The sequence below is a fragment of the Rhodococcus sp. NPDC056506 genome, from assembly GCF_042794945.1.
In the GTDB taxonomy this organism is placed as follows: Bacteria; Actinomycetota; Actinomycetes; order Mycobacteriales; family Mycobacteriaceae; genus Rhodococcus_F.
This window is the reverse complement of the sequence record NZ_JBHTSW010000020.1, coordinates 56638-99377: the sequence shown is the minus strand read 5'-3', so window position 1 is coordinate 99377 and position 42740 is coordinate 56638. Positions and strand designations below refer to the sequence as shown.

Annotated in this window: 48 protein-coding genes (1 of these 48 running past the window's edge); 18 read left to right on the top strand and 30 right to left on the bottom strand. The window is 62.6% G+C overall.

Annotated features, from left to right (window positions below):
- Positions 1-10: 10 nt before the first annotated feature.
- Genes ACFQ6H_RS17630 through ACFQ6H_RS17595 form a run of 8 tightly spaced genes read right to left on the bottom strand, consistent with a single transcriptional unit; the run spans position 11 to position 6986 of the window.
- A complete protein-coding gene (locus tag ACFQ6H_RS17630) occupies positions 11-637 on the bottom strand; it encodes a TenA family protein (RefSeq protein ID WP_378446932.1) in 627 nt (208 codons plus the stop codon).
- Positions 634-1386, bottom strand: coding sequence for a glutamine amidotransferase (locus ACFQ6H_RS17625; RefSeq protein WP_003939869.1), 753 nt, complete (start codon positions 1384-1386; stop codon positions 634-636). Before ACFQ6H_RS17625 ends, ACFQ6H_RS17630 begins: the two co-directional genes overlap by 4 nt.
- Positions 1379-2470: a phosphotriesterase gene (locus ACFQ6H_RS17620; protein ID WP_378647574.1), complete on the bottom strand. Its 1092-nt coding sequence runs from the start codon at positions 2468-2470 to the stop codon at positions 1379-1381. Before ACFQ6H_RS17620 ends, ACFQ6H_RS17625 begins: the two co-directional genes overlap by 8 nt.
- On the bottom strand, positions 2425-3468 hold the full coding sequence (locus tag ACFQ6H_RS17615) for an ABC transporter permease (protein ID WP_372025252.1): 1044 nt from the start codon (positions 3466-3468) through the stop codon (positions 2425-2427). Before ACFQ6H_RS17615 ends, ACFQ6H_RS17620 begins: the two co-directional genes overlap by 46 nt.
- Entirely contained in the window at positions 3465-4235 is a 771-nt protein-coding gene (locus tag ACFQ6H_RS17610; RefSeq protein ID WP_372025254.1) for an ATP-binding cassette domain-containing protein, read from the bottom strand. The genes ACFQ6H_RS17615 and ACFQ6H_RS17610 overlap by 4 nt, the downstream gene beginning before the upstream one ends.
- A gap of 2 nt (positions 4236-4237) precedes the next feature.
- The gene (locus ACFQ6H_RS17605; protein WP_019745494.1) at positions 4238-5245 is read right to left on the bottom strand and encodes a substrate-binding domain-containing protein; all 1008 of its coding nucleotides are present in this window, start codon (positions 5243-5245) and stop codon (positions 4238-4240) included.
- The gene (locus ACFQ6H_RS17600; protein WP_378647572.1) at positions 5242-6141 is read right to left on the bottom strand and encodes a carbohydrate kinase family protein; all 900 of its coding nucleotides are present in this window, start codon (positions 6139-6141) and stop codon (positions 5242-5244) included. Before ACFQ6H_RS17600 ends, ACFQ6H_RS17605 begins: the two co-directional genes overlap by 4 nt.
- Positions 6142-6143: 2 nt before the next feature.
- Positions 6144-6986 (bottom strand): BtpA/SgcQ family protein, encoded by an 843-nt coding sequence (locus tag ACFQ6H_RS17595; RefSeq protein ID WP_003940276.1) that lies wholly within the window; start codon positions 6984-6986, stop codon positions 6144-6146.
- A 234-nt stretch (positions 6987-7220) separates the two neighbouring features.
- On the opposite strand from ACFQ6H_RS17595, the gene ACFQ6H_RS17590 reads away from it, so the two are divergent.
- Entirely contained in the window at positions 7221-8246 is a 1026-nt protein-coding gene (locus tag ACFQ6H_RS17590; protein WP_141488323.1) for a LacI family DNA-binding transcriptional regulator, read from the top strand.
- Here the strand turns inward: ACFQ6H_RS17590 and ACFQ6H_RS17585 are convergent.
- From ACFQ6H_RS17585 to ACFQ6H_RS17570, 4 genes are all read right to left on the bottom strand, one after another.
- Entirely contained in the window at positions 8207-9289 is a 1083-nt protein-coding gene (locus tag ACFQ6H_RS17585) for a M20/M25/M40 family metallo-hydrolase (RefSeq protein ID WP_378647570.1), read from the bottom strand. The genes ACFQ6H_RS17590 and ACFQ6H_RS17585 overlap by 40 nt on opposite strands.
- Positions 9290-9315: 26 nt before the next feature.
- Positions 9316-9933, bottom strand: a complete 618-nt coding sequence (locus ACFQ6H_RS17580) for a class F sortase (RefSeq protein ID WP_378647568.1) — start codon at positions 9931-9933, stop codon at positions 9316-9318.
- Entirely contained in the window at positions 9905-11593 is a 1689-nt protein-coding gene (locus ACFQ6H_RS17575; protein ID WP_378647566.1) for a hypothetical protein, read from the bottom strand. The genes ACFQ6H_RS17580 and ACFQ6H_RS17575 overlap by 29 nt, the downstream gene beginning before the upstream one ends.
- A gap of 133 nt (positions 11594-11726) precedes the next feature.
- Positions 11727-12299 carry a peroxidase-related enzyme gene (locus ACFQ6H_RS17570; RefSeq protein ID WP_378647564.1) on the bottom strand — a complete coding sequence of 191 codons (573 nt, stop codon included), beginning with the start codon at positions 12297-12299 and terminating at the stop codon, positions 11727-11729.
- A gap of 154 nt (positions 12300-12453) precedes the next feature.
- Here ACFQ6H_RS17570 and ACFQ6H_RS17565 point away from each other — a divergent pair, with 154 nt between their 5' ends.
- Positions 12454-13332, top strand: coding sequence for a GyrI-like domain-containing protein (locus ACFQ6H_RS17565; protein ID WP_378647562.1), 879 nt, complete (start codon positions 12454-12456; stop codon positions 13330-13332).
- A 63-nt stretch (positions 13333-13395) separates the two neighbouring features.
- On the opposite strand, the gene ACFQ6H_RS17560 is transcribed toward ACFQ6H_RS17565, so the two are convergent.
- A complete protein-coding gene (locus ACFQ6H_RS17560; protein WP_019745502.1) occupies positions 13396-14043 on the bottom strand; it encodes a CoA transferase subunit B in 648 nt (215 codons plus the stop codon).
- Positions 14040-14786, bottom strand: a complete 747-nt coding sequence (locus ACFQ6H_RS17555) for a CoA transferase subunit A (protein ID WP_378629781.1) — start codon at positions 14784-14786, stop codon at positions 14040-14042. Before ACFQ6H_RS17555 ends, ACFQ6H_RS17560 begins: the two co-directional genes overlap by 4 nt.
- Before the next feature lie 171 nt (positions 14787-14957).
- Here ACFQ6H_RS17555 and pcaH point away from each other — a divergent pair, with 171 nt between their 5' ends.
- Genes pcaH through ACFQ6H_RS17525 form a run of 6 tightly spaced genes read left to right on the top strand, consistent with a single transcriptional unit; the run spans position 14958 to position 20886 of the window.
- The gene (pcaH, locus tag ACFQ6H_RS17550) at positions 14958-15677 is read left to right on the top strand and encodes a protocatechuate 3,4-dioxygenase subunit beta (protein WP_095972088.1); all 720 of its coding nucleotides are present in this window, start codon (positions 14958-14960) and stop codon (positions 15675-15677) included.
- Positions 15670-16311, top strand: coding sequence for a protocatechuate 3,4-dioxygenase subunit alpha (pcaG, locus tag ACFQ6H_RS17545; RefSeq protein ID WP_378647560.1), 642 nt, complete (start codon positions 15670-15672; stop codon positions 16309-16311). Before pcaH ends, pcaG begins: the two co-directional genes overlap by 8 nt.
- A gap of 11 nt (positions 16312-16322) precedes the next feature.
- Positions 16323-17651, top strand: a complete 1329-nt coding sequence (gene pcaB, locus ACFQ6H_RS17540; protein ID WP_378542288.1) for a 3-carboxy-cis,cis-muconate cycloisomerase — start codon at positions 16323-16325, stop codon at positions 17649-17651.
- The gene (pcaD, locus tag ACFQ6H_RS17535) at positions 17648-18829 is read left to right on the top strand and encodes a 3-oxoadipate enol-lactonase (protein WP_378542286.1); all 1182 of its coding nucleotides are present in this window, start codon (positions 17648-17650) and stop codon (positions 18827-18829) included. Before pcaB ends, pcaD begins: the two co-directional genes overlap by 4 nt.
- Positions 18826-19650, top strand: a complete 825-nt coding sequence (locus ACFQ6H_RS17530) for an IclR family transcriptional regulator C-terminal domain-containing protein (RefSeq protein WP_378531222.1) — start codon at positions 18826-18828, stop codon at positions 19648-19650. The genes pcaD and ACFQ6H_RS17530 overlap by 4 nt, the downstream gene beginning before the upstream one ends.
- A gap of 24 nt (positions 19651-19674) precedes the next feature.
- Complete coding sequence (locus tag ACFQ6H_RS17525; protein WP_378647558.1) at positions 19675-20886, top strand: acetyl-CoA C-acetyltransferase; 1212 nt, start codon at positions 19675-19677, stop codon at positions 20884-20886.
- On the opposite strand, the gene ACFQ6H_RS17520 is transcribed toward ACFQ6H_RS17525, so the two are convergent.
- The gene (locus ACFQ6H_RS17520; protein WP_378647556.1) at positions 20887-21426 is read right to left on the bottom strand and encodes a MarR family winged helix-turn-helix transcriptional regulator; all 540 of its coding nucleotides are present in this window, start codon (positions 21424-21426) and stop codon (positions 20887-20889) included.
- 72 nt (positions 21427-21498) lie between these two features.
- Here ACFQ6H_RS17520 and ACFQ6H_RS17515 point away from each other — a divergent pair, with 72 nt between their 5' ends.
- Positions 21499-22224, top strand: coding sequence for an SDR family NAD(P)-dependent oxidoreductase (locus ACFQ6H_RS17515; protein ID WP_378647554.1), 726 nt, complete (start codon positions 21499-21501; stop codon positions 22222-22224).
- Here the strand turns inward: ACFQ6H_RS17515 and ACFQ6H_RS17510 are convergent, their stop codons facing one another.
- Together ACFQ6H_RS17510 and ACFQ6H_RS17505 are read right to left on the bottom strand one after the other, a co-directional pair.
- Complete coding sequence (locus ACFQ6H_RS17510) at positions 22225-22944, bottom strand: dienelactone hydrolase family protein (protein WP_378647552.1); 720 nt, start codon at positions 22942-22944, stop codon at positions 22225-22227.
- Positions 22945-22990: 46 nt separating this feature from the next.
- Positions 22991-23998 (bottom strand): ABC transporter substrate-binding protein, encoded by a 1008-nt coding sequence (locus tag ACFQ6H_RS17505; RefSeq protein ID WP_378531212.1) that lies wholly within the window; start codon positions 23996-23998, stop codon positions 22991-22993.
- A 365-nt stretch (positions 23999-24363) separates the two neighbouring features.
- Between ACFQ6H_RS17505 and ACFQ6H_RS17500 the strand changes: the two genes are divergently transcribed.
- Positions 24364-24567, top strand: coding sequence for a cold-shock protein (locus ACFQ6H_RS17500; RefSeq protein ID WP_003939930.1), 204 nt, complete (start codon positions 24364-24366; stop codon positions 24565-24567).
- Positions 24568-24636: 69 nt separating this feature from the next.
- Here the strand turns inward: ACFQ6H_RS17500 and ACFQ6H_RS17495 are convergent, their stop codons facing one another.
- The 4 genes from ACFQ6H_RS17495 to ACFQ6H_RS17480 all read right to left on the bottom strand — a co-directional run bounded on the left by ACFQ6H_RS17495 (position 24637) and on the right by ACFQ6H_RS17480 (position 28361).
- Positions 24637-25365, bottom strand: coding sequence for a Clp protease N-terminal domain-containing protein (locus ACFQ6H_RS17495; protein WP_378647550.1), 729 nt, complete (start codon positions 25363-25365; stop codon positions 24637-24639).
- A gap of 70 nt (positions 25366-25435) precedes the next feature.
- Positions 25436-26218 (bottom strand): alpha/beta fold hydrolase, encoded by a 783-nt coding sequence (locus tag ACFQ6H_RS17490; RefSeq protein WP_378647548.1) that lies wholly within the window; start codon positions 26216-26218, stop codon positions 25436-25438.
- An 83-nt stretch (positions 26219-26301) separates the two neighbouring features.
- A complete protein-coding gene (locus ACFQ6H_RS17485) occupies positions 26302-27294 on the bottom strand; it encodes an ABC transporter substrate-binding protein (RefSeq protein ID WP_378647546.1) in 993 nt (330 codons plus the stop codon).
- Positions 27295-27722: 428 nt separating this feature from the next.
- Positions 27723-28361, bottom strand: coding sequence for a DUF2461 domain-containing protein (locus ACFQ6H_RS17480; protein ID WP_378647543.1), 639 nt, complete (start codon positions 28359-28361; stop codon positions 27723-27725).
- A gap of 122 nt (positions 28362-28483) precedes the next feature.
- Here ACFQ6H_RS17480 and ACFQ6H_RS17475 point away from each other — a divergent pair, with 122 nt between their 5' ends.
- The gene (locus ACFQ6H_RS17475) at positions 28484-28756 is read left to right on the top strand and encodes a hypothetical protein (protein ID WP_378531201.1); all 273 of its coding nucleotides are present in this window, start codon (positions 28484-28486) and stop codon (positions 28754-28756) included.
- Between the two features lie 93 nt (positions 28757-28849).
- Positions 28850-29695, top strand: a complete 846-nt coding sequence (locus ACFQ6H_RS17470; RefSeq protein ID WP_003939801.1) for a mechanosensitive ion channel family protein — start codon at positions 28850-28852, stop codon at positions 29693-29695.
- A gap of 94 nt (positions 29696-29789) precedes the next feature.
- Here the strand turns inward: ACFQ6H_RS17470 and codB are convergent, their stop codons facing one another.
- The gene (gene codB, locus ACFQ6H_RS17465) at positions 29790-31121 is read right to left on the bottom strand and encodes a cytosine permease (protein WP_378542272.1); all 1332 of its coding nucleotides are present in this window, start codon (positions 31119-31121) and stop codon (positions 29790-29792) included.
- Complete coding sequence (locus ACFQ6H_RS17460; protein WP_378447284.1) at positions 31118-31582, bottom strand: nucleoside deaminase; 465 nt, start codon at positions 31580-31582, stop codon at positions 31118-31120. The genes codB and ACFQ6H_RS17460 overlap by 4 nt, the downstream gene beginning before the upstream one ends.
- Before the next feature lie 175 nt (positions 31583-31757).
- On the opposite strand from ACFQ6H_RS17460, the gene ACFQ6H_RS17455 reads away from it, so the two are divergent.
- Complete coding sequence (locus ACFQ6H_RS17455; protein WP_378647541.1) at positions 31758-33278, top strand: PucR family transcriptional regulator; 1521 nt, start codon at positions 31758-31760, stop codon at positions 33276-33278.
- A gap of 28 nt (positions 33279-33306) precedes the next feature.
- Positions 33307-33951: a formylglycine-generating enzyme family protein gene (locus tag ACFQ6H_RS17450; RefSeq protein ID WP_378647539.1), complete on the top strand. Its 645-nt coding sequence runs from the start codon at positions 33307-33309 to the stop codon at positions 33949-33951.
- Here ACFQ6H_RS17450 and ACFQ6H_RS17445 read toward each other — a convergent pair.
- Together ACFQ6H_RS17445 and ACFQ6H_RS17440 are read right to left on the bottom strand one after the other, a co-directional pair.
- Positions 33934-34509, bottom strand: coding sequence for an AAA family ATPase (locus tag ACFQ6H_RS17445; RefSeq protein ID WP_378647537.1), 576 nt, complete (start codon positions 34507-34509; stop codon positions 33934-33936). The two genes, ACFQ6H_RS17450 and ACFQ6H_RS17445, sit on opposite strands and share 18 nt — an antisense overlap.
- An 18-nt stretch (positions 34510-34527) precedes the next feature.
- The gene (locus ACFQ6H_RS17440; protein WP_378647535.1) at positions 34528-35637 is read right to left on the bottom strand and encodes a DUF6670 family protein; all 1110 of its coding nucleotides are present in this window, start codon (positions 35635-35637) and stop codon (positions 34528-34530) included.
- 145 nt (positions 35638-35782) lie between these two features.
- Between ACFQ6H_RS17440 and ACFQ6H_RS17435 the strand changes: the two genes are divergently transcribed.
- The 3 genes from ACFQ6H_RS17435 to ACFQ6H_RS17425 are packed head-to-tail and all read left to right on the top strand — an operon-like array spanning position 35783 to position 38056.
- Positions 35783-36625: an alpha/beta hydrolase gene (locus ACFQ6H_RS17435; RefSeq protein ID WP_378647533.1), complete on the top strand. Its 843-nt coding sequence runs from the start codon at positions 35783-35785 to the stop codon at positions 36623-36625.
- A gap of 2 nt (positions 36626-36627) precedes the next feature.
- A complete protein-coding gene (locus ACFQ6H_RS17430) occupies positions 36628-37194 on the top strand; it encodes an NTP transferase domain-containing protein (protein WP_378647531.1) in 567 nt (188 codons plus the stop codon).
- A 58-nt stretch (positions 37195-37252) separates the two neighbouring features.
- Positions 37253-38056 carry a transglutaminase family protein gene (locus ACFQ6H_RS17425; protein ID WP_378447291.1) on the top strand — a complete coding sequence of 268 codons (804 nt, stop codon included), beginning with the start codon at positions 37253-37255 and terminating at the stop codon, positions 38054-38056.
- Between the two features lie 7 nt (positions 38057-38063).
- Here ACFQ6H_RS17425 and ACFQ6H_RS17420 read toward each other — a convergent pair whose 3' ends face one another.
- From ACFQ6H_RS17420 to ACFQ6H_RS17400, 5 genes are all read right to left on the bottom strand, one after another.
- Positions 38064-39035 carry an alpha/beta hydrolase gene (locus ACFQ6H_RS17420; protein WP_378647529.1) on the bottom strand — a complete coding sequence of 324 codons (972 nt, stop codon included), beginning with the start codon at positions 39033-39035 and terminating at the stop codon, positions 38064-38066.
- Positions 39036-39178: 143 nt separating this feature from the next.
- Entirely contained in the window at positions 39179-39616 is a 438-nt protein-coding gene (locus ACFQ6H_RS17415; RefSeq protein WP_378647527.1) for an SRPBCC family protein, read from the bottom strand.
- Between the two features lie 10 nt (positions 39617-39626).
- On the bottom strand, positions 39627-40166 hold the full coding sequence (locus tag ACFQ6H_RS17410; protein ID WP_378647526.1) for a LiaF domain-containing protein: 540 nt from the start codon (positions 40164-40166) through the stop codon (positions 39627-39629).
- 46 nt (positions 40167-40212) lie between these two features.
- Positions 40213-40743 (bottom strand): gluconokinase, encoded by a 531-nt coding sequence (locus tag ACFQ6H_RS17405; protein ID WP_020909302.1) that lies wholly within the window; start codon positions 40741-40743, stop codon positions 40213-40215.
- Between the two features lie 12 nt (positions 40744-40755).
- Positions 40756-42144, bottom strand: a complete 1389-nt coding sequence (locus ACFQ6H_RS17400) for a GntP family permease (protein WP_003939838.1) — start codon at positions 42142-42144, stop codon at positions 40756-40758.
- 133 nt (positions 42145-42277) lie between these two features.
- Here ACFQ6H_RS17400 and ACFQ6H_RS17395 point away from each other — a divergent pair, with 133 nt between their 5' ends.
- Positions 42278-42740, top strand: partial view of a FadR/GntR family transcriptional regulator gene (locus ACFQ6H_RS17395; RefSeq protein ID WP_378531177.1) — the 5' portion only. 266 nt of this gene lie beyond the right edge of the window; 463 of the gene's 729 nt are visible here — the first part of the coding sequence; it begins with the start codon at positions 42278-42280; the stop codon falls past the right edge of the window.

Genomic DNA, 42740 nt, shown 5'->3' with positions numbered 1-42740 from the left:
CAGCAGGGGTTCACACAGCCACTTTGTGAAAATCGATCTCCGCGGCCAGCATGCCGGAGAACCACCGATCCAGGTCCTCGTCGCTCACGGACTCGGGCATGGCGTCCACCTCGCACGCCAGCACCGCCACCTGAGACACGAACGGCGGAGCGACATGCATGTCCACCCAGTCCTGCAACGCTGGTTCGCGCTCGACCTTGACTGCCGCAGCCTCCCGGCACCACGACAGATACAGGGTTTCCGCGGCGTACATGCCCACCAGGGCCGCTGCCCGGCCCTCGTCGCGGGCGAGGGCCAAGGCGTGCGTGGACAGCACAGCCGACTCCTCGACCAGAGCCGCTGCGTCACCCTCGTAGGGGAATCGGGAACGCAACTGCGCAAAATACTCGCGCTGTTCGCCCACCAGGTTCGACATCGACGTCACGTGGTCGAGCGCGTCGTCGAGCGTCGGGGATTCGGCGACCACCAACCCCAACACCTTGACGGCCGTCAGTACAAATGCCTCTTCGATCACGAGGTACCGGCGGAATCCCTCATCACTCAACGTCCCGCCGATGGTCTCCGTGATGAATGGAACCGCCCGCGCGGCAGCGAGGTTACTCTGCTGCCGCGCGAGCAGGTCTGAGGACCGACTCATTCGCCGGCGACCCAACTGATCAAGCCGTCGAACAGGTCGGTGTATCCGGGCCACTGCTCACAGAACTCCGGCGGAGCCCAGTGCGGGGAGCAGTCCGAGGTGAAGACGATCGACCGTCCGGCGCCGTATTCACCTGCAGCGACAAGCGGATCGCCGTTGATGGTGGCGGGAACCACGGCACCGTCCTTCGCGACGACGCGGTTGTATCCCAGGAGCGCCGGCCAGGAATCGCCGGCACCACCGAGAGCCGGGTGAGCAGCATCGACGACGGTGGGAACGATCCCGGCCGGTGTCTCGACGCGATCGTCCTCGGCCAGCATCGTCACGGGCAGTACCTCGGCGATCGCGGTCTGGCGGAAAGCTGCTCGCGCCTGGAACCCGGAGAACGAGAGGTAGCCACCGATCATCATCAGTGAGCCACCGGCGTTCACCCAGTCACGAAGCGCAACAAGGCGATCCTCGCCGGCGCGGAACTGGTCGAACACGCCGGGAGCCAGCTGCAGTGAGTTCGCTCCGATGTCGGAGAGAACGACGACGTCGAACTGCGACAGTGCTTCTGCGGTACCGGGGAACTGCGTCGGCACCAGGTGTGCGGGCATGTGTGTCACGTCGTGGCCACGTGAGGTGAGCGCATCCCTCAGCGGACCGACTCCCTCGACGTAGGAATGGACACTGAACTCGTCGACGCCCTTGACGTGCGTCGACGTCGTCATCCAGCTCTCGCCGGCGATCAGTACTCGTTTACCCATGACTGCTTCTGTTTCCTTTCGCGGCCTGCTCGAAGAGCGACCTCGGGTTGTCTCGCATCAGTGCGGACACTTGCTGGGGATCTACGCCTGCGCGCACCAACCGTGCGGCGAAGGCGAGTGGTACGTAGGAGAATCCGTTACCGCCGTGCTTTCTGAGCATTGATTTGAGGAAGAGGTCGTGACTGAGCAACAGTTGTGAGGCGTGGCCGGAAGTCACCAATCCGGCTACCGCAGTGGCTGTTTCCGCCGGATGTGGTGAAAGACCCTCGCCGGGGAAGTCGAAAGGCATTCCGATCATGTCGAACTCGAGAAATACTCCGCGGTCGGCGAGCGATCGTTGGTAGTCGGTGTCGTGTCCCGACGGGTCCATGTGGCACAGAACTACGGCTTGCGGATCGACGCCCATCTCGTTGACGACGATGTCGACGACGTGATGTCCGACGCGCTGCCAGCCCGGAAGGTGGACGAACAGGGGCACGTCCACCTCTCGCTGAGCGATGCACGCCGCCCGCAACGCTTTCGCCTCGTTCTGAGTGAAGAGCGGGGAGACGCCGATCTCCCCGATCACTCCCGGAGCCAATTCCTTTGCCGGATCGAACTCCTCGACGAGCGAACCTGCCAGATCGTCGACACCGAGTTCGTGGACCTCGACCGGATGAGTCGTCTCGAGGTACCACCCTGAACCCATGATCACTCGCACGTCAGACTTTCGCGAGAACTCAGCCAACTTCTCCGGCGCCCGGCCCAGCCCCGGCGGCGTCAGATCGACGATCGTCCGACCACCGAGGCGAGCGAAGTCCGCAAGGTCTTCCACCACGGCCGCTGCGTCGTCGACTCGACAATTGTCGAGGCTGTAGTACGGATTGTCGTGAAGAAGCCAGGCATCCTCGGCACGTACCGGACCGGCCAACCGCTGCGCCACAACCGGATCCGGGGCCTCGGTGTATGCACCGGTGACGTCGTTGTGCAGATGTTCGTGTGGGAGAACCAGCCCGAGTTCCGAGCTGTCCACAGTTCCCGTGACGGTACGAACCTTGCTCATGAGCGTGCAGGCCCCGACGGTGCGGACTGCAGGTGTCGCCACAGCGCGCTCAGTGTGTGTCCGCGCATGTTGATCCAGATGGCCAGTAGCAGAACGACACCGGTGATGATCGGCGTCAAGAACGGGCTCACGCCGAGCAGGGTCAATCCGTTGGCGATGATGCCGGTCAGAACGGCACCGATGACGGTACCGATCACGGTGCCGCGGCCGCCGAAGAGGTTGGTGCCACCGAGAACCACCGCGGTGATCACGGTGAGCTCGAATCCCGTTGCGGAGTTGGCCGAACCCGAGCCCAGTCGAGCCGCGATCAGTAGTCCCGCGATGCCTGCAGCCAGGCCGGTGAAGACGAGCGTCATCATGAGCACACGACGCGTGTTGACGCCGGACCGTCGTACGGATTCGACGTTGGAGCCGATACCGGTGACGTAGCGCCCGAAGCGCATGCGGTTGAGCGCAATTGCTCCGATGACCACGACGACGAGAGCAATCCAGGCGCTGGCGGAGAACCCGAGGAATTCCGCAGTTCCGAGCTTCGCGAAGTAGGTGTCTGCCGGGACCGGAACGGAGAACCCTTCGGTCCGGTACAGCGCGATGCCGCGGATGACGGACATCGTCGCCAGAGTCACGATGAACGGCGGAATGCCCTGGTAGGCAGCGAGCCAACCGTTGACCAGACCCCAGGCCGCACCCATGACCGGGGCGGCGACGAAGACCAGGGACGAATCGACGCCCGCCTGGATCAATTCGGCACTCATCGCCGCGACGAACGCGACGATCGCACCGACGGACAGGTCGATCTGACCGGCCGTGATCACGAAAGTCATTGCTACCGCGATGATCAGAACCGGAGCGATCTGGGTTGCCAGGTTCGACAGGTTCGTGAATGTCAGGAACGACGACGTGGTCGCCGAGAAGACAGCTGCGACAGCAATTGTCACCGCGAGCATCGCAAGCGTCGGCTTGTTGACGCTGTCCCACAACGACGGCTTGGCGGCGAGCTTTCGCTCGACCGGTGCCTGGGTCTTCTCGAGAGTGGTCATGCCGTGACTCCCTGTGCTGCTGCCGGTGTCCGTTGCGGCACCGGAGTTCGAGTGATGAGTCCGACGAGAGACTCGATGTTGAGGTCGCCGATCGGAACGTCGTCGACGCTCTGCCCCTCGTACATGACCGTGATTCGGTCACACACGCGGAACAGATCCTGCAGGCGGTGCGTCACGAGAATGACGCCCACCCCGGCCGCTGCCACGTCCGTGATCAGCTTGAGCACCGACTCGACCTCTGCGACGGCAAGCGCTGCGGTGGGCTCGTCGAGGATCAGCACGTCGGGCCGGAAGGAGACCGCGCGGGCGATCGCGACGGTTTGCCGCTGTCCGCCGGACAGCTGCCCGATCTCCTGGTAGGTCGACTTCACCTTGACATGCAGGTCAGCAAGAATGTGAGCCGCCTTCTCGTGCATGGCATGCCGGTCGAGGAAGGGACCCTTTCGCGGTTCTCGGCCGAGGAACAGGTTGCTGGCGACGTCGAGCGTGTCGCACAGAGCCAGGTCCTGGTAGACGATTCCGATCTTCTTCTGCTGCGCGTCGAGCGGCGTCGAAAAGCGTACTGGTTCACCGTTGACTCGCATTTCACCGCCGTCGTGCTGAACCGCGCCGGCGAGAATCTTCATCAGAGTGGACTTACCGGCGCCGTTGTCGCCGACCACTCCGAGTACTTCACCCTTCGCCAGCCGAAGGTCCACTCCTTGAAGGGACTTCACCGGTCCGTACGACTTGGTGATGCCCGAGAGTTCGATCAGTGGAGGTGCCATGATTACTTCTCCAAGTAGTACATGTAGTCGGCCACGTTCTCCGGAGTCACGATCTGGGTGGGAACGGGGATGTTTGCCGGAGCGCCGCGTCCACAAGCCAGGTCGATTGCCGAATTCATTGCCTCGTGGCCGAATTCGAAGGTGTTCTGCTGGACCACGCCTTTAAGCCAACCGGCTTTGAGTCCGCCTACCGCCTGATCCGAAAGATCCCAACCGACTGCTTCGATGCGATCCTGCGCCTTCTGACTGTTGACCGCCGCGACGAGTCCGATCAAGGCCGGCTCACCGGTTGCGTAGACGTACTTCATGTCGCCACCGCCGGTCAGCAGGTTCTCCGCTGCGGTCTGTGCGTTCTCCTGAATGTTACGTCCGTCCACGACGGTGCCGACGGTCATTCCGCGGCCGGTTACGGTCTCGGTGAAGCCCTTCTGCCGCTCCAGCTGGACAGTGCTGTTGAGCGCCCCGACAATACCGACCGTTCCGGTGTTGTTCGCGACATCGGCCAAGGTGTTTCCGATCTTGGCACCGCCCTCTGCATTGGCCGTACCGACCTGAGTCGACAGTGCCGGATCGTCGATGGTCGCGTCGACCGCGACGACAGGGATGCCCGCGTTCTTGGCCTTGACCACCGACGGCTTGATTCCGTCCGTGTCGATCGCGTCAACGATGATCGCGTCGACACCGGCGGCGATCAGATTGTCGAAAGCATTGGCCTGTGCGACGGAATCGTCGTTGCCACTGATGATCTGCAGGTCGACGCCTGCCTTGTCCGCGACGTTCTTCGCGGCATTGTTGATCTGGTTGAAGTACAGCGCCTGAAGGTTGATGGTCACCAGACCGACCTTGAGCTTGCCGTTCGTCCCGTCACAGCTCTCGGCGACCCGGGTCGGCTGCGGGATGGACGAGCCACCCGATGCGTCTTTCGAGTCGCTCGACGACGCCGAGTCACAAGCGGTGAGCGTGAGCGCGACTGCAGCTCCCAGAGCCAGAGGCAATGCACGTTTCATCATCGAGTCTCCAAAAGGGTGTGAGGGGTCAATGTTGCTGTGAAGCTGTCCAATTCATCTCGGGTAGGGCATCCGCGGGGTCCGGCAGTGGCGCAAGCCAATGCAGCCGATGCCCCGGCGAGTCGTGCGGCGTCTACCGGTGAGCGCCCGGCGTCGATGAAGGCTATGTACGTACCGCCGAAGCAATCACCGGCTCCGACTGCATCGACGACGTCGACCACTACTGCCGGTTCGCTCGTCACCTCGCCGTCCGGTGTAGCCAGTGTCCAACCTCGCGAGCCGTCGGTCACCAATAGGTGGGTGTTGTGCTCGGCGGCCAGTGTCTGCCACTGATCGAAATCGATCCCGAACTCGCCTTCCCACAGGGAGCGCCCTACGACCACGTGATCAGCGAGTGCGAACGCCCGCATCGCTGCGGTCTTGTTTTCACAACCGTCCAGATCGATTACCAGACTTACGCTTCCCGGTAATTCATCCGGGAGGAAGACCGCACGGTATCCGTCGAGGAACAGTCGTCCACCGCCGGCAGCGGCCAATCGGGTGACGACAACTCCGATGCGTTCGGCATCGTTCGGGTCATCCTGGCTGATGATGGAGCGATCGCCGTCCTGCGCGATGAGAACAACTGCCGTCGACAGGAACGCATCTCGCGGCGACCAACTGGTGTCGACGCCATCTGCCTCGAGGGCTTCGAGAAACTCGGTGGACCGCGCGTCCGGGCCCACAGCACCGGCAAAGATCACCTGCGCGCCCATTCGGGCCGCGGATACCGCAGCATTTGCATTCATTCCACCGTCGATCTGACTGATGGCCGTTGCCTGAACGCGCTCCCCGAGTACTGGTACGTGTGGGACATGCACCGTCACATCGTTGTTGGCGTATCCACAAAAGACAATCATGGTTACTTTCCTGCAGCCCGGGACAGTTCGCGGACCTTCTCGCCTGCGACCCGTCCCCACCAGCGTCCATTGTCCTTCACCGAAGATGCAACTATGGCGCCGTCGCATTCCTTCATCAGCGCTGCGACATTGGCAGCCGTGATGCCGGATCCGATGATCACCGGAAGAACGGTGTTGTCTCGGATCACGGAAACCTCGTCGACCGAAGCGGCGTCACCGGTGCGCGAACCCGTCGCGATCAGAACATCTGCGTCGAAGAACTCGGCGTCTTCGGTCTGTTCCGCGACAGTGCGGTCCGCGACAATGGCATGCGCACCGTGCTTGACGTGCACGTCAGCGAAGATCCTGACCGGGTCGGCGCCGATGCGATGGCGGAAGCGCGTCGTCTTGGCGGCCTGGCCCTCGATGAATCCCTCATTGGCAATGTAGGCATTGGCCCACTGATTGACGCGCACAAAACTCGCGCCTGCCGCCCATGCTGCGGCCACTCCGCACTCGCCGGCGTTGGACAGGATGCTGACGCCGACGGCCTTGCCGAACTCGCCGACCACCGCTGCCGTGATGACGCCCATGCTGGCGGCGGTCTCGTATCCGTGTTCACCGGGCTTGAGGAACGGTATGTCCCAATGATTTTCGACGATCACACCGTCGAAACCGTTGTCGACGTACGCGTGTGCTTCCTCCACAGCGAAGCGAGCAATTTCCGAAACCGGCTGCCCGGTGTAGTGCGGGCTGCCCGGCAGAGCAGGGAGGTGGATGGCCCCGATGAGAGAAGGCGTGCCGGTGAACATCTCTGCCAACGCCGAGGGCTTGGGCGGAAAGACTCCGAGCGGTGATGCGGTCACTTCAGCTACCCCATTCCATGCGCAAGATGTGCGCTGTATGTCCATGCACAAGATCTGCACACGATGTAATCGATTGCCTTGATGATTTAGCAGGTTATGCGATCAACACCGGGTTGTGTCAAGGATTTCACAATTCGAATATGTAAACGATTGCCTCAATCGCGTTACATGCGGGACACTGGACCGTGCGGTTCGATAACCTCGGACCCGAATCGAGCAGAAAACGGGGGACGCATGCGCAAGGCGACCATTCGCGATGTCGCGGAACTGGCCGGGGTGTCAACTGCCACCGTGTCGCGGGCACTGTCCGGATCCCGCCCTGTCTCTGACGAGCTTGCAGCGACGATCAAACGAGCCGCGGATTCTCTCGGATACTCGGGAAACATCATCGCCAGCTCACTGCGTCGTAATCGGACGGACACTGTCGGAATGGTGGTTCCGAGCATCGCGAACCCCTTCTTCACTTCGTTGGTGGTCAATGTCGAACACGTCCTCGCGCAGCGCGGACTACAACTGTTCCTGTGCGATTCTCGTTCCGACCCCGACGTGGAAGCGCAGCGACTGAAGTCGCTCGTCTCGCGACAGGTAGACGGAATCATCATCAGCCCGTGCCACGGCGAACTGAGTGCCGAGGCCGTCCGAGCCAGCGCGGCAACGCTTCCGGTCGTTCAACTGGACCGGTTTGCCATGGATACCCAGACGGACTGGGTCGGCGTCGACGACGACGCCGCACAATCCCTCGTGATGGAGCATCTGTCCGAGCGTGGCGCGCGATCGGCCGCCTTCATCAGTTCCGAGCTGACCAATTCGTCAACAGAACTTCGCCGGGCCGGCTTCTTCCGCCACGCGGATCGAATGGGCATCGAAACTCGTGACGAGTGGACACAACTCGGCGAGTACTCGATCGAGTGGGGGCGCACGGCGTCCAACACCATCCTGACCGGCAAAACTCGCCCCGACGCTCTGGTCTGCGCCGACGACTTGATTGCACTCGGCGTGTTGCAAACCTGCCACACACTGGGCATCGACGTCCCCGGCGACGTCCTGGTCACCGGTTTCGACAACATCCCGTTCTCCGAACTGTGCAATCCGCCGTTGACCACCGTCGGACAGCCACAGGAGAGAATCGCGGAAGAAGCTGTGCGACTTCTGGATCAGGCGATGAACAACTCTTCCGAGTCGACAGCCCACATTGCGCTTGCTCCTGAACTGATTGTCCGTCAGTCCACCGTCGGCCAAGCAGCAGCGACCGCACCGTAAGCAGCAATTGCATCGTCCAGTTCCGAGACCTTTACGCTTTCGTTGGCCGCATGCATCAGCGAGGGAGTACCAGGCCCCCAGATCACGACGGGAGCTCCTGGGGCGGCCGCTGCCAGCACCGAAGCGTCGGTGAAGTACGAAACCGGTTCGGTTGCAACAGGGATCGGCAAGGTGGCCAACCACGGATCCGACGCGTCGGTACGCACACCTCCCAGGTGAATCGACGTCTCTACCGAGTCGACCTCCGGTTGGGCGCGCCACCATGCGAGCAGGTCTGCGCCGTCTCCCACCGTGCGGTGATCGATCACCGCACGTGCACTGTCCGGCACGATGTTCGGAGCCGAACCCCCGCCGACCAAGCCGAGGTTCCAGGTTTCGGCACCCAGGAACGCGTCCGACGACAGCGGAAGCTCACGTCGAGCTCGGTCGACGACGTCGAGCAGTTTGAGGACGGCGTTCGTTCCTCGCTGCGGCGTACTTCCGTGCGCGGCTTTTCCTTTGACGGATACCTCGAGCCACAGTGCACCGCGGTGCCCCAGGTTGATTCGATTGCCCGTCGCCTCGGGAACGATGACTGCCCCGACCTGGAGATCCGCTACGGCGTCGGCCGAACGAACGGCACCGAGCGATCCGATTTCCTCGTCGCTCGTCAGCAGTAGTGCGACCGGGACTCCACGTTCGAAGGCGTCGACTACCGCGGCAGTAGCGGCAACAAGGCCGGCTTTCATGTCCGATGTTCCTCTGCCGAGGAACAATTCGCCGTCGACCTGCGCGGCATAGGGATCGAACTCCCAGTCGGAGACAGTGCCCACCGGCACCGTGTCGACGTGGCAGGCGAACAGCAGTCTTGCCGCCGAGGGGGCTGCTTCGTTGGTGATCAAGGCCCAGGGATGTTTGCCGGTCAGATCCGACTCCGCCTTTGCCTGCGGCGCACGCGAGAGCACCAACGAGACAATCGAATCCATGGCTCTGCGCTGGGGAGCTGCCTCTCCGGAGACCGTGTCGAGGGCTACCAGTTCCGAGAGAAGACCGAGAGAATCCATGTACCCATTGTTGCACTGTCGCGGATTCAGTGCGTTGCCAGCTGAGCGACGACGATGTAGTTGTCCGGCGTCGACTCCCCCTCGACGACATCACAATTGGCGAGGATCAGCCGTCCCGGAACGGATTCGCGCAACTCGTGTGCGCCCAGCAGCGAACCTTTGTGCAGCGGCCCGACGGTTTCGACGTCGTACTCGAGCACTCCGTTCGGTGTTTCCAGCAGGACGCGATCACCTGGCTCCACTACGCGTAGCGCTCGGAACGGTGCTTCGCGAGTGGTGTAGTTGTGCCCGACGACAACAACGGTCTGTGCGGTCGACGTTCCCGGCAGTCCGCTCTCGCCCCACCACACCGGCAGCTCGTCGACCGGATTCAGCTGCTGTCCACTCTCGCCGCCGCGCATCAGTTTCTCCGCGTGCAACGGACTGCTCAGGTACGTAGCCCCGGACGCAGACCTCAATTCGATCCGTTCCGGTTCGGCCGGGTCGACGTTCACCGATGCCGGTGCAGCCGCGATATGCGACTGCACCGGCGAGCGGTCAGGTAGCGATCCAGCGTTCTCGCCCGAACATCCGGATACGAGGAGTGCGAGGATCGCTACCGCCGAGAGGCCCGCGCTACGCAGACGTGTTGCCCGTACCGTCATGACGCTTGCGACGGACGACCACCGTCGTAGCTGCTGCGGCTGCGGCGCCCACGACTCCGACGCCGATCAGCACAGCAGGCAGATTGGAACTGCTGCTACCGCTGGTGCTACTTGCAGTGTCACCGAGAGCAAGATCGACCGGGGGCAGGCTTCCGGCAAGTGCCGGATCACCGTCGGCGTCGGTGACGTAGTAGTCGACGACGTCGAAGGCGCCCTTGTTGTTGTAGTAGCCGACCAGCTTCACGCCGGTCTTGTTCACTACAGCGGTGGTCTCGTCTACCTTCGTGACTCCGGAACCGTCGTCAGTGTGCTCACCGATGATCACTTCACCGCCGACGCCTGTTCCGTTGTCGATCTCCTTCTCGCCCTTTGCCTTGAGCTCGTCGACGATCTTCTGCGCTGCATCCGCTTCGGCCTTTGCGGCAGCCGCGGCAGCCTGAGCTTCCTTGGCCTTTGCAGCTGCGGCGTCGGCTGCGGCCTTGGCGTCTTCGGCGGCCAGGTAAAGATCCTGTGCCTTCTTGCTCGCCGCTTCGGCAGCTTCGGCCTTCTTGGCGGCTTCGGCAGCCTTTTCGTCGGCGATTGCTCGCTTGTCGGTGGCCGCATCCCCTGCAGCATCGGCCTGGGCCGTCTCTGCGGCCTTCTGTGCAGCGTCGGCGTCCTTCTGTGCAGAAGCTGCGGTAGCAGCAGCTTCGTCGGCGGCCTTACGGGCGGCCGTGGCAGCTTCTACCTCGGTTGCAGCCGCGGACTCGGCTGCCTTGGCGGTGGTTTCGGCGGCGGTGGCCACCTTCTGAGTTTCCTTGACGGTGATCGCGAGCTGCTTGGCATTCCAAGCGGCGGCCAGCGCCTGAGCCTTTGCGGCGAGTCCCTTCGCGATGTCCCAGTTCTTGAAGGCTTCGTCGGCTTCCTTGTTCTTGTCCGCTACCAGTTTGGCGTTTGCATCCGCGGCGGCCTTCGCCTCATCTGCTTTGGCCTGCAGAGCGTTGGCCTCGGCGCGCGCCTTTGCTGCCTCTTCGGTCTTGGTCCCCGAACCGGCGGCCTTCGCAGCTTCCTCGAGTTCCGTTGCCTTGGCTGCGGCAGCGTCTGCTTCTGCCTGCGCTGTTTTTGCTACCTCTTTGGCGTCGGCCGCAGCGGACTCCGCAACCTTGGCCGCCTCTTCGGCTTGCTTGGCAGACTGTTCTGCTGCTCCGGCCTCAGCCTTGGCCTGGGTCGACTCGACCGCCGCCTTGGTTGCCTCGACGCTCGCCTGAGTCATTGCCTCGGTCGCCTTCACCGAAGTGTCTGTCGCTGCGGACGAGTCGACCCCTGCCGTCGCGGCTGCTTCGGCCGCCTTCGCTGCGGCGTCGGCTGCGGCTTTGGCTTTTGCTTCGGCTTCCGCCAGTGCTGCGGCGTCCGTTCCCGCGGTTCCGGCAGTACCTGCTTCTGCAGCGCCGGCCTCGGCCTTCTCGGGTGCGGTCTCGGTGCTTGTCGCCGCGTCGGCGTCGGTAGTGGGAACTGCCTCTTCCTCAGCGCAGGTCACCAGCGGATCTGCGCTCGGGGTACACACGGTTTCCGGCTCTGCCGATGCAATTCCCGTGCCGCCCACCGCCAATCCGAGAGCGAGTACGGCACCGGCGGCCGCAGAGCGGACCCTCCGAGAATGGGCGATGGACTTCTCCGACATAGCGCTCAACCTTTCGGCCTTCTTTACGAAGACGGCAATTCCGGCGTGGACAGCCTTTACTTCGTCGGCTGAGTTCCAGACGTTACGACCGGTCGGTCCGAAAAATTGGAAGCTTATGTTCAGCGAGCAGGAATCAGGACCTCGGAACTCGCCCCATCAGGTAAAACTCCGAGTTGGGCAGCATGCCGGAAAAACTCGCCATTCGGTTACTGAGGCCGAAAAAGGCAGTGATCGCCGCAATGTCCCACGCATCCTCGTCACCGAAGCCGTGCTCATGGAGAGCATCGAAATCGGCGTCGGCGATTTCGTGAGAGGCGGAGTTCACCTTGGTGGCGAAGTCGAGCATCGCGCGCTGACGATCGGAGATCTCCGCAGTGCGATAGTTGACCGCAACCTGATCGGCGACCAGCGGCTTCTTCTCGTAGATACGCAGAATCGCGCCGTGCGCAACAACGCAGTACGTACATTTATTGGCCGCAGAGATCGCGGTGACGATCATTTCTCGATCACCCTTGGTGAGCGCGGAATCTTCCTTGAGCATGATCGCGTCGTGGTACGCGAAGAATGCCCGGAACTCGGCTGGCCGACGAGCGAACATCAAGAAGACGTTGGGCACGAACCCCGACTTCTCCTGGATCTCGAGAATCTTGGTGGCGATGTCCTCGGGCACCTCGGTCAATTCAGCCTGCGGAAAACGGGTGCTCACTGTGCCTCCTGGTCAACCATCGATGTTCGATTCAAGATAATGATGATTAACTGAGTTGTCCAGATGCATTTCCTGCCCTACTTTTTCGGGCACGGATAGTCGGGTACGACCGAGGCGATCTGCGTAGCGTGAAACCCGTGAACAGGAAGACACGATGATCGACGGACTGAACCGCGCGCTCGACTACATCGAAGGCAATCTGAGCGGCGAGATCGACACAGCCGAGATGGCAAGGCTGGCAACCACCTCGGAATATCACTTCCGAAGGATGTTCTCGGCCCTAGCCGGCATCCCCGTGTCGGAGTACATCCGTCGACGTCGACTCACCCTCGCCGGTGCCGAGTTGTCGGTCAGCAGGTCAGGAGTGTTAGAGACAGCCGTGAAGTACGGGTACTCGTCCGCGGAAGCCTTCACACGAGCGTTCACCACATTTCACGGCGTGAGTCCCGGCGCAGTCAAACGCGCTCCCGCCGTTCTCAAATCACAACCGAAGCTTGTCATTCACGTGACGTTGGAAGGAGCCACACCGATGGACTACATGCTTGTAGACAAACCCGCCTTGACGGTAGTCGGATTCAAAACCCGGGTACCACTGGTTCACGAAGGTCCCAATTCTGCCATCGAAGATTTCACCCGCACCGTGGACAAGGTCGCGCTGCGAGGGCTGCGCGAACTGTCCGATCAAGAACCGGAGGGAATCGTCAGTGTTGTCGACAATTTGGCGCATCCCAGAACCGAAGGCACAGAACTGGATTACTACCTGGGAGTGGTCACCGGCGAAACCGCGCCCTCAGGCTTCGAAGCGCTTTCGGTCGACGCACACACGTGGGCCGTGTTCACCGCCGACGGATCGGCAATCGAGCCTGTGCAGTATCTGTGGCGAGACATCTGCACGGAATGGTTCCCGGCCAACCCTTTTCGCTCCGTGCCTGGTCCCGAGATAATGCGTACCGAGTACAACGACGATTTCACCGTCGCGCGATTCAAACTTTGGATTCCGGTCGAGAGCGAACTGAACGACGTCGGGGCGTAATGCTGCCGCCGGGTCGGTTGAAAGTCACGACCCGGCGGCTGAGCACATCGATGAAACGACTTGTCAGAGAATCAGTTTCGCACCGGTGGCAGCAACCACGTCGTCGACGCTGATGCCCGGAGCCGTCTCCACCAGGCGGAGACCGTCGTCAGTCACGTCGATCACGGCCATGTCGGTGATGATTCGCTGGACGCAGCCCTTACCGGTCAACGGAAGTGAGCACTCCTCCACGATCTTGTGCTCGCCCTTCTTCGAGACGTGCTCCATCATCACGATGACACGCTTTGCGCCGTGGACCAGATCCATCGCGCCGCCCATGCCTTTGACCATGTGGCCGGGGATCATCCAGTTCGCGAGGTCTCCGGTGGCACTGACCTGCATGGCACCGAGCACGGCAACGTCGACCTGGCCGCCGCGGATCATGCCGAACGACGCTGAGGAGTCGAAGAACGACGCACCGGGGAGAACGGTGATGGTCTCCTTGCCTGCATTGATCAGCTCGGGATCGAGTTCGTCCTCGGTGGGGTACGGCCCCACGCCCAGAACGCCGTTCTCCGAGTGCAATACGACGGTGATATCGGTCGGGAGGTAGTTCGGAACCAGCGTCGGCATACCGATGCCGAGGTTCACGTACTGCCCGTCCTCGAGTTCGCGCGCGACGCGGGCCGCCATCTCTTCGCGGGTGAGTTTGGTGGGTAGTACAGAAGTCATGCTCGTACCGTCCGATTCTCGATGCCGACCGTCACGGGGCCGACGTGGACAACACGCTGAACGTGAATGCCCGGCGTGTGGATCTCGGCGGGGTCGAGCTCACCCGGCTCTACGAGGTGCTCGACCTGCGCAATGGTGATGCGCCCCGACGTTGCTGCAGCCGGATTGAAGTTCTGGGTACTCGCGCGGTAGACGAGGTTGCCATGCCGGTCACCTTTCCAGGCATGGACCAGTGCATAGTCGGCGACGATGCCGCGCTCCATCACGTAGGTGACGCCGTCGAAGTCACGAGTTTCCTTGGGCGGACTCGCAACTGCGATGCCGCCGCTGCCGTCGTAACGCAGTGGCAGGCCACCGTCGGCGACCTGGGTGCCGACGCCGGCCGGGGTGAAGAACGCGGGAATTCCGGCTCCCCCGGCACGCATGCGCTCGGCGAGCGTGCCCTGCGGCGTCAGTTCGACTTCGAGCTCACCGGAAAGGTACTGACGCGCGAACTCCTTGTTGGAGCCGACGTACGAGCTGACAGTACGGCGGATGCGCCCCTTCTCCAGGAGCACTCCGAGCCCGAACCCGTCGGTGCCGCAATTGTTGCTCACCGTTTCGAGTGACGTCGCGCCCTGCGCGAGGAGCGCATCGATGAGGATCTCCGGCACTCCGACGAGTCCGAAACCTCCGACAGCGATCGTGACGCCGTCCGGCACGTCGGCGACGGCCTCGGCAGCAGTGGGAATGACTTTGTCCATCATGTCGATCACAGTAGCGCGGTGCGTACGTATTGTGAACCCCCGTGCGCATCACGAACATTTTTTGCCCCCGGCATTGCCTGGGTCACATTCACGAACTATTCTGTTCGCAGAGCGCAACACATGTACACATTGCGAACACCTTCACGTAACCGAACGACGAGGTTCCCTATGCTGCATCTACCGCCGAGGTACCAGCGGCCGACTGGCGTCAACGCCCCGGCCGATTTCGCGGACTACAAGACCACTTCTCTTCGCCACCCGAAGCAACCGCTGAAGCTGCTCCCCCAGCGCCTCACGGAGCTCACCGGGCCGGTATTCGGCGAAGATCGCGTCGGCGCCGGCGAAAACGACCTGACCATTGCCAACGGCGGCGAAGCACAGGGGCAGCGCATCGTCGTCCACGGGCGCGTACTCGACGGCGACGGAAAGCCGGTCCCCCACACGCTGCTCGAGGTGTGGCAGGCCAACGCCGGTGGACGCTACCGCCACACCGGCGACAACTGGCCCGCGCCGCTGGACCCGTTCTTCAACGGGCTCGGTCGCTGCGTGACCGACGCGAACGGCCACTACAGCTTCACCACGATCAAGCCCGGCGCCTACCCGTGGATGAACCACGACAACGCCTGGCGACCGGCCCACATCCATTTCTCGCTGTTCGGCACGGCATTCACGCAGCGCCTCGTGACGCAGATGTACTTCCCCGACGATCCGATGTTCTTCCAGGACCCGATCTACAACGCGGTGCCCGAAGAGGCCCGTCATCGCATGGTCAGCGTCTTCGACTACGACGCCACAGTCCCCAACTGGGCTCTCGGGTTCCGCTTCGACATCGTCCTGCGCGGCCGTAACGCCTCCGTATTCGAGAACGAGGAAGACCACGATGACTGATCACACCGCGAAGCCCGCACCCACTTATCCGGTCGTCCCCGGCGACTTCACCACTGCCCCCTTCGGTGTCACGCCCTCTCAGACCGTCGGGCCGTACTGGCACATCGGCCTCCCCTGGACGGACGGCCCCGACGCTGCCCCGAGCGATACCCCCGGACGAATCACGCTGGCCATCACGGTGATCGACGGCGCCCGTACACCCGTCGCGGACGCGATGATCGAAACATGGCAGGCCGATACGCTCGGACGCTTCAACCATCCGGACGACCCCCGCGGCGCAGTGGACCTCACTCCGACGGGTTTTCGCGGATTCGCCCGCAGCGCAGCGGATCCCACGGGCACCGCACTGGTTCACACCGTCAAACCCGGAGCGCAGCCGACTGAAACGGATGTGGACGAAGCCCCGCACGTCAACGTGTCGGTCTTCGCTCGCGGCATGCTCGACCGCCTGGTCACCCGCTTGTACTTCCCCGAGGACACCGACGCACACGCAACAGATCCGGTGCTGTCTTCACTGAGCGAAACCGAACGCGCGAAGTTGGTTGCAACCAAGGTCGACGATGGGTACTCCTGGACGGTCTATGTTCAGGACGAGGACGCGAACGGCGTCGAGACGCCCTTCTTCGAACTGTAAGAGGAGTACACATGCCCACTCGCGGCGCACTGTTCGATCCGGTGTTCGGGGCCACCCGAGTAGCGGAACACCTGTCCGACCAGGCGTGGGTCACCGCGTTGCTCGACGTGGAAGCCGCGCTGAGCTGCGCGATGGCCACCGTCGGATTGGCGGACGGGGAACATTGCGCCGCGGTGGCTGCTGCTGCGGCCGAACTCTCACAACCGGGTGGTCTGGACATCGTGGCGCTCGGCCGGGCGTCGGCAGCCGGTGGAAATCCTGTCATCCCGCTGGTGAAGATGCTTCGCGAAAGGGTGGGACAGGAAGGTGTGCCTGCCTCCGTGGTGCATCCGGGAGCCACCAGCCAGGACATCATGGACTGCGCTCTCATGCTGTTGACGCGACGCGCGGGCGCGGTGGTTCTTGCCGACCTGACACGCGCCGCCGATTCCGCCGCCCACCTCGCCCGCCTCCATCGCTCCACTCCGATGGTCGCGAGAACTCTGGGCCAGCAGGCACTTCCGACCACTTTCGGCCTTCTGGCCTCGAGTTGGTTCACGGCACTCGACGCCGCCGCGATCCGCCTCGAGATCGTGCTGTCCACGTTGCCGGTTCAGTTCGGCGGCGCCGCAGGCACACTCGCTGCGTTGTATCCCGACGGGCTCAGGATCGCCGATGCACTTGCCGACGAACTCGGCCTGGCCAGGCAGGTTGCTCCCTGGCACACCGACCGCGTGACCATCGCAGAACTCGCGACGACGCTCGGTATCGTCGCCGGCGCTGTTTCCAAGCCCGCCACCGACATCACCGTCATGGCGTCCACCGAACTCTCCGAGGTCGCCGAAAGCGCTCCGGGCGGCTCATCGGCCATGCCGCACAAGCAGAATCCGGTTGCGGCGATCACCGCCCGCGCAGCAGCGCGACGTGCTCCCGCACTGGTCGCCACAGCCCTGTCGAACATGGATCACGAATTCGCCCGCGCTGCAGGCCCCTGGCACGCCGAGTGGGAAACCGTCACCGAACTCCTGCGTCTGGCAGGCGGAGCAGCGCACCAGCTTTCCGTCAGCCTCACCGGCCTGCAAGTGCACACCGAGTCGATGGCACGCAATCTCGACATCACCGGTGGCCTGATTCTCGCCGAGCGGGTCACCAAGGCACTGTCCGCGCACACCGATCGAGCACGCGACATCGTCACAGCGGCAGCCACTTCCGGAATCAGGTTGGATCGTGATCCCGCCATCGCCGCGCACCTGAGCGAAGCGGAGATCGCCGAACTACTCGACCCCGCACACTATCTGGGCCACGCCACCGATCTGGTCGACCGTGCCCTCGCCGAACGCCCTACAGGAGGATCTCGATGAACGTCGCGCTCAACTTTCAACAGACCGGCAATCCTGATGCTCCCGCAGTAGTTCTCCTGGGTTCACTCGGATCCGATCTGTCCATGTGGCAGCCGCAGATTCACGCGCTGTCGAATCGCTACCGCGTCATCGCCGTCGACCATCGCGGCCATGGCAAGTCACCGGTACCTGCCGGCCCCTACTCCATTGCCGATCTTGCCGGCGATGTCATCGCTCTCCTCGATTCGCTCGAACTCGAGTCCGTACATCTCGTTGGGCTCTCCCTCGGCGGCGCCGTCAGCCAGTGGATCGCCGCACACAACCCCACTCGCGTCGAGACGTTGACCTTGATGTGCACGTCCTCGCAGTTCGCCCCGGCTCAGCCATGGATCGATCGCGCCCAGGCTGTCCGAGCGGACGGTATCGCGTCCATCGCGGCCGCCGTCGTCGGACGCTGGTTCACGCCGGGACTGGCCGACAACGATCCGGAACTAGTTGCCCGCCACGTCGCAATGGTCGAAGCCACACCCGACGAGGGTTATGCCGCCTGCTGCGAGGCACTTTCGGTGTGGGACGGCCGCGCCGACCTGGCACGCATCGTCGCTCCGACGCTCCTCATCGCTGGCGAGCAGGATCCGGCGACGCCTCCGGCGACGTTGAGCGCGATCGCCGACGGTATCGCCGACGCGGTACTGCACGTCGTTGATCCCGGCGCACACCTCGCCAGCGTCGAACAGGCCGGGCGCGTCACCAAACTACTTGCCACGCATATCGCCTCGCACACATCTGCGCTCGCCCAACGTAGCGCCGCGGTGTCGGCAGGCATGACCGTACGACGCCAGGTGCTCGGCGACGCCCACGTCGACCGTTCCATCGCCGGCGCCACCGAATTCACGGCCCCGTTCCAGGACTTCATCACTCGCACGGCGTGGGGCGACATCTGGTCACGCCCCGGCCTCGATCACCACACCCGCAGGCTCCTCACTCTCGCGATCCTCACCGCCGTCGGCAACGAACACGAACTCGACATGCACATTCGCGCTGCGCTGCGTGCCGGGATCGATCCCGACGAACTCGTGGAAGTATTTCTCCATACTGCGGTCTACGCGGGTGTGCCGAACAGCAACTTGGCTTTTGCGCTGGGAAAGCAAGCACTCGCGGACCTCTCGGCCGAACCTGAGGAGAACGAGACACCATGAGTGAGAACAGCAGCGAGCAGGCGCCGGGACCGTCCCCGGACTACGTGCAGTCGCTGGCCCGTGGGCTTTCCGTCATCAAGGCTTTCGACGGTGAGCACCCGCGTCGCACCCTCAGCGAGGTTGCCAGGCACACCGATCTCACGCGTGCGACCGCTCGCCGCTTCCTGCTCACACTCGTCGAACTCGAATACGTACGTACTGACGGTTCGGTGTTCTGGTTGACGCCTCGCGTCCTCGAACTCGGCTACAGCTACCTGTCCAGTCTGTCTCTCCCCGAGATTGCCGGGCCGCATCTGGAAGCTTTGTCCGCCAAGGTCCGTGAATCCACGTCCGTGTCGATCCTCGACGGTGACGACGTCGTCTACGTGGCTCGTGTTCCGGTCAGCCGCATCATGACGGTGTCCATCACCATCGGCACGCGCTTTCCCGCCTATGCGACGTCCATGGGCAGGGTCCTGCTCGCCGGCTTGCCGGACGACGCATTGGACGCCTACCTCGCCCGAGTGTCCTTCGCCCGGCTGACCGGCAAGACCATCTCGACCGCCGACGGACTGCGCGCCGAACTCGAGAAGATTCGCGCCGACGGATTCGCGATAGTCGATCAAGAACTCGAAGAGGGTCTGCGCTCTCTCGCCGCACCCATCCGGGACGCAACCGGTGACGTGGTCGCGGCCGTCAACATCTCCACCCAGGCTGCCCGCTACAGCGCCGAAGCTGTTCGCGATGAACTGGTTCCGGCCGCAGTCGCCACCGCAGACGCCATCTCCATCGATCTCGGACGTACTCAGTCGTCCAACAATCACTCGGCAGCTACTCGCTGATCGGGCAGACCCAAGGAAGAACCAATGTCTGACGTTGTCATCTGTGAACCGCTCCGCACCCCTGTCGGCCGCTTCGGCGGTGTATTCCGCGACGTTGCCCCGGAAGATCTCGCCTCGACGCTGATCACCGAACTCGTCACGCGTACCGGCATTTCCGGCGCGGAGATCGACGACGTCATCCTCGGCCAGGCTTCACCGAACGGCGAGGCCCCTGCGATCGGACGCATCGCGGCGCTGAACGCCGGTCTGGGTGTGGACGTTCCCGGCATGCAGGTCGATCGCCGGTGCGGGTCGGGGTTGCAGGCAATCATCCAGGCTGTCATGCAGGTTCAGTCCGGTGGCAGTGATCTGGTCCTCGCCGGCGGTGCCGAGTCGATGAGCCAGGCCGAGTTCTACGCGACCGGAATGCGTTGGGGCGTCAAGGGTGAGGGTGTTGCACTCAACGATCGCCTGGCCCGCGCCCGCATCACAGCCGGTGGACGCGACTTCCCGGTCCCCGGCGGAATGATCGAAACGGCAGAGAACCTGCGCGCCGAGTTCTCGATCAGCCGCGAAGATCAGGACGCACTCGCGGTGCAGTCGCATCAGCGTGCCGTCGCAGCACAGAAGAACGGCGTCTTCGCCGAGGAAATCGTTCCGGTATCCGTTCCGCAGCGCAAGGGTGAGGCCCTCCTCGTCGACACCGACGAGCATCCGCGCGCCGACACCTCGATGGAATCGCTTGCGCGCCTTCGACCCATGCGCGGAAAGATCGACCCCGACTCCACTGTCACCGCAGGTAATGCCAGCGGTCAGAACGACGGCGCAGCGCTAGCGATCGTCACCACCGTCGACAAGGCCCGCGCTCTCGGACTGCGACCGCTCGCGCGCCTGGCAAGTTGGAGCGTTGCGGGCGTTCCGCCGCGCACCATGGGCATCGGCCCCGTGCCGGCGTCGGAGAAGGCACTCGGCCGACTCGGGCTGACCCTGGCGGACATGGATGTCATCGAACTCAACGAAGCCTTTGCGGCACAGGCACTTGCAGTCCTGCGGACCTGGAAGCTCGAACCCGACGACCCGCGAATCAACCCCAACGGCTCCGGCATCTCCCTCGGACATCCGGTCGGCGCCACGGGTGGGCGAATCCTGGCCACCCTGTTGCGCGAGATGGACCGTCGCGAAGCGCGTTACGGCCTCGAGACGATGTGCATCGGCGGCGGGCAGGGCCTGGCTGCGGTGTTCGAGCGCCTGTCCTGATCAAGCCCCGACGTGTGCAACGCCGGGGTCTCCGAGTTCGCCTCGTAGGCCGTCGAGAAAGACACGCAGCAGGTCGGTGAGTTCGGCCTGCTGCTGCTTTGTGAGAATCGACGTCAGTTCGGCTTCACGGCCGAGGACTCGGTCCACCAATTGCTCCACCAGCTCGTGGCCGGCGGCAGTGAGTGTCACGAGCACAATTCGTGACCCCTCCGCGGCGGGAGATCTCTCCACCAGACCCGCGTTTTCCGCGCGCGCGAGTCGCTGCGAGATCGCACCGGCCGTGACTCCGGTCTGCTCCGTGATCTGGCGAGTCGTCAACTGATACGGCTCGCCGGATCGCCGCAGGACACTGAGCAGATCCAGTGTCGCCGTGTCCGCACCTGCCGAGGCCAGTACCCGTCGGCGATCTTCCCCCAGCAGCTTGGCGCACATCCACAGCCTGGTCACGATGCCGATACCTTCTACAGGCGTGCCCGGCCTCTCGCGAAGCCAGGCCAACGCAACCGCGTCCACCGCGTCGTCCGGGTTGTAGTCGCCCACCACTGCACACCTCGTTTAGCTCTAAATGATACGTTCTTCGTATAGGTCTAAACGTAGCTCACGGAGGTAGGCATGACTCGCACAGTTCTGGTAACCGGCGGCGGAACAGGGATCGGGCGCGCAGTAGCGGGCGCGTTCGCCCGAGACGGAGACACAGTTTTTGTCACCGGCCGACGCACGGAACCACTCGAAAAGACCGCACTGGAGTTGGGGGCCGATGTTCACGCCGTGACGTGTGACAACTCCGACCCGAAAGACCTGAAGCAGCTGCAGGATTCGCTTCCCGGAACCATCGACGTCGTCGTTCACTGCGCCGGTGGCAACACGGACTTCGACCGCGAAGCACCGTCAGATCTGGAATCCCTGGCCGCGGCGTGGCGTGCCAATCTGGACTCCAATCTGATCTCGGCAGTGTTGACCACAGCAGCAGTTCGCGATCGAATTCCCAGCGGCGGTGCCGTCATCACCATCGGATCGATCGCCGCCGACAAGGGCGCTGGAGCGTACGGCGCCGCCAAAGCCGCAGTTGCGACGTGGAATATCGATCTGGCCGCCGAACTGGGCCCCGAAGGCATCACCGCGAACATCGTCTCCCCCGGTTACATCGCTGACACGGAGTTCTTCCGAGACTTCCTGACGGACGATCGTCGCGCGATGTTGATCGAATCCACCAGCACCAAGCGCGCCGGAACGCCGGACGACATCGCATCGGCCGTCCACTTCCTTGCCTCACCGGGTGCGCGGCAGATCACCGGTCAGGTATTGGCAGTCAACGGCGGTGAGAGAACCAGTCGCTGATCAGGCCAGGTGGCGTTCGAAGAACGAGTCGATACGTTTCCAGGCATCCTGCGCTGCAACAGGATCGGGACCGATTCCGAGAATTCGCTCCAGCGGACGGAGGATCTTGGGTCCGGCCTCCGCGTCGTTGAGGAACGCGTGGCCGGCTGTGGGGTACTCCTTGACGTCGTTCTCGATACCGGCATTGCTGAGCGCCGTCTCCAGCTTCGTTGCGGCGCCGCGGAGCGAGAAGTCCTTGCCTCCGAAGCTCCCGACGATCGGGCACGAATCCACGACGGCCTCATCGAGTTTGCGTGGAAGCTGGCCGTAGTTGACCGAGGCGGCATCGAAATCTCCGGCGCTGACCATCGCGAAGCCACCACCCATACAGAATCCGATGACACCGATCTTTCCGGTGCAGTCCGGGGATTCCACCAGCCAACTGCGAGCGACTTCGATGTCGGTGAACGCCTTGCCGTGCCCTCGAAGCATCGACGTCATGGTGGGCACGAGGCACCGTTTCGCTCCACCCGCGCTGTAAAGGTCGACGGCGAGCGTCAAGAACCCAGCTGCGGCCAGTCGCTTGGCTTGCCGCTGCATTACCTCTTCGAGCCCGAAGGCCTCGTGAATCATCACTACCCCCGGCCACGGGCCGGGGGTAGTGGGTGTTTCGAGTATCGCTCGCAGCGGTTGTGATCCGCCGACTACTGCGGCGCGGCCCGTCAGATCTATGTCCACCATGTCTCGATGCTAGGCCGAGGTAGCGTCCGCAGGCTCGGAAGCGAGGTCAGGCGAGCTGTTTCCCCTGGCCTGCCGCGAGTCCGGTCAAGACCTCGGCGAGCTGCGGCAAAGCGTAGGGCGCGCTCAGTGGACCGAAATTGTCGACGAAGGCATTCGAGAGCAGAAGTTCGACAGGCGCGTAGGCTCGCGCCTTCACCGCGGGGAGGTTCTGGAAGACTGCGAAGTTCTCCAACCTCGCCGTCGCCTCCGGATCAGAAGCGAGGCTGAGCAGAATGTCTGCGGGCGCGAGTACTTCGGCCTGCTCAATCGACAGAGCAGCCATCTGCTCGGCGTTGTATCCGCGATAGTTGAGTCCGAGTTCGCGCAGCAGAACCCCGGGCGCACTGGCATCACCTTGCACATACAACTGGTCGCCGTACATCGAGCCGATCATGATCGCCTTGCCACCCAAACCGTTCAGCGAAGCAGCGGTATCGGCGATCAGAGCGTCGGTCCGGGCGATCGCTGCGGTAGCAGCCTCGTCGACAAAAGCAGCCTGCCCGACCGTGGCGACGCCGTCACGCCACGACGTGGTCCAGTCCAACGCCACGACCGGCGCGATCTGACTGAGCTTCTCAGCCGCCGGTTCGAGATAAGTCTTCATTCCGATGATGAGGTCCGGCGAGTAGCGCGCGATGATTTCCGGGTTGATTTCGCCTGTGGTGTCGAAGCTTTCGAGATCAGCTATTCCCGCGGTGCTCTGCCACGGCAGAGCGCCGCGGTCCCACGCTCCAGTATTGCCGTAGGCGACGGGGTGCACGCCGAGGGACAGGAGAAATTCGAGATCCGTGAAGTCGCTGGCGACAACGATCCTTTCCGGCTTTCCCGAGATCGTCGTGGTCCCGAGCGCGTTGATCACCTGGCGTTGCTCGCCGGCGTCAGCGGAATCTGACGACGTCGAACAACCCGCAAGGATGGCCGCCGCTGCCGCTGCGCCTACACCGAAGAACCCGCGGCGGTTGAGCTGATCCACAAGGTCAGCAGTCGTGGGTGATTCGCGAATCGTTCCGTACATGTGCGCACTCTCCTACTCGGCGTCTGCTGCGCGCGCCGAGGGCACAGCGAATGAGAGGTTAGCCCACCCTCAGCTCCCATGGGGTCCCTACGTTGTCGACTTCGAACGATCCGAGCGCGAGAACCGCGCTGGGCAGCTTTCTCGCTGGTCTAGCCCCGCAGGCTGGCATGCGAGCCACGAGTCCAGGCCTTCGACGGATTGATCAGACAAGTGCCGAAGATCGGTATCCCTCCTCCTTGTCGGCCCCTGACAAACTCGCTTCTGCACGTCGCCCACCGTTCGACTTGCGCGGCATGGGAGGATAGACACATCGAGATCGGGACTTCGATGTGAGGGCCCGGATCGAGTTTGTAGGGAGTATCGGTATGGCACAGGGCATCGTGAAGTGGTTCAACGGCGAAAAGGGCTTTGGTTTCATCGCTCCCGACGACGGAACACCGGACGTGTTCGTTCATTACTCTGAAATCTCGGGCAACGGCTACAAGTCGCTCGACGAGAACCAGCGTGTGGAGTTCGAGGTTGGCCAGGGCCAGAAGGGTCCTCAGGCCACCAATGTGCGCGCTGTCTAATCAGTGACACAAGAAGAGGGCTGCACCCGCAAGGGTGCGGCCCTCTTCTGCATCAGGCTCACACATGAATCACTGATCCTGAATGACGGCCAAAGCTCCCACGATGTTCGACTCCGCAACCGATTTCGAGATTCCGAGGTCAGCCAGAACACCTGATCCGTCTTCGAGTTCGAGTAGTGCGAGCAGGATGTGCTCGGTGCCGATGTAGTTGTGGCCCAGGCGAAGAGCCTCACGGAACGTCAGTTCCAGAACCTTGCGCGCACGAGCGTCGTACGGAATGAGTTCTGGTAGTTCGGAAGTCGGAGCCGGTAGTACACCGGCCACCGCGGCCCGAACGGAGCCAAGCTCCACCCCCTGCGCCACTATCGCCTTCGCAGCCAACCCGCCAGGCTCCTCGACAAGCCCCAGGAGCAGGTGCTCAGGCTGGATCTCTGCGTTACCGGCGGCGCGGGCTTCGTTCTGCGAGGCCATGACGACGTTCTTCGCCCGGGGAGTGAACCGGTTGAACCCTTCGTTCGGATCCATCGGCTTCTGATCACTCGGCGCCTTGGGAACAAAACGCTTCTGCGCAGCCTGCTTCGAGACACCCATGCTCGCGCCGATCTCCGTCCACGACGCTCCCGACCTGCGCGCCTGGTCGACGAAGTGGCCGATCAGATGGTCTGCAACTTCACCGAGATGATCAGCGGCGATCACGGCGTCGGACAGTTGGTCGAGCGCGTCGGTGTGCACCTTCTTGATCGCGTCGATGAGGTCGTCGAGCCGCACCTTGTTGGTCATTTCCACTGGTTTGCTCATGCGTCAACCCTAGGTTGACGCACCCGAAAACGTCAACCCTAGGTTGACGATTGTTTTCGCCGCTCAGTGATTAGCCGGAAAAGAACTCGCGCAGAGCCGGGAGAATGGCGCCATCAGCGACGCCGTGACCCTGGCCGGGGATCTCCAAAGTCTTTGTCCCCGAAATTTTTTCGGCGATTCGCATTGCCGAAGCAGGCGCCCATCGACCACTGTCGCCGCCGTACATAACCAACGTGGGGACGGTAATCGAGGCCAGCCAGTCGAGCGACTCACAGCCGTGATCACACACCGCGACGTCATAGGGCAGGGTGTGCGCCATAGCGCACATGTCGGGCCAATCGGTACTCCGCTTGATCTCGTCGACCATCTCCGGAGACGCGCCGGTCAGGTCCAGAAAACGGGTCACAGCCCCCTCCCTATCGCCGGCCGCAATCAACCGCTCCAGATCACTTTGGACGGTTTCGTCCTGCTGGTCGTCCATGTACGGCGCCTCGTAGACGGCGAGCTTACGCATCGGAACGGCCTGCGCAGCGGCTTCCAATGCCAGCGCGGCACCCGACGACAATCCGTAGACCAGCGGTGGTTCACCGGTTGCCGCGACGACTGCTCGCAAATCCTCCACCTCGTCGTCGATCGAGAACGCGTGGCTGTCAGCGCTGTCCCCGCGCCCGCGCCGGTCGTACGAGTACACCGTGAAGTCCGCCGCCAACTCCGCAGCGAGAGAATCGAACCATCCTCGATCGCAGAACGCTCCGGCGACCAGGACCACTGCTGGTCCGGCACCGGAGCGTTCGTACGCGATGGTCGTACCGTCGCGGGATTGCACTACCTCTGGGGATTGCTCTGTTTTCACGTCGATCTCCTCAGGTCTGGTCAATGCCTACCTGATTAGACCGCCCGCGCTACCGAAACTCATCGGTCCAGTCGGCAGAGCATTCAGCTGATCTTGTTGTAGAGGGCATCCCAACCCTGCGCCACGTAGGAAATCGTGTAGATCGAACCGTAGAAGGTGGAGCCACCCAGACTGGTGACGTTGCCCGCCTGCACTGCCGGGAGTCGCTGCCACAGCTTGCTCGCCACCAATGCCTGGTACGCCGCACTGTCCTCGTTTTCGGTAATCATGAAGCCGTCGACGCCGGCCAGCACGTCGAGGCCCTCGAGGCTGACACCACCCTCGGGATCAAGCCCCTCCGAGGTGGCAGTTTTGCCACCGATGTCGCCGAGCGTCATGTCGCTGGGCTTGTCGCCCTTCTCGGACGTACGGATGCTCGTGACGTACAGCGTGTTCGTGTCTGGCATGAACGAGACACTGGCGACGGTCTTGGACGCAATCTTCTCGGCATGACGACTGCGGATGTCGGAAATCAGATTGTCGTAGTCGAGCGTCAATCGATCGAGTGTGACCGTTCGACCGAGCCAGCCCGACAACCGCGAGAGGTTTGTACGCCAGTCGTCGGTGAACTCGGTCGTCAGAACCGGTGCGATGGTAGACATCTCGGCTACCGGCCACCACTCGCTCTCGTAGTTGAGGCACACGATCAGATCGGGTTCGAGCGCCAAGATCTGCTCGCGATTGGGGATCTCCGACAGGAACGGTACCGACGAATCGATAGGCACCCACGGCGTCGCCTGGGCGTACGTGTAGCCGACCAGCGGAAGTTCCAGAGCTACAGCAGGTTCGAGGTCGAGCCGAGAGTCGATCGCGACAACTCTCTTCGGATTGACAGGAATGTCATACGTTCCGAGAGGTGTCGTCACGGAACGCATTTCGGTTTCGCCCGAACTGCTTCCGCTGTCACCGCACGCAGCCAGGAACGCGCCCAGTCCGGCGATTCCGGCGCCGAAGCCGAACTGCCGACGAGTGAGATCCGAGACGAGGCGGTTGTCGGAGTAACCCTCGGGAAGCAAGAGCGTGGATTGAGCGGGCATGCGTGTCGAACCTCCAGAAGAAATGATTCATCCACTGTTGCGAGCGGATAAGGATGCCCTAACAGCGTACGCAGAGAGGGTCGTCGCGATCGGCCCAGAAATAGTCGAATCAGGCCAAATCGAGCCACCCTACTTGTCGAGCTTGCGCATCTCGACGAAGAAGACCGCGCTGAATGCGAGGTAGGTGCCGACGATTCCGAGAACCGAGATGATCAGGACGAGAGCGAGGAACATAGCCATGATGGTCTCCACTGACACGGGTTATTCACGATGTCGATCGAGAGAAAATGGCTTCGAACTGCGGCGCTGCGACTCGAAGCGGGGCCGAAACTTTGGGTTACACACACCACGGTAGCCCCAGGCGTCTCGAGTTTCGATGAACTCGAGGTGAACTTTCCTACGTCTGCGTCACACTTTTTGTCGGACGGTCAGTTCGGTCCGAGCACCTGCCCCGACCACTCGACCAAAGGCGTCAGTGCGCGCCACGCCGTGCGAACTTCCTTCAATGTCCTGGCGCTGTCCAACCACGACGGGCTTGGGTAAGTACGACCAGCGGTCAGCGACTTGTGACGCAGCAACTCGATTCGCGGGTGGTCCACCGTGTATCCGCGAGGCGCCGTCTTGAGCTTGTCGCCGCCGATCGTGAATCCGGCCTTTTCGACGGAGGCCAGGATCTTCTCGAGTTCCGGTCCCCGAACGTCGTCGTCGACAGCCGCTCGATATCGCGCGATAGTCTCCGAACTGCTGGCGTAGAACCCGCCGGCCACCATCAACCCTGCCGCGTCGACCTGCACGTAGTAGCCACAGCTCTCGGCGAGACCGACGAACGCGCCCTGATGCGTCTTGTACGGAATCTTGTCCTTCGAGAATCGAACGTCACGATACGGCCGAAAGAGCTTGGCTGAGCCGAATTCGTCTTCCAACGCTGCGGTCAACGACGCCATCGGACGACGAACTACCTCGTCGTATGTCTCTTTGTGCGCTGCCCACCACGTCTTGCTGTTGTCGGCCTCTAGGTCTTCGTAGAAATCGAGTGCAGCAACGGGTATGCCAGTGAACGCAGCCATGTCGTAAGCCTAGTCCGAGCTGACACGCACAACCGACTTGTCATCCGAATGGACTCTTGCCGCGCCCGCGAATTGACCGAAACATGGCCAGGTGGAACAACAATTACTCACGGAGGGAACACATGACACCGAGACTGTCGGTATTCACGGATCTACTGGCCCAAGAAGTCTTCCAACCAACCCCGGTGGTAGTGGAAGCCCCAGTCAACATTCCCGTTCTTGTCATCGCCGTCATCGCGTTGGTGACTGCGATAGCAGCACTTGCTGTGGCACTTTCGGCTCGCATGCGTGCCGCTGCCGCACCGCGATCCGCCGCGGCTCAACAATACGGATCAGTGCAAGCTTCGCAGAGCCCTCCACCGGCACCGCCCACCGGTTGGCACCCACACCAATAGAACCCAACCAAGTCAACCGCGTATCCCTGGCATCAAAGAGGTGTTGCCCTGCACCGATGCCCGGATCGGCCCGAATCCGTAGACTGCATGGGGATGATTTCCGAAATACAAGCATGGGAACTGACCGACACCAACCGAGACTGGCTGATTCACCGACCTGTCGAGATCGCAATCTATGTGGCGCTCGCAGTAGTGCTGCGCTTCGCACTGCACCGCGGGATCGACCGAATGTCGAAGCCCCGCAAGTCTCCGAACGCCAAGGTGAACGAACGCAGATCGCAGCGGGCGCGGACCATCGGTTCGGTACTCAAATCGACGGTGTCCATCGTGATCCTCGTCTGGTGTGTGCTACAGATTCTCGGCATCCTCGGGATCAACGTCGCGCCGTTCATCGCATCAGCCGGCGTCATCGGTCTTGCCATCGGTTTCGGTGCACAGAACCTGGTGCGTGACTTCCTCTCCGGCATCTTCATGCTGCTCGAGGATCAGTACGGTGTCGGCGACGTCGTCGATCTCGGCGACGCGGTCGGCACCGTCGAAACAGTGGGCCTGCGTGTCACCACGATTCGAGATGTCAACGGCACCTTGTGGTACTGCCGCAACGGCGAAATCCTGCGAGTCGGCAACATGAGTCAGGGTTACGCCACTGCCGTTCTCGATCTCCCGATCGCCCACAACGCGAACGTGCACAAAGCGTGCGAGGTGGCGACGCGAGCTGTCCTCGAGGCGGCGGAGTCCGAACCGATCAGGGCGGACATGATCGACAAACCTGAGATGCTGGGAGTCAATTCGGTTACTGCCGAGGCGATTACCATCCGAGTGACGGCGCAGGTCAAGCCTGGCCGCCAATGGGCGGTCCAGCGCGCGTTTGCGCGCTCGGCACTGACTGCATTCGAAGAGCAGGGTATCGAGGCACCCTACCTGCCTGTGTTGCGATGATTGTTGGGACGGAGTCAGCAGCCCTTCCCATGAACTACGCGAGCCCCCGGCGCGGTGGATACCGCCGGGGGCTCGCTTGTGTCTGAAGCATGATTTAGACGGTGGAGGTCGAGACTTCCCGGTTTGCCGATGTGTTACCAAAAACCCTGTGCAGGAACATCGTCAGAGCAATGGCTGCCACGATCCCGATCAGCGGCGGGATTCCCACCTCGAACTCACCGGAAAGCCAGGCGAGGAACGCTGCGACGGCATAAACGGCGAGGTTGCGCCAGTGCACCGGCCGCGGGATGTAATCCTCGGGAATGCCGCGCCGCCACCGGCACAGGAAATCAGCGATGATCACGCCGCCCAACGGCGGGATGAATGTTCCGAGCAGGCTCAGATAGTCGACGAGATGGTTGTGCACACCGGTCAGAGCGAGTGCCGTGCCGATCACACATCCACCGATGACGAACGGAGTCTTGCGGGGCTTTCTGAACAATTCGGCGCCGGCCACCCCGAAGGCGTATGCGGTGTCGGCGTTGCTCTTCCAGAGATTCCCGAACAGCAAGACCAGGCCCCAGCCGACAAGCCCGAGGTTGTAGAGAATCAGCACGAAGTCACCCTCGTGGAACGTGATAGCTCCGATGGCGCCGAACAGGATCATCAACCCGTTTCCGAGGAGGAACCCGATAACGCAGGCCCACACCGCTTGTGATCCGGAACGGGCAAATCTGGTCCAGTTGGGCGCTTGCGTTCCCGCCGATACAAACGTGCCGACCACCGTGGTGATTGCGAGCGCGATCGTCATGGTCGTCGCGGGTTGAACCGAGACCAGGCCGGAGAATCCACCGACTTCTTCGAGGGACCGGAATACGACCCAGCAGGCCAACGCGAGGATCAAGGGCGTCGAGACTAGCGAGACCCAATACATTCCGCGGTAGCCATAGCAGGCGGTGATGCACATCAAGATGCTCGCTGCGATCATCACCGACGCCCTGGCGAGATAGGAATCCCAGCCCAATGCCTGGGCGGTGAGATCGCCGATCGTTCCGATGATGACTCCGTACCAGCCGATCTGGGTACCTCCGAGCAGGATCGAAGCGAGCTTGGACCCGCGAGTGCCGAAACTGTAGCGCGCCATCACAACTGTTGTCAGTCCAGTGCGGGCTCCGACGAACCCCATCATGGCGACGTACACCCCCAAGATGGCAGATCCGGCGGCGATCACCACCATCAGTTTCCAGAACGAAAACGCGGTACCGAGCGCCGCTCCGGCCAACATCGTCGGCGTGAAGATGGTGAACCCCAACAACACCACCGCGAGCGAGAAGAACGGCTTCCGTGCATGAAGTGGAACCGGAGTTACGGGATAGTCCGGATCGACCGGAGGGCCGGCACTCTCCGAATCACCTGCGACCGTGGCGGGTTCGACGGCGCTGCTCATACAACTTCGCCGATGTCTTCGAGCCACAGGCCCGGGCGCTCGGCCAGCATGCGGTCCATCAATGCCACGCACTCTGCGTCGTCGACGACGTCGATCTGAATTCCGCTGCTACGCAACCATTCTTCCGACGACTCGAAGGATCGATTCTCGCCGACGACGATTCGAGGGATCTCGTAGAGACGAGCAGTTCCAGCGCACATGAAGCACGGCGACAAAGTCGTGTAGAGGACGCACTCGCGATACACCGAGGCCGGGAGCCGACCGGCTCGCTCGATGCAGTCGGTCTCGCCGTGACGGATGGCGCTGTTCATCTGGACCCGACGGTTGCGTCCGACTGCAAGCACCTCGCCGCGATGAATCAGTGCCGCGCCGATCGGCACGCCGCCCTCCTCCCAACCGATCTTCGCCTGTTCGATCGCTAGCCCGAGGAAATACTCATCGGTGTCTGCCGGGTGGTTCATGTGCGCTCCTGGAGTCTGACCAAAATCATTGAATGTGGCTCGTGTCACAATCCGACCACGGTCGTAATACCCCGACAAGGGACAACCTGTCAGTTCGGCAGAACTAGCTCTATGACGGAGTGCCCCCTCGGCGGACGATGAAGAAATGCTGCCTACTCTGCGACAAGTTCTTGCGATGCCCTCGTTCAAGGCCGCGGCAATCGAAGTGCTCGCGGGCGACGTCGACACCGCGGTGGTCCGCTGGGTCCATTCGTCCGAGGTCTACGAGATGGGCGGACTGTTGTCCGGAGGCGAGGTCCTTCTGACAACGGGTCTCGGCCTGCACGGACGATCCCCCGAGCAACTCACCGCCTACATCGATCAATTGGCGGACGCGGGATGCGTCGCCCTCGCGATCGAAGTCGGCCGCTCCTTCCTCACCGCCCCTGCCGAGCTCGTCGAGGCTTCGCGCCGGCGCGGGCTCGCGTTCCTGGCACTGCACGCAGTAGTGCCCTTCGAGCGGATGGTCGAAGACTTTCACGACCTCATGCTCCGCCGCACGCTCGGTTCGGCACGAGCCGGCGAGCCTGTCTGGCAAGAACTTCTGGGGATCGTGGTGGCGGGCCAAGGCATGACTGCACTGCTCAACAAGGTGTCACGTCTCGCAGGGTGCAGTGTCGATCTCCTCGACGCTGAAGGCAGAACCGTCGAGCGCAGCACAACCGACGCAGAACGGTCCGAGACCGAACGGACGATCCACGACGTACGCGGGCCGACAAACTCGCTCGGTCGACTGGTCCTGAATGGCCGGGCAACCACACGCCGAACTGCCGTCGCCAACTGCGCCGCCGTGGCTGTGGCTCTGGAACTCGGTCGCCACGGCGATGTCGGCCCCAGTCAGTCACTCGCACAGTCGGTGATCACAGACGTGGTAGGCGGAGTGCTCACATCGCACGGCGACTTGTCCGAGCGACTGACAGCGGCCGGGTGGAAGCCGTTGTCGGAGGGCCAACATGTCCTCGTCGCCGCTGTCGACGTCGATCGACAAACGCCGGTTCGAGAGCTCGCGGACCCGGTGCGCAACGCTGTGCGAGCCGTGCTCGGCTCCTGTGTGGTCGGGACTGCGGCGAATCACGTCATCGTGCTCGCCCATGGCTGGTCGGCCGCGTCCCCCGCTCGAGTTCGGACGGCATTCACCGAAGCCGACGAGCTGCTACGCCGCGGACCCGGCGGTTCCGCGGTACGCGCGCTCGGAGTCGCGACACCGGTCGAGGATCTGTCCGGCGTCGGGGCCGCCGTCGCGCAAGCTCGCGAGGTCGTCCAGATCGCACGGCGTTTCGGCACCCGAACCGGCGTGATCCTCGCGAGAGACGTCGGAGTCCAACGACTGCTCGCCGCCGGCACAACACCCGCTTCCTTGTCCTCGTTCGTCACGGAGCAGCTCGGTTCGCTGATCGCTTACGACACAGCACATTCCGCAGATCTTGTTCGAACCCTCGATGCATACCTCGCACATCGGGGCAGCAAAGCGAGAACCGCGGATTTGCTCGGGATCCGGCGCCAGTCGCTCTATGCCCGCTTGACTCGTATCGAAAAGCTGATGGGAGTTTCTCTCGATGATCCGGCACAGGTGGTGTGTCTCGGGCTTGCACTGACCGCATGGCGCATGCGCACCGGCCTTGATCCGCAGGCTGCGTTCGAGCGTCTCCCCGGGTGAGCAACTACCGTTCTGCGATGATGGACGTATGACCGGAGCAGCGGAGTTGATGATCGAGATCCCTGCCGGCGAGGTACACCTTCGGGACGACCGCAAGGGCGCTGCGTGGACCTCGAGAGTCGAATCCTTCCGCCTCGCGCGCCATCTCACGACCCGGGCACTGCTTCACGGAGATTCGTCGGCCGATTCGAGCAACCCCGCAGTCGATCTTTCCTGGCAAGACGTCATCGCAACCTGCAACACACTGTCCGTCGAGGACGGTCTGACGCCCGCATATCAAGACGTCGACACCGATTCTCCGCAGTGGGACCGGACTGCAACCGGCTACCGACTCGCCACCGAGGCGGAGTGGCAGTACGCGTGCAAGGCCGACACCTCCGGCTACCGCTACGGCGAGATCGACGAGATTGCTTGGTACAGCGACAATTCAGAGGGTAGGGCGCATCCCGTCGGAACGAAGGCACCCAACAACTGGGGCCTGTACGACATGATCGGCAATGTCTGGGAATGGTGCTGGGATCTCTACGACCCCGAGGCCTACGGCACGTACCGGATCTTTCGCGGCGGCAGTTGGGCCGAAAGCGAGCGCGGTTGCGGCGCTACCGTGAGGCGGCGGAGCCACCCGACGTTTGCCATCGACGACCTGGGATTTCGCCTAGCTCAAACGATCTGAGGGCAGACGGCCGAGGACTTCGAGCACAGCCTCGATCTCTTCTCGACTGCGCAGCCGAACTATCGGTAACGACGGCACATCGACAAGAACAGTGGCCATTCGCTCCGCGTTGTGTCCGTCGGTTCGCCAGGCCCACCGAACCACGTGTTCCGGATCGAAGAGAATGGTGTGCAGGGGCGGCTCCATGTTGCGGTTCCACAACACCTCTCGCTGCAGACGCCGACGGACGGTTCGTGTGATCACCTGGCGCATCACCGTCCGCCGAGGCAGATCCAACCACAGCATCAGGTCCGCACGCTCGGCCAGAAGTCGACGCACCGCACCGTACTGCCACTCGGTCACCCAGGCCGGCTCACTGGAAAAGCGTCGTACTTCGGTTTCGAAACTCTCGAGCGGAATCCAGTCGGGCCCGTGGAAGAGAGAGTCCAGCTCAGTGTGTTCGATCTCCAGAAGCCGCCCGATTCGACCGGCGAGAGTCGTCTTTCCGGCGCCCGAGGTCCCCGCGACAAGGATCTTCTGCGGACGAATCGTCAGCGCGGTGGGGTCTACGAAAGGCACCGATACACACTAGGGGCCTTACACTTCGCAGTCCACCCATTCGATGTAACCGGTGCCGTTGATCGACGCACCGTCGAAACTTCCCCGGTAGGTGTACGCGCCGACGTATCCCTTGCCGTGACCGTAGCGCCACTCCGAGTCGATCTCGGCCTCGAACTCCACGACCGTCCTGCCGTGATCGCGTACCTGCCAACGCAGTACGCGCGGCACACGCATCTCGCGACCCTGCGGGTCGACATGCAATGCGTCGGCGTACTCGAGCACGTCGAACACGACGTCGTCGAAAACCTTTGCGCTACCGTCCACAGTTCGAACGTAGGCGAGCTTGCACGCCGTCACCCCTGACGCTCGAACATCGGTGAGCAACAGTTGATGCCGGTCGTCGAGTTGAACGATCTGATAGGTGAAGAAGTCGGCCGGGAGCTTCCACGACTCGGGAAGGGCGCGGCGAGTCAAAGATTGTGGCGTCATGCACCGCGCGTATTCAACGGTGCACGGAGCCGAAATGCTCACCGGTCCATCCGGACTCGAGATCGTCCCCGAACACTGCGCCAGGAGACTGACGTGGTCGTAGACCGGATTGCGCACGAACCACGACGCTTGATCCGTTGCCACTACCTCTAGATCGACATCGAAAGAGTCGTAGCGTCCGGTGACTCGGAAATTCGGGTAGTTGTTCTCGATGATCAGGTTGTCACCGAAGGCAATTCGCGAACCGTCTTCTTCGAAAGTGCACTCGTCGTCGGCGTCGTACGCCCGATAGAAGTGGTGGCCGGGCGCAGCGGTGGAACTCAGCACGGTTGCGGTATTTCGCGCGTCGGGTGCAGCGAGATAGTCGTTGTCGAAGACCACCGTCCCGGTGGCGCCGATCAACGTCATGGTGTTGAGATAGCGAAACGGCCCTGGCAACTCGGGAACGAAGATCCCGTAGTGTGTCCAGGCAAATTTCCGCGAAGCAAGATGCGGGCGCATCATCGCCGGTCGATCGAACGGGCGTACCGACTCGGCCATCCGCTTGTCGATCAGCGGAAGCGCACCGTCCAGCAAGGCCCGTACCGCCGGTCGCCACAACCGACGCGAGCGGGTGGCGGAGGCAGTGTGGGAACGATCAACAGTTTGTCCGGTCACGTCCCCAAGTTAATGTAACCAGACGTAACAAACAAGTGTCGAAGTTTCCTCGACGACCTCACCCCTGAACACCCGCGCCCTGCCCAAGGGGCGAATAGCATGTGAGAATCCGCGTACCGGAACCGGTCGCAGAGAGGGCGCAACAATGCAGCACGAAGAGTCGTCGTTCACCGGGGTAGCCGGCACCAAGATCGTCTACGACGTCTGGACTCCGGACCGCGAACCCACCGGGGTTCTTGTCCTCTGCCATGGCCTCGGCGAACATGCGAGGCGCTACGACCACGTAGCCGCGCGACTCGGGGAACTCGGTCTCATCGTGTACGCACCCGACCACCGCGGGCACGGTCGCTCCGGCGGCAAGCGCGTTCACCTGAAGGAATTCTCCGACTTCACCGACGACGTCCACACCTTGTTCTCGATCGTGACCGCAGCACACCCCGGCAAGGACAAGTTCCTGCTCGGACACAGCATGGGCGGCGCGATCGCGCTTTCCTACGCCCTCGACCATCAGGCCGATCTGAAGGCGCTCGCGCTTTCCGGACCTGCTGTGATCATTGCAACCGGCACTCCGAAGGTTGTGATGCAGTTGGGCAAGATCGTCGGCAAATATCTCCCCGACGTGCCCGTCGAGAATCTGGAAGCGGCTGCGGTATCGCGTGATCAGAAGGTTGTCGACAAGTACAACGCCGACCCGCTGGTGCACCACGGCAAGGTTCCCGCCGGAATCGCGCGCGGCATGATCACCGCCGCGGAAGGCTTCCCGGCGCGTCTGCCTTCGCTCACCATTCCCGTACTGCTTCAACACGGTTCGGACGACCGTTTGACGGACCCCGCCGGCAGCAAGCTCGTCGCAGATCTGGCGGGCTCTTCGGATGTCACATTGAAGGTGTACGACGGTCTGTACCACGAGATCTTCAACGAGCCTGAGCAGGAAGAAGTTCTGAACGATCTGATCGAGTGGCTGCGTCCGCGGGTCAACGGAGCATAGTCGTGTCGACCTGCGGGATCCTGCTGGCTGCCGGGGCCGGATCCCGTATGGGCAAACCCAAAGCGCTCGTCACAAACGCGGACGGTCAGTCTTGGCTTCACCACGGGGTGACGACACTGCAGTCCGCAGGCCTCTCACCGGTCATCGTGGTCCTCGGCGCTCAGGCAGAGGACGCCCTCGAACTACTGCCCACCACCGATGTCGTTGTGGTGATATCGGATTGGCAGCACGGAATGAGCGCCTCGCTGCGGTGCGGACTCGAGGCCGCCATGCGAATCGACGACGCAGATGCGGCAGCGATCTCCCTGGTCGACGTCCCGGATCTCAATGCCGACACCGTGACGCGGATCGTGGGTGTGAGCGCCCCTGCGCGAAACGTACTGCGAAGAGCCGTTTTTCACGGTAGGCCCGGCCATCCCGTCCTGATCGGACGTGACCATTGGCCGATGCTTGCAGAGTCCCTCACCGGGGACGGGGGCGCCAATACCTACCTACGCGAACACGGGGTCGAATTGGTGGAGTGCAGCGACCTCAGCAGCGGCGTCGACGTCGACTATCCCGAAGCCTGATCGCACGCCGCAATCCTCCCAGGTGGTGGGTGTCCGTATTCGGTGTAAAGATGATCCGATGAAACGTACCGTCGCCGCCCTGCTCGACATCGAGATCGACGAGGCGACCAACCTGGAGTTCAAGATCGCGGTGACGCGCGCGCCGGGTGTCGAACTGCTGGAAACGATGTCGTTCGTCCATGACGGCAATCCACTCGAACCCCGCGAGATCACCGCCGAACACGGTACCCGCATCCACCTACTCGACTGTGCCCCAGGCAAACTGATCGTCAGCTACGACGCGACCGTGATCGGCCGCGCCGAACCGGCGTCGGTCAGCGACTACGACGTGTCGAAGTATCTGCGCCCCAGTCGGTATGCCGAGGCGGACAAGTTCTTCGGTTTTGTCGCCGGGCAATTCGATCTCGCCACTCCCCCGGCCGAACTCCTTCTCGAAGTCACTCGCTGGGTGAGTACACATTTGAGTTATGTTCCCGGCACCAGTCGCGGTACCGACAGTGCGGTCGACACCTTGCTCGCCGGCGCCGGAGTGTGCCGCGACTACTCGCACCTGACCATCTCACTGCTGCGCGCCGTGGGGATTCCCGCTCGACTGGTGGCCGTCTACGCGCCGGGTTGCGATCCGATGGATTTTCACGCTGTCGTCGAAGCCAACATCGACAACGTGTGGCGCGTGGTCGATGCAACGCAATTGGCGCCGCGCAGCAATCTTGTACGCATCTCGACCGGCCGAGACGCCGCGGACACAGCGTTCCTCGACAACCACGGCGGTTCGATCACGTTGCACGCCTCGGAAGTTCGCGCAGTCGTCGACGGCATTCTCGACAACGACGACTACGCGACCCTCACGTCGATCGGCTGAGAAAGCGTCAGGCGCTGATCTGGTTCTGCGAAGCCATCGTTCGCTCGAGGAACTTGACCGTGAGATCGACGATCGCCCTGCCCTCCCGAAGAGCCTTGCCGATCACCGGGAAAGCATGGATCTGCCCACTCCAGATGTGCGTTTCGACGGCTTGTCCCGCCTTGATCAGGTTCTCGGTCATGATCTCGACGTCCGGACGCATCAATTCGTATTCGGCGGACACCAGGAACGACGGCGGAATCAGACTGGCATCGGCGTTGATCGGAGACTCTGCACCGACTATTTCGTCCGGACCTTCGAGCCACCGGTCCTTCAGCTTTGCCACCTGTGACATCGGCAGGTAGGCATCGCGTTTCATGAAATCGGGATCGTGATCCTCGAGGTCCACATTGAGAAGTGGCGAGTAGCCGATCACGGCTGCGGGCCGCGTGATTCCGCGTAGTGCGGCTATTTCGGCGACCTTCATGGCCAGGTATCCGCCCGCCGAATCACCGGCAACCACAATCTTGTTCGGGTCTTCCGCTGTCTCGAGCAACGCGGTGTACGCGGCCATTGCGTCCTTGACGGAGGTGCCGATGGAACCTTCCGGCAGCTGGCGGTAGCGCACGGAGATCACCGGTACGCCGGCCTTCGCCGAAAGCAGGCCGCACAGTGCCCGGTGCGTTGCCAGACCGCAGAAGACGAAACCACCGCCGTGGAAGTACAGGATCGTGGCGCCGGCCAATTCGCCCTGTGCTTTGCGTGGATGCTGCACCTTCTCGCTGGGCACACCACCCAGCGTGAAGGGCTCGATGTCGAGGTTCTTCGGCTTCGCCAGCTTGTCCGCCATCGCGTCGAGTCGCTCGAGTTGGCGGATACCGCGTTCGGTGGTCGGCCAGAGCGTGAACATCGGCTTCACGAACGTCCTGGTCAGGCAGAAGATAACCCGCGCTCGCGGACTCACGTTCCAATGCCATACCGTCGAATCTCGCGTCCGCATAGCGTCCTCCCAGGTCAAGCCGTTTTGTGCATTTGAGTTACACATACTTGTCGGCTGCTGTTGTGAACGATAACTGACGCTGCGTCAAAATGACACGACGGGTAGGCCTCAATTGCTCGAGCGTGTGCAAGTTCTGGTCGCGATCACGGCCGGGAGAGATATGCGCACAGTCCGCGGTGCCCTCCACGCATCATCGCTTCATGATTCCACTCGAACAGCGGCTTCGCGATCTTCGAGGCCAGGCCGAGTGCTCCGGACACCGCTACTTGTTGCCGAAAGTCGGCGATACAACCAGATCCAGCGGGGCGCACCGCCCAACTACTCCAGCCGGTCATTGCGCCGGTGAGTTGCACTTTCAGGTAGCGCGCAATGGGGTCTTCGACCTCGCGTCGCCCGAAAACCAGCAACGTCAGAGGGACGGCGCTGCGGATGGCCATGGAGCCCGAATGCTCATCGGTTGTCCGCACTCGGCGTATCTGAGGCCACCACTGCGAATACCTCTCGGCGTCCGCGAGAACGTCGTAGACACGGTCGGCAGAGGCCGGGAGCGTCCAGACGCTGTGGAAGTCGAAGTCGGTCACGGCGCCCGAGCTAGCCGGTGCGCACTGTGAGATCACCGAACAACGAATACGAGACGACACGAATAACCGGTGCACCTGGGCCGGGATCCTGTCGACCCCCGTCGAATTCCCGATCTCCGAAAAGGTCGAAGCCACCCAACTCGACTGAAACACCCTCCGGAACCCGCAGCCTCGTGTCCCCGAAGATCGAAACGATGGTGATCGTCGAGGAGAACGCGGTGATGGTCGCCGATCGCAGATCGAACTTGACGTCCCCGAACAACAGCAGAGCGAGTGTCCTTTTCGCCAAAGACCAACGGCCGGAGCGCTTCGTGTCACCGAAGACGCCGACGATCGTTGCTTGCGGCGGCGACACCACAGCGGGTGGTGCCGCACTGAACGGCACGATCTGCTCGAGCTGCCCTCGATCTGCGGTGGGCGACCACACCACTGCCGCCTTGTCCGAGTACTCCTCGAGGGTCAAACGCCCCTCACCCACCGCGACTTCCAGACGCGCTTGGGCATCGACACGCAATTGATCGACGTCGTGGCCTTCTTCAGCAGCAGTCACCCAAGCACCGTAACCCGAACCGCGGGTGCCTACACGCCTGGCCCGGTCAGTACTCGAAGGTCTCCACCCGACGCAGGATCTCCTCCGCGATCTTGGCGGGACTTCCACCCACGTCGACGACGATGGCCTGCTCATCCGGGTCGACGGCCTCGAGCGTCGAGATCTGGGAGTCGAGGAGCGAGGCGGGCATGTAGTGATCGAGGCGAGCGGTCAACCGCTGACCGATCTGATCCCGCGAACCGGCGAGGTGCACGAACACGACGTGCTCACCGCGAAGGACGTCGCGGTAACTCCGCTTGAGTGCCGAACACGTGACGATTCCCGGCTGACCGGCGTCGGTGTGACTCTTGATCCAGACAGCGATCTTGTCGAGCCAGGGCCAGCGATCGTCGTCGTTCAACGGGTGCCCGGTCGCCATCTTGTCGATGTTCGCCTGCGGGTGGAGATCGTCGCCCTCTTGAAGGTCCCAGCCCATCGCTCCGGCGAGCATGCCGCCGACCGTAGACTTTCCCGAACCCGAGACACCCATCAGGACGAGCACGGGATACTGCTTCTGCTGTGCCGCTTCGCTGTTCATGTGCTCGCCTACCTAGATGAATGCGCTCAACACGAGCACTCCGGCCAGGCCCGATACCGAGATGATGCATTCCATCACGGTCCAGGTCTTGAGGTTCTGTACCACGCTGACGCCCAGATACTCCTTCACCAACCAGAATCCGGCGTCGTTGACGTGCGAGAGGAAGAGCGAGCCTGCGCCGATCGCCAACACCATCAGCGAGACGTGTGCGGACGAGAGGTCGGCCGCGACCGGAGCGAGGATGCCCGACGCCGTCACCGTTGCCACCGTTGCCGAACCTGTTGCGACGCGGATCAATACCGCCACCAGCCAGGCCAGGAACAACACGGGAAGACTGCTGCCCTTGATCGCGTCGGCGATCACTCCGGCGATACCGGTGTCGATGAGGACCTGCTTGAAACCGCCACCGGCGCCGACGATCAACAAAATGCCTGCGATGGGAGGCAGGGAGCTTTCGAGTGACTTCGAGATGGCCTTGCGGTCCATACCGCCGCCGCGCCCCAGAAGCACCATTCCGACCAGAACCGCGAGACCCAGAGCGACAACGGGTGTTCCGAGGAAGTCGAGGACCGACTTGGGGAGAGCCTCGGAATCGGGAGCGATCACGTCTGCAAATGCCTTGCCCAGCATGAGAACAACCGGGAGGAGGATCGCTGCGAGAGTAGCCGCGAACGACGGGCGCTGCTTCTTCTCTTCCTCGCCTCGATCTTCGCCTGTGACAAAAAGATCCGGAACCTTCACGTCGACCCACCGCGCGGCGTACTTACTGAAAACCGGTCCGGCGAGAACAACCGTGGGGATCGCGACGAGAACACCGAGCGCGAGGGTGAGGCCGAGGTTTGCGTTCAAGGCCGAGACTGCAACCAGCGGCCCGGGGTGCGGGGGAACCAACCCGTGCATGGCCGAGAGGCCGGCGAGGGTGGGGATCGCGATGCGCATCAGGGACAAGCCGGAACGCCGCGCGACCAGGATGATGACCGGCATCAACAGGACGAGACCGATTTCGAAGAACATCGGCAGACCGATGACAGCGCCGACCAGAGCCATGGTCCACGGAAGCGCCTTGGTGCTGGAACGGCCCACCAGCGTGTCGACCACTCGGTCGGCACCGCCGGAATCGGCGAGGAGTTTGCCGAACATCGCGCCGAAACCGATCAAGATTCCGACGCTTCCCATGGTCGACCCGAAGCCGGTGGCGAACGCCGCGACCGACTCGGCCGATCCGAGGCCGGCCGCCAGACCGACGCCCACCGCGCCGATGGACAGCGCGAGGAAGGGGTGCAGGTCCAGCCAGGTGATCAGCGCGATGATGACCGCGACGCCGGCGACTGCAGCGATGATCAATCGTGCGTCGCTACCAGCGGGGACGACCTCGGCCGCCAGCAATGCTGTGGTGTTCATAGGGACTCCCAGTCCGATGAGTGATTGAGGTCACTGTTCCTTAATTAACCTACAATTTCAAGAGCAGACACTAATTTGTAGTATTTATCCGGCTTCCACCGGGCTTACTCCATACGCATGGGACGATCTACGTATGCCTTCTGTCCCGTTTCAGCAGTTACACGACTCGATGCTGGAACAGCTCGGCCAAGACATAGTCGGTGGCGTGCTCACCCCGGGAACCACGATCTCCGCCGACGAGGTGGCAACGCGCTACGACGTGTCGCGAACCGTCATCCGTGAAGTTGTCCGCGTTCTCGAATCCCTCGGACTCGCCTCGGTTCGTCGACGTGTAGGAATCACCATCCTCGGCTCCGAGCACTGGAACTCGCTCGACCCCAACGTCATCCGCTGGCAACTGGCCGGTCCTGATCGGTTCGAGCAGCTTTCGATCCTCAGCGAACTCCGTTCCGGCATCGAACCTCTGGCTGCGCGACTGGCCGCAACTCGCGCCACACCCGAGCAGTGCGGCGCACTCACTGCAGCCGTAATAGGCATGTCAGCTACCTCGCGCGCTGCCGATACCGACGCATATCTCGGCCATGATTCCGACTTTC

Bases quoted from the DNA above. Each gene is read 5' to 3' on its own strand.
- ACFQ6H_RS17485 (WP_378647546.1), bottom strand. From the start codon at position 27,294: ATGCCCGCTCAATCCACGCTCTTGCTTCCCGAGGGTTACTCCGACAAC.
- ACFQ6H_RS17510 (WP_378647552.1), bottom strand. From the start codon at position 22,944: ATGGTGGACATAGATCTGACGGGCCGCGCCGCAGTAGTCGGCGGATCA.
- ACFQ6H_RS17480 (WP_378647543.1), bottom strand. From the start codon at position 28,361: ATGGCTGCGTTCACTGGCATACCCGTTGCTGCACTCGATTTCTACGAA.
- ACFQ6H_RS17565 (WP_378647562.1), top strand. From the start codon at position 12,454: ATGATCGACGGACTGAACCGCGCGCTCGACTACATCGAAGGCAATCTG.
- ACFQ6H_RS17525 (WP_378647558.1), top strand. From the start codon at position 19,675: ATGTCTGACGTTGTCATCTGTGAACCGCTCCGCACCCCTGTCGGCCGC.
- ACFQ6H_RS17615 (WP_372025252.1), bottom strand. From the start codon at position 3,468: ATGACCACTCTCGAGAAGACCCAGGCACCGGTCGAGCGAAAGCTCGCC.
- codB (WP_378542272.1), bottom strand. From the start codon at position 31,121: ATGAGCAGCGCCGTCGAACCCGCCACGGTCGCAGGTGATTCGGAGAGT.
- ACFQ6H_RS17455 (WP_378647541.1), top strand. From the start codon at position 31,758: ATGCCCTCGTTCAAGGCCGCGGCAATCGAAGTGCTCGCGGGCGACGTC.
- ACFQ6H_RS17555 (WP_378629781.1), bottom strand. From the start codon at position 14,786: ATGGACAAAGTCATTCCCACTGCTGCCGAGGCCGTCGCCGACGTGCCG.
- ACFQ6H_RS17590 (WP_141488323.1), top strand. From the start codon at position 7,221: ATGCGCAAGGCGACCATTCGCGATGTCGCGGAACTGGCCGGGGTGTCA.
- ACFQ6H_RS17500 (WP_003939930.1), top strand. From the start codon at position 24,364: ATGGCACAGGGCATCGTGAAGTGGTTCAACGGCGAAAAGGGCTTTGGT.
- ACFQ6H_RS17585 (WP_378647570.1), bottom strand. From the start codon at position 9,289: ATGGATTCTCTCGGTCTTCTCTCGGAACTGGTAGCCCTCGACACGGTC.
- ACFQ6H_RS17625 (WP_003939869.1), bottom strand. From the start codon at position 1,386: ATGGGTAAACGAGTACTGATCGCCGGCGAGAGCTGGATGACGACGTCG.
- ACFQ6H_RS17505 (WP_378531212.1), bottom strand. From the start codon at position 23,998: ATGTACGGAACGATTCGCGAATCACCCACGACTGCTGACCTTGTGGAT.
- ACFQ6H_RS17460 (WP_378447284.1), bottom strand. From the start codon at position 31,582: ATGAACCACCCGGCAGACACCGATGAGTATTTCCTCGGGCTAGCGATC.
- ACFQ6H_RS17530 (WP_378531222.1), top strand. From the start codon at position 18,826: ATGAGTGAGAACAGCAGCGAGCAGGCGCCGGGACCGTCCCCGGACTAC.
- ACFQ6H_RS17450 (WP_378647539.1), top strand. From the start codon at position 33,307: ATGACCGGAGCAGCGGAGTTGATGATCGAGATCCCTGCCGGCGAGGTA.
- ACFQ6H_RS17475 (WP_378531201.1), top strand. From the start codon at position 28,484: ATGACACCGAGACTGTCGGTATTCACGGATCTACTGGCCCAAGAAGTC.
- ACFQ6H_RS17560 (WP_019745502.1), bottom strand. From the start codon at position 14,043: ATGACTTCTGTACTACCCACCAAACTCACCCGCGAAGAGATGGCGGCC.
- pcaH (WP_095972088.1), top strand. From the start codon at position 14,958: ATGCTGCATCTACCGCCGAGGTACCAGCGGCCGACTGGCGTCAACGCC.
- ACFQ6H_RS17580 (WP_378647568.1), bottom strand. From the start codon at position 9,933: ATGACGGTACGGGCAACACGTCTGCGTAGCGCGGGCCTCTCGGCGGTA.
- ACFQ6H_RS17575 (WP_378647566.1), bottom strand. From the start codon at position 11,593: ATGTCGGAGAAGTCCATCGCCCATTCTCGGAGGGTCCGCTCTGCGGCC.
- ACFQ6H_RS17405 (WP_020909302.1), bottom strand. From the start codon at position 40,743: ATGAACAGCGAAGCGGCACAGCAGAAGCAGTATCCCGTGCTCGTCCTG.
- ACFQ6H_RS17470 (WP_003939801.1), top strand. From the start codon at position 28,850: ATGATTTCCGAAATACAAGCATGGGAACTGACCGACACCAACCGAGAC.
- ACFQ6H_RS17610 (WP_372025254.1), bottom strand. From the start codon at position 4,235: ATGGCACCTCCACTGATCGAACTCTCGGGCATCACCAAGTCGTACGGA.
- ACFQ6H_RS17600 (WP_378647572.1), bottom strand. From the start codon at position 6,141: ATGATTGTCTTTTGTGGATACGCCAACAACGATGTGACGGTGCATGTC.
- pcaB (WP_378542288.1), top strand. From the start codon at position 16,323: ATGCCCACTCGCGGCGCACTGTTCGATCCGGTGTTCGGGGCCACCCGA.
- ACFQ6H_RS17400 (WP_003939838.1), bottom strand. From the start codon at position 42,144: ATGAACACCACAGCATTGCTGGCGGCCGAGGTCGTCCCCGCTGGTAGC.
- ACFQ6H_RS17495 (WP_378647550.1), bottom strand. From the start codon at position 25,365: ATGAGCAAACCAGTGGAAATGACCAACAAGGTGCGGCTCGACGACCTC.
- ACFQ6H_RS17425 (WP_378447291.1), top strand. From the start codon at position 37,253: ATGAAACGTACCGTCGCCGCCCTGCTCGACATCGAGATCGACGAGGCG.
- ACFQ6H_RS17435 (WP_378647533.1), top strand. From the start codon at position 35,783: ATGCAGCACGAAGAGTCGTCGTTCACCGGGGTAGCCGGCACCAAGATC.
- pcaD (WP_378542286.1), top strand. From the start codon at position 17,648: ATGAACGTCGCGCTCAACTTTCAACAGACCGGCAATCCTGATGCTCCC.
- ACFQ6H_RS17605 (WP_019745494.1), bottom strand. From the start codon at position 5,245: ATGATGAAACGTGCATTGCCTCTGGCTCTGGGAGCTGCAGTCGCGCTC.
- ACFQ6H_RS17630 (WP_378446932.1), bottom strand. From the start codon at position 637: ATGAGTCGGTCCTCAGACCTGCTCGCGCGGCAGCAGAGTAACCTCGCT.
- ACFQ6H_RS17515 (WP_378647554.1), top strand. From the start codon at position 21,499: ATGACTCGCACAGTTCTGGTAACCGGCGGCGGAACAGGGATCGGGCGC.
- ACFQ6H_RS17420 (WP_378647529.1), bottom strand. From the start codon at position 39,035: ATGCGGACGCGAGATTCGACGGTATGGCATTGGAACGTGAGTCCGCGA.
- pcaG (WP_378647560.1), top strand. From the start codon at position 15,670: ATGACTGATCACACCGCGAAGCCCGCACCCACTTATCCGGTCGTCCCC.